Genomic DNA, 57,671 nt, shown 5'->3' with positions numbered 1-57,671 from the left:
GCGATGCGCTTTCCGTAATCGTTGCCTTGAATATTTTGTTCTTCATTTCCAATGGACCACAAAAAAACAGAAGCGTGATTTCTATCGCGTTTGATTAATCGTTTAAATTGGTCGATGTATTCTGGACTGCTGTTGAGTAAACGTTGTTCGTCAACCACTAACATTCCCAAACTATCACAAGCTTCTAAAAGTTCTGGAGTTGGTGCGTTATGACTAGCTCTGTAAGCATTGGAACCCATTTCTTTCAATAATTTTATCCGGTAATATTGCATAAAATCGGGCAAAGCACTTCCTATTCCGGCGTGGTCTTGATGGTTGTTGGTTCCTTGAATTTTGATTTTTTTCCCATTTAAGAAAAAACCTTCTTTGGCATCAAATTTTACTGTTTTAATTCCGAAACGGGTTTTCGTTTGATGCACAATTTGATTTCCCGATTTTACAACCGAAATAACTTTATACAAATAGGGATTTTCTAATGACCAAAGCGTAACGTTACTAAGGTTTACGTTTTGTTTGATTGTCGTTTTTCCGTTAACCGAAAGTGCGACTTTTTGTTCGGATGTTTTGCCAAGTTGTTTACCGTTTCTATCGGTAATTATGGAATAAACAACTGCTTTGGAAGGTCGTAAATTTTTATTTTCAACTTCAGTTTCAATAGTTACAGTGGCGTTTTTACCTTTTGTTTTTGAATGTACAAAAACGCCATCATTAGGGATGAAAACTTTATCGGTTACATTCAACCAAACGTGACGATAAATTCCGGCACCTTCATAAAACCAACCTTCATATTGCGTGGCATCTACTCGAATTACGATGACATTGTCGCCTTCAAAATTGACATAATCTGAAACATCGTACGAATTGCCAACATATCCACTAAAATTAGTTCCGACATAAAATCCGTTGAACCAAATTTCGGCATTTCTATAAATTCCGTCAAATTGAAGTTCGAAACGTTTTCCGTCGTCTTTTTTATCAACGGCAAAATGCTTTCTGTACCAACCAATACTCGTTTCTGGATAAGCTCCACCAACAGGTTTGTAGCCGTGACTGTCCATTTCAACTTGGTCAGATTTTACAAAAGGAAGTTCGACTACCCAATCGTGTGGCACATTGATTTTTTTCCAAGTAGTATCGATAAATTTTGGATTAACTATGGTCGTTGCAAACACATTTGACTTATGAAGCAAAGCTGTTTTTCCATAATCGAAATCTTTAGAGACATCGGCAGCATTTCCGAAATGAAATCTCCAATCTTCGTCTAGACTGATTTTCTTTTGTGAATTTGCTTGAAATCCAACGAATAAAAAAGAAATTAGAAAAGCGATTTTTGTTGGATGAAATATTGAAATTTTAGTCATAGTTTTTATTTTTTTGCCACAGATTTTCACAGATTAAACGGATTTTATTCTTCTTTAAAAGCATCTAAAGCAGGTGAAGGTTGACCGTTTGGAAGCCATGCACTTAAACTATAACCACTCCAGGATTTTGCTCCTTGTGGTTCCCAATACATCACTCCCAAACCTCTGTTATTCGGAACTTTTTTAACGGCTTCAATAGTGGCTTTTAGTAATTCGTAGGTGTTTTGAATTTTATCATCTTCACCTCCAACCTCAACAATCATTACATCTTTGTTGTAACGTTTTACCATGTCGTTAAGATTGAATTCTAAATCGGCAATGGTTTCAGAATAATCTTTTTTAATCCAATACGGATAGTATGAAAGTCCGATAATGTCGTATTTTACCTTTTGAGCCGTAGCATTATCAAAGAAGGTTCTGAATTTTGCATTGTTATTTCCTTCATCAACATGAACGATTACTTTAATTTTTTCATCCACTGCTTTTGTAGCTTCATAGCCTTTATTTAAAAGTTGACCAAGTTGATTCCAATTGTCTGTGCTTCCCTCTGGCCAAAGCATTCCGCCTGGAATTTCATTCCCAATTTGAACCCATTCTGGTGTTACACCTGCATTTTTTAAAGCCGAAATCACTTCAAAAGTGTGATTGTAAACATCGTTTAATAATTCTGAAAACGAATGTTTTTCCCAAGCTTTTGGTTTAAATTGCTTTGCTGGATCAGCCCACGAATCAGAATAATGAAAGTCAATCATCACACGCATTCCCATCTTTTTTGCCCGCAATGCCATAGCAACTGTCTCGTCTTTACTGCAATGGCCACTGGCTTTGTCATCATTTGGATTTACCCAAACACGAAGCCGAACCGAGTTCATTCCTCTATCTTTTAACAATTGTAAGCACTCTTTTTCGGTTCCGTCTTTGTCATAAAATTTATATCCTGTAGCTTCCATTTGAGGCAACCAACCTACATCGGCACCTTTTACAAAAGATGATTTAGAGCTTTTACAGGAAGTAAAATTTAATGACAATGTCAATAGCAATGACAATTTTAAAAAAGTTATTTTTCTCATTTTAATTTTGGCTAAAAGCATCCATAACTGGAAGCGCATTATTATTAAAATCCCAAAGTGCCTGATTTTCCCATGACGAACCATTGGTTGATTCTGTTCCCCGAAAAGCAACCCATTCGCCCCCCCAATAACAGAAACCTTGTCCAAATGAATTTTGTTTTACAAGATTTTTTATAGCTAAAACATAATTTTTTTGACCATCAGCTGTTGCAGGATAGATTGAAATTATTTGACTGTTTTGTCCAATAATATTATTAGTCCAATCGTTCCAACTGAGCGTAAATGGATAAGCTGTTTCCGCAATTATTACTTTCTTATTGTGTATTTGCCCTAAAGATGTAATTGTAGCATCCACATCTGATATATTTTTTCCATGCCAAATTGGATAATATGATAATCCTATATAATCATAATTAATTGAGCTTACTTTATTAAAAAACCATGAGGCTCCACTTCCAATTCCTGCATAATGCAACATAATTTTGGTAGTTGAAGACTTACTTCTAATAGCTGTACTTACCGTTGAAACTAATTCTAAAAACTGACTTTCATTTGTTGTTAATTTCCCTTTTGGCCAAAGCATTCCATCGTTGGTTTCATTTCCAATTTGGATAATATCTGGATTAATTTCTGTCATGATTTGATTGGTATAACTAGTAATAGCCGTTTTTAAATCACTAAAACTTAGGCCTTGCCATTCTGAAGGTGTTGTTTGATGAGCTGGGTCAGCCCAAGTATCAGAAAAATGAACTGTTAGCCAAACTTTGAAACCAGCATTTTTTGCTCTCGTTGACAAGGTTTTTACTTCATTAAAAGTTGATTGATTATCCGTTGGATTTTTCCAAAGGCGAATTCTGACCGTGTTACAACCTGCATTCTTGAGAGTTGTTAATGGATTTTGAGCTATCCCATTGTTTTTGTAAACTGTTCCTTCTCTTTCAATTAAAGGAATAAATGAAATGTCTACAGCACGGATGAAATCATCGGTTGGTGTCGGCGTTGGAGTTGTAGTGTCATCAGTAGAATCACTTGACGAACAAGCGACCAACACTAAACTTATAATTGAAATAAATATCTTTTGCATGGCTATAAATTTTCAAATTTAAATGTACTTTGATGATGATACGTTTCTCCTTTTTTCAAAACTGCACTCGGAAAGTTAGCATGATTTGGTGCGTCTGGAAAGTTCTGGGTTTCAAAACAAATTCCGCTCAATGAATGATAATTGGCACTTTCTTTACCTTTTATCTGGTTAAAACAATTTCCACCTACATAAATATGAACTGCAGGTTGATTGGTAAAAACCGACATTTTTAAGTTGTTTTTTTCGCTTAAAAGAATGGCCGATTCTGTTGAATTATCTTTTAAAACAAAAGTGTTGTCAATTTTAGTTGGACACTCTTTGAAGGAACTAAAATCGAATGGACTTCCAACTGTTTCTAAAAAAATCCCAGTTGGAATATTTTCAATAGAAGTCTCTAACATTTTTGACGCATTTACAAGTAGCTTTTGATTTACTATATCATTTGAATGACCGTCCAAATTAAAATAACTATGCTGTGTTAAATTGATGACGGTATCTTTTGTTGATTTTGCCATCATTTCTATTTTCAATTCGTTTTCTTCTGTCAAAGTATAGGTAATTTTTGTAATAAGTTCACCTGGAAAATTTTCTTCATTATTCTCACTCTTATATTGTAACGTTATTGAAGTATCAGAAACTGATATTACTTCCCAAAATACCATACTTAAACCTGAATTGCCCCCGTGAAGACTGTGCTCACCATGATTTTTATTAAGTTGAATTGATTTTCCATTCAACTCAAATTTAGCATTATTAATTCTTCCAGCATATCTGCCAACAATTGCTCCAAAATAGGGCGCACTAGGTAAATGGAACGAGTCAATATAATCTTGAAGATTTTCAAAACCTAAAACTACATCAACTATTTCATTAGTTTTAAGTGGAACTAGTAATGAAGTGATTGTAGCGCCAAAATTTATTACTTCGCATTGAAACCCATTTTTATTCAATAATGTATAACATAAGATTTCATCTCCATTTGGAAGAAAACCAAAAGATTTACCTTTTTTAAACCCGTTTAAGTGAGAATTAGAAACTTTTAGCATCGTATTTTTATTACTATTGCATCAAAAGTAAAAAAATTGACTACACAACCATACCAGTACCTACCAGTTTTTATGTAACTTGCCACCAGTTAATTCACTTTCTATGAAAATCATTACTATTGACACTACTTCTGGAATTCCAAAATACAAACAAATTGTTCTTTCCATAGAAATCGCAATTGCTGAGAATAGACTAAAAAAAAATGACAAACTTCCATCTGTAAATAAAATAAGTTTAGAATTTTCATTGTCGAGAGATACAGTACTATTAGCTTATGATGAACTTAAAAAACGTGGAATCATTTATGCTATTCTAGGAAAAGGATATTATGTAAAAAGTGTAGAGTTTAGTTTTGAGCAACGCATCTTTCTATTATTTGATGAATTAAATAGTTTTAAAGAGGATATCTATAATTCTTTTTTAGAAACAATGAATAATTCGGCTCAGGTTGACATCTTTTTTCATCACTTTAATATTAATATGTTTCGAAAATTGATAAATGAAGCCAATGGCAATTATTCCAAGTACATTATTATGCCTACCAATTTAATTGGTGCACCTGCTTTAATCAAAACGCTTCCCAATCAAGATGTATATATTTTAGACCAAACTAATTCTGATTTGAAAGACTATCCGTCTGTTCATCAAAATTTTGTAAAAGATATTTATGAAGCCATACTAAAGGGAAAATATCTTATTGATAAATACCAAAAACTTATCTTACTATTCCCAGGATTTCGCGAACCAGTAGGCATGAAAATTGGTTTTGAAAAATTTTGCGCCGATTTTGACATTAAGAATGAAGTCATTAATGGATTTGAGGATAGAGAAATCCAAAAAGGTGCTGTTTACATTATTCCGAATGATAGAGATTTAGTTCGTGTTATTGAAAAAGCTAAGCTACAACATTTAAAACTTGGAACTGATTTTGGAATCATTTCTTACAACGAAACCCCTTTAAAGAAAGTAGTAGAAAATGGCATTACAACAATATCCACAGATTTTATTGAAATGGGGAAAATTTTGGCACAAATGATTCTTTCAGGAAAGAAAGAACAGATAGAAAATAAAAGTGAGTTGATTATTCGGAAATCATTATAAAAAAAACCTCTGATTTCTCAGAGGTTTTTGTACCCGGAGCCGGAGTCGAACCGGCACGGTTTCCCACAGGTGTTTGAGACCAGCGCGTCTACCAATTCCGCCATCCGGGCTTAGCAGACGAAAAAAATTCAACTAAGAATTTCTAACGCAATGAATAAATAATTATCTGAATCAGAAACCACCTATCTTTTAACACGGTGCAAATGTAAAAAATAATATTACAATCTCTAAAAAAATACTCTAAATTTTCCTTTCAGAGTTCGATTTTATTCCTAAATTTGCACCTCGTAAAAACAACACACACTAACTAACTACAAAACAACACAGTACAATGTCACATCAAGAACCAGAAGCAAAAATATTTGCGTGTTCCCAAAGTGTATATTTAGCTGAACAAATAGCCAAAATTTATGGTGTTCCGCTAGGTAAAGTTACGTTCTCAAAATATAGTGATGGCGAATTTCAACCTTCTTATGAAGAATCGATAAGAGGATTACGAGTTTTTATTGTTTGTTCTACATTTCCAACAGCAGATAATCTAATGGAATTATTACTCATGATTGATGCTGCAAAAAGAGCATCGGCAAGACATGTAACAGCAGTAATTCCTTATTTTGGCTGGGCAAGACAGGACAGAAAAGACAAACCAAGGGTTCCAATTGGAGCAAAATTAGTTGCTAATTTGTTACAAGCTGCAGGTGCTACTCGTGTAATGACAATGGATTTACACGCTGACCAAATCCAAGGATTCTTTGAAAAACCAGTAGATCATCTTTTTGCTTCGACAATATTCTTGCCTTATGTAAAAAATTTGAACTTAGAAAATTTGACTATTGCATCCCCAGATATGGGTGGTTCCAAAAGAGCTTATGCCTATTCTAAATTCTTAGATTCGGATGTTGTAATCTGTTACAAACAAAGAAAAGTAGCCAATAAAGTAAGCTCAATGGAGTTAATTGGTGAAGTAAAAGGCAGAAATGTAGTTTTGGTCGACGACATGATAGACACAGGAGGAACATTAGCAAAAGCTGCTGATTTAATGATAGAAAAAGGAGCACTTAGTGTTCGTGCCATATGTACTCATCCTATTTTATCAGGTGATGCATACGAAAAAATAGAAAATTCGAAATTGAGCGAATTAATTGTTACCGACTCGATTCCGTTAAAGGCAGCCTCAAAAAAAATAAAAGTGGTGAGTTGTGCGCCCCTTTTTGCAGAAGTAATGTACATGGTACAACACAACAATTCCATCAGCAGTAAATTCCTGATGTAATTTAAAAAAGTATTTTTATTTATTAACTATATATTTTTACAATGAAATCGATTACGATTAAAGGATCAGAAAGAGAAAGCGTAGGTAAAGTTGCGACTAAAGCCTTACGTGATGCTGGATTGGTTCCTTGCGTGTTATACGGAGGAAATCAAGCAGTACATTTCTCAGCAGAAGAAATTGCATTCAAAAACTTGGTTTACACTCCAAACGCTCACACAGTTGTGATCGAATTGGGTAAAAACTCTTACAATGCTATCTTACAAGACATTCAAGTGCACCCTGTTAGTGACAGAATTTTACACATTGATTTCTTTCAATTAAATGAAAACAAAGAAATCATGATGGAAGTTCCTGTAAAGATTGTTGGAACTTCTCCTGGAGTTTTATTAGGAGGTGATTTACGACTAAATCAAAGAAGATTAAAAGTGAAAGCTTTGCCTAAAAATCTTCCTGATTATGTAGAGGCAAACATTTCTGAACTTCAAATGGGAAACAAATTGTATGTTACTAAAATTGAAACAAACAATTTCAAGTTAATGCACCCAGACAACACTGTGGTATGCCAAGTGAAGATTTCACGTGCTGCTATGAAAGCTGCTCAAGAAGCTGCAAAAGCTGCAAAAGCACCAGCAAAAGGAAAGAAAAAATAATTTTTCAAATCCGAATATCCAAAAGCATCCATTTTCAAATGGATGCTTTTTCATTTGTTCCCATTTCTGATTTTTGTATTATTTTTGCCTCATGATATATTGGCTAATTAAACATTTTTCTCCAAAAAAAGCCCAATACAATCCTGATTGTGTGAAACCGGAGGTTCACGAACCCAAAAACAACAATATAAAAAGCGTGAGTAATAAATTTCTAATCGTTGGTTTAGGCAATATAGGTGCCGAATATGTAAATACAAGACATAATATTGGATTTAAAATTTTAGATTTTTTTGCAAAAAAAGAAGCTATCTCTTTTGAAACAGTCAAATTAGGAAGTCTTGCCCAATTTAAATTTAAAGGACGAACTTTTTTTCTTTTAAAGCCAAATACCTACATGAATTTGAGTGGTAAAGCCGTTCAATATTGGATGGACAAAGAGAAAATTCCTTTGGAAAATTTGTTAGTTATAACAGATGACCTTAACATCCCTTTTGGCACATTACGAATTAAGCCTAAAGGAAGTGATGGTGGTCACAATGGATTAAAAAATATCAATCTCATCTTAAATACTCAAAACTACAGCCGATTTCGTTTTGGAATTAGTGATGAATTTAAAAAAGGCAAGCAAATAGATTATGTTCTTGGCGAATGGAATGAGATGGAAGAATCAAAACTACCTGAGCGATTAGAGTTAGCCTCAGAAATTATAAAATCTTTTGGAACATCTGGTTTAGAAAATACAATGACAACATTTAACGGAAAATGAAAAAGGAGGCAATTGCCTCCTTTTTCATTTTCTAAGTCTAATTATTCTACTATAATTTTCTTGACAACTTTATTCTCCCCGCCTTTGATGGTTGCTAAATAAATCCCGTTTTGCACAGCATCTAATTGTATATTTTCACGGAACATTCCAGTATTAGAATATTTCTTTTCAAAAACCGATCTTCCTCTCAAATCATGAATCGTTATTTCGATGGTATTTGTAGACGAAGAATCAAATTGTACTGTAAAACTTCCTTTATTAGGATTTGGATACAAACTAAAATTAGTAAAATTAAAATCTTTATTGGATAAAGTAGAAATAGCAAATCCTTTTGAATTAACAGCATAATACACATTCCCTGTTGGCTCAATTAATATTCTACAGTTATTTGCTGCTGTGGGAATTGAAGGAACGGTAATTACTTCGCTCCCATCATTAAGAACATTTGAAGCTAAGACATAAGGAAAACTATTCCCTCCATCAATCGACAATTTAATGTTCACATTTGCAGACCCTGGTAATGAAGTAACATTATTTACATCCCATGTAATGGTTTGTGATGTCCCTTTATTCCATGTAATTCCAGCTGTGCTTTGAGAAGTAACCTTAAATGGTCCTGCGCCTGTTGGAGCAGTAGAAGCATTGTATGGTGCCCTAGAAGTTATATTCACTTCATCAGTCCCTGTTTGTGAACCTTTTGGATTATTATCTCTAACCGTTAAAGTAAATTTTAGCGTTCTTGAAACCGTTGAAATTGATTCCCATGTAGATGTTAACCTACCTGATAAAACCTTCGAGAATTCAGGCAAATATCTATCAGGAGAATTTGTTGGCGAAAATGACCTAAAAACAGGTCCTGATGGCTTTGTTGCCGATGCTATACTACTAGACCCCGATTGAGAACCTGTAGCAGAATTATTTTGCTCCCAACAATATGTTAGAGTGTCTCCATCAACATCAGAAGCTGATCCTTTGAGAATATAAGCTGTTCCTGCTGGCACACTAAAATCCAATCCAGCATTTACAACTGGAGGTGAATTCGTTATTGGTGTGCTTACAGGACATGTTTTAGTTGCTAAGTTGTTTTGAATTTGCAAAATACTTCTGTAGGTAAAATAAGGATCAGAATTGTCTTGAATATTGAGGCTAACGGGATCTGCTACACCCGCATAACCCATAATTGTTGTTCCGCTACCAGGCTCCACTTGAACCCCAGTACTTTCATTCTCGTAAGAAAATGTATGATTAGCTCCCAACTGGTGTCCCATTTCATGAGCTACATAGTCTATATCAAACGAATCTCCCTCAGGCACATCATCTGATGGAGAAGTAAAACCGCTACCTTTTGTCTCAGAATTGATTCCGTCGTCGTCGTCACATACACATCCTATACAGCCTGCATTTCCACCACCTCCTGATGCTCCAAAAAGATGACCTATATCGTAAACTTCGTTGCCTAAAACATTTGTTAGATTATTTTGCAATTCTGAATTCCATGCCCCATCAGAACCTGTCGTAGCATTAGAATAAGGATCTGTATTTGCATTTGTGTATATTACTAAATCATTATTTGAAATTAAATTAAGGTGAACTGCTAAATCCCTTTCATACACTCCGTTAACTCTAGTCATCGTAGCGTTCATTGCAGCTAAAGCCTCTTCTTTACCTCCAAAGTAGGCTCCATATTCACCTGTACAAGACAGTGCTAGTCGCAATGTTTTATATGACCGATTATTCGCCCTATTAGTTAGTTGTGTTCTTTTTAAAACATCTTGATCTAAATTTTTATCAATAGTTTTACAAACGAAAGGTAATTTTCCTGGAATTCTTGTTTTAGAATCAAAAAGAACATATAAATCTCCCTCTTTTGATGCAGACTCTATAAATTCTGAACTATTATCGGCTTTTAACACCATTGTTTGAATTCCTCTTGGAGACAAACTAAAGTTGACAGTCGTTGCCTTATTAGAAGTACTTCTACCCACATAAGCTCTAATATTGGGATACTTTTGTTGCAATTCAGGTGCAAAATTAGAATTCTCCCATACTTGATAGGCCTCCAATCCTCCATCAATTGTAGGAAATTCAACAATCACACCAGACAATCCAGAACGCTGAGTCTTTATGGCACTTAATTTCTTTTTTAAAACCTCTACATCTAATGTGTAAAATTGTTGCTTCTCTGAATAAACTGTTTTTTTTATCCTTTCTAATTTATGGGCTCTTTCCTGCGAAACCTTATTCCATATGGCTTTTTCTTGAGCATTCGTTTGTGCAAAAAAAAGCACAATTGTGAATAATAGTAGTGACTTTTTCATTTAAAAATTTTAAAATAATAGCTTGTAAAAATAAGATTATTTTTCAGCTTCAGAAGAACAGTTTTACATATTTAACAATAATTTTAAACTTTATTGACGATTACTGCAATTATTCTTATCTTTTACTTTTACTAAAATTAAACTGTATCCCAAATTATTAAATATCGAATTGTTCACCTAAATTTGCGCTTTCATAAATTATGATTTTGAAGATTTTTCAGTCCATAGATTCATTTCGCAGTAGTAATAAAAACATTATTACAATTGGCACTTTTGATGGTGTTCATATAGGTCATCAAAAAATAATTGAACAGCTTATTGACAATGCCAAGAAAGAATGTTGTGAAAGTCTAATTCTTACTTTTTTTCCACATCCTAGAATGGTTTTACAAGAAAAATCAGAAATACAACTTTTAAACACTATTGATGAACGTGCAGAATTATTGGAAAAATTAGGCCTAGACAATTTAATTATTCATCCATTTGACAAAACATTTTCGAGACTGAGTGCTGAAGAATTTGTGAAAGACATTCTTGTTGACAAACTTAATATTAAAAAAATAGTGATTGGTCACGATCACCGTTTCGGTAGAAATCGTACGGCAGATATTAATGATTTAATTTTTTATGGAGAAAAATATGATTTTGAAGTACAACAAATATCAGCACAAGAAGTCCAAGAAGTGTCTGTAAGTTCTACTAAGATTAGAAAAGCCATAGAAGATGGAAATATTGTTCTGGCCAATAAATACCTTGGATACGAATATTTTTTTACTGGGATTGTTCAAAAAGGGAAACAACTAGGACGTACTATAGGATTTCCTACAGCCAATTTAAAAATTCCTGAAAACTATAAACTCATTCCAAAAAATGGAGTTTATATTGTAAAAAGTGATTTTCAAGACAAAACAGTATTTGGAATTATGAATATTGGCACTAACCCCACGGTAGAAGGCAAAAATCTTTCCATTGAAGTTTACTATTTGAATCATGAGTCTAATCTTTACGGAGAAAAAATTAAGGTCTCCATTTTAGATTACATACGCGAAGAAAAAAAATTCGAATCCGTTAGTTTACTCAAACAGCAACTAGAAAAAGATGTGGCAACGGCAATTTCGTATCTAGATACAATTTAATTCTAAAAACTTTCATTTATTTGTACCGCTTTGAGTTATTTTTTGTAACTTCGGTAAGCTATAGTATTGCTTATCAGTTATTTCTATTCAACTTAAAAAAAGCATTATGAAACTACCAAAAGAATTAACCAATGGATTTCTTATCTTTTTAGGAATTAGTTTGTATTTTTTAGCAATGAATTTATTAGGTCTGGCGAGTTTGCCATATTTAAGACTTTTTAATATTCTATTCGTATTTTATGGCGTAAATAAAACCATAAAAATGAATTTAGCTGAAGGCGAAAAAAACTTTGTTGCTGACGCCACTTCTGCTATGTTTACTTCAGTGATTGGTATTGTCCTTAGTGTGCTAGGATTACTCATTTTTAGCTATGTAAAAGGAGGAGATTCGTATATTCAATCTTTATCAGAATCATTTTTGTTTGGGGGCAATCCCTCAATTAACAGTTATTGTATTAGTTTATTTTTTGAAGGCATTGCCTCATCAGTAATTGTTGTTCTACTTTTGATGCTGTATTGGAACAATCGTCATAGTAGTGATTAAGTCTTATCCAAAAAATTAAATTGTCTCTTTTTTAGGCATTCAAACATTGTTAATTCACAACTATTTGACTACTTTTGAAGCATTATAAAAATGTCTACATGAGTATTACAAAGCACAATTGGACCAAAGAAGAAATTATTTCTATTTACAACAAACCCTTAATGGATTTGCTTTACGAAGCAGCTACTATTCATAGAGAACATCATAATCCAAATGTAGTTCAAGTTTCTACATTACTATCGATAAAAACAGGTGGATGTCCTGAAGATTGCGGCTATTGTCCACAAGCTGCAAGGTATCATACTAATATTGAAGGCAATGATTTGATGTCTGTAAGTCAAGTTAAAGCACAAGCATTAAGAGCAAAATCTAGTGGCTCTTCTAGAGTTTGTATGGGTGCAGCATGGAGAAATGTAAAAGATGGTCCTGAATTTGACCAAGTATTAGAAATGGTTAGAACCATCAATAAACTGGACATGGAAGTATGTTGTACACTAGGTATGATTACTGAAAATCAAGCTCAGCGTTTAGCCGAGGCGGGTTTATATGCCTACAATCATAATTTAGATACCTCAGAGGAATATTATAAAGAAATTATCTCTACTAGAGGATTTGAAGACCGAATTCAAACCATAGAAAATGTTCGCAAAACCAATGTAACCGTATGTAGCGGTGGAATTATTGGAATGGGTGAATCTATTGAAGACCGAGCAGGTATGTTAGTCGCTCTTTCTACTTTGAATCCTCAACCAGAATCGGTACCTATTAATGCTTTAGTAGCAGTAGAAGGCACTCCTCTTGAAGAAGAACAACCTGTTGAAATTTGGGAAATGATTCGTATGGTAGCGACCACTCGAATTGTTATGCCAGAAACACAAGTGCGCCTCTCGGCAGGAAGAATGAATATGAGTCGTGAAGGACAAGCCATGTGCTTCTTTGCCGGAGCAAATTCAATATTTGCTGGTGACAAGTTGTTGACTACCCCTAATCCTGATGTAAACGAAGATATGAAGATGTTTGAATTGTTAGGATTAGAACCTCAAAAACCTTTTATCAAATTAATGCAACCCACAACTGTGGAAGCTGAAGATTCTAAATTTTCACCGTTAGGAGAAAAACCAAAATGGTCCAGACCGGGACATACAATCGAAAGAAACTTAGAAGCTTCTATAAAAGAAAAATAGTTATTTTGAAAAACAAAAAACCCGTAATTTGATCATTACGGGTTTTTTTTATTTTATTAGAGGATTATCTTCTTAGTAATTTCTTGTCCATTTTCTAAGAGGATTTTTACGACTAAAGCCTGCCTATTTAAAATCAAATCTTTGATAGATAGTTCCATCGCATTGATATTACTTTTCGTATATATTCCTCTACCTAAAACATCATATACCTCAACTTTCTTAATCGCTTCAATAGTAGAAATAATTTTAACTTCTCCTTTATTTACAGCTACAACAACACTATTACTTGCGTCTTTAAAATGAGTAGTTCCAAGGGATCTATTTTTATTAGTATAACGTAAAACAAATCGATTGTCAAATCTTCCTGCAACGCTTTCAAATGTATACGGATCTTTTCTTAAATCATGTATAACATCGAGTACTTTATCTTCGATATATATATCCTGATTCTTATTTTCAAACAGTCCATCAACATATGCAATCGCTATTTTATATGTGCCTAAAGTCGAAGTTGTATTTCCTGCTTTTAATGGAATACTTACACCTAACGGAACACGATCGTCTTTATCAAATGGTAAAGCTCTTGCTTGTATGATTTGTGACTCATTTTGAATTAACGAGTAAATATTCATATTTGAATCAACGGTTACTTTGGCATCAAACATTCTGTCTTTGTCTAGGGTAGCTCCTTGAACATAACCCACTAAAGTTCTTACTGACGCATTTTTATCATCTAAAATATCCAGCCAAATTCTGTTTTTTTCATTCAAATTTGATTTTCTGTAAAATACACTATTGTTGAATATTGTCCCAAGAGTTGCATCTCTTCTCATTGAATTATTGAAGATTACATTTTCAGATGTTGATGCTGAACTATGATTCATGGTTACAAAAAAACCTTGTCCAGAGGCAATCGCATAATCCCCAGGTCCTGATGAAATTCCTGTGTAATTTACATATAGGTAATCTGTTACGGAATAAGTGTAACCAAACGAATTATAAAAAGATTGTCCATTGAAAAGAGAACTTTGAATAGGGGTTCCGTGGGTCCACAATCGAATATGACCTGCAAGATTTGTATTTAGCGCTAAAAATTTTTGTACATCAACTGCTGAAGGGTATGGATTGCCTAATAAATTATAATTATCGTCGTCTTTAACCACCGTTAATGTAGTTGAACCTGAGAGATAAGTGTAACTGGCACCATCATATGTACTTCTTTCAACACCAACAGGAATAATGCCGTTATTTGGTAAATTATTTGGCGCTGCATTTGTAAATGTAGCTGTAGGGTTTGTATAAGGTCCTCGAATAATATATCCTTTCCCTTTTTCCATAACTTCGTTTGCTGGAGTAGCTAACCATCCTCCAAAATTACTTGCATAGGCTCTAGGAATTGTTGGTATCCATTTGTATCGTAACCAAGAACTTGGATTTACATTTCCAACCTGAAAATTAGAAATAGGAGATGACCAATACACATAATCCGTTGTTCTTGCTACAGTAGCCGTGCGCTCCATTACAAAATTCCCTGTGCCTGAATTGACTCCAAAATCATCTATTTGAACTAAACTTCCACCACTTTTTACAGTTAAATTTCCATTTAATGTTAAATCATACTGAATATTAATATAATTAGTTGGGGCAATAGTAGCAGTAAATCCATTATTGACTACCAAACTACACGCGTCAAAACTTCCATTAATAGATGTGTCATAGTTAGCATTAATTATTGCTAACTTACCGATTGATGGTGTAGTTACAACATTATTAGAATCTCTCCAATCGGTTCCATTCCATGTTATTGCTCCTGATATTTTAGTTGCTTTAGAAGCAATAAAGCACGTAGCTAAAATTTCTCTAACTTGACAATAATATTGATAATTAATGACACTAGATACATTTGAAATAGATAAAATTGGAGATGTAGCTCCCGAAAAGACTCCAGAATTTGATAAGGGAGTCCAATTGGTATCTCCAGAATTTGAGTAATACCATTGATAAGCTAATGAGTTTCCGCCAGGAAAACCTTCACTTCCTGTAACTGATATTGTTGCAGACTTGCATGTGGGATTTGCTACAATGGGTGTAGTTACCGTGGGAGGAGTTCCTCCGGGGAATATAAATTTACCTATATCGCTATAATTGTTATTTAAACAAGAAGATCCTGCGTAATCAGAAATATCCCAATCAGCATTACTATATGTTGATTTTGGTACAGTAACACTAGTTTTTCTTTTAAAATTTGAACCGTCAGTTCCTAAAGTTGCTATTAATGATGCCGCCCAATTTGCATCACCATAAACACCCCAGCTATCAATTAAGGACCCGCTTTTATATAGACCTATAAAGTCGTTCTTTGTAGATTCCATATTAATCGATCCTGCTCCACTAGTTTGATTGGCATATGACCCATCTCCTCCAGGAACACTACATGCACTCGCAGCTCCAACCCCTAAACCCACTACGTAAATTCCGCCAGGGGCTAAATCAACATTGTTTAAATTAACAGTATTAGAAAAGCTAGAAAGTCCATTATTTGCAGTTCTGATAGAATATGCTGATAAATTTATTGTAGCACTAGTACCATTGTATAGCTCTACATAAGATAACGAACCTGTATTAGAATCCGTCAATTCGCTAATAAATAAATCAGAACTCCCTCCTTGACATGTTGCTCTATCTTCTGTAATTATGGTAAAGGGAATATAGGCGTTGCATGGAGTAGTATCTATTACGGTTATATTACCAGTGGTAGCTCCAACTGGAACGATTGCAACAATTTTGCTAGCGCTACTCGAAATGACCGTTGCAGATATTCCATTAAATTTTACGGCCGCTCCAGATAGATTGCCTGTACTTGCCGTTATCGTAACTTCAGTTCCAACAGGTCCTGATGTAGGAGAAATACTTGATAAAACTGCAGCAGTACAAGGTGGAGGAACTATTGTTAAAGTATTTCCAATAGCATTACCTGTTGGCAATCCTAATGGCAAAATTGTTGTGTTTAAATCACTACTAAATGATATACTCCCTTTGATAGTATTACCATTTACAGCACCTGCAGAAATGTCAGCAACCATCAAATAGTTTCTAGTTGTTAATAGTCCTGTTTGTCCAGTCAATGTAAACACCATACTAGGAGCAAGAGCAATACCAGCTCCTGAAACGGATGTTTCACCGCCATCTATAATTCCATTGGCATTTGCATCATAAATTATTCGAATATTTGAAATATCACTAGATGTCGCAGTTCCTGCTTTTGTTATTGTAACTGAATTCAAATTGTAGTTAGTAACACAGTTGGGGGTAGTTGTAAACCCCATAATTACAACGTTGTTAGTATTTACAGTAATATTTCCAGTTATAGGACTTCCCGTATTGTTAATGTTGAGGACACCATCAGTTGTAACCTGTGCTGTAAAAGATGAAGTCTCTGCCGCAACATTCCAAGCTAAAACTCTCAAATAATATATAGTGCCCGCTGTTAAGGAACTTGTTATTGTTTCTGTTGAAGTATTTCCATTGGAATTATCTAAATAAGATGTGGAAGCAGGACAAGAACCTGAATATAGCTCTATATCCATATCTCCTGAGAAACTCGAAACGTTTATATTATGAGTCCCTGAGCATGATGGAGTAAAACTAAACCAAACATCTTTTTTTGTAAAAGGAGCAGTAGTTGTTGAGCCAGTCATATTGTATGTAGTTGCTGGAGCTCCAATAGTTAAATTTGTTGCATAAGCACATAAATCATATGTTAATACTGTGTAGGCAATTGTAGCGGTACATCCAAGAGCATTTGTAGTAACCAGATTTCCTGTGGTAGCGCCTGATGGAATAGTAACAACCATTTGAGCAGCTGATGTTGAAACAATTGAGGCCGTAACACCATTAAAAGTAGCTGATGCTCCTGATAAATTATTCAAAGTGCTATTTGTTGAGGTAATTGTTACTGTAGTTCCAACTGTTCCCGAAGAGGGAGAAACGGTGTTTGATGTTGTAGGACAATTGCCAGTTCCTTGAATCATAAAAGTATATGAACCTTCATCACTATCATTATTTGTTATTGTTACTATTGCTGTTCTAACGCCAATACCTACTGGGGTAAAATCTATTGAAAAAAGAACCATTCCATTTGGAGGTGCAATACCAAAAGGAGTAGTAGCAACAATATTAAAATCTCCGGGATTTGTACCTGATAAAGATATAGATGTTACATTTAAAGTGTCTCCTCCAATATTTTGAATTCTAAATCCTTTGTTTTGAGTAGCTCCAACCACCTGTGCAGCAAATAAAGTATTGTCTAATGCAGAAGGAGTTATATCTCCGCTTGTAATATCTGGAAAAGTCCCTGTGTTTCCCTCAACATTGATTTCTGGAACTCCGGTAATTATATTTTGATTTTGATTTACTGAAATTGCTGCAGCATAATTAGTATTTCCCACCTGAGATGCTGTAATTGTTGTTGACCCTATGCTTAACATAGTTACAACATTTCCAGAAATTGTTGCTACTGCTGTATTAGAACTTGTATAAGTTATTGTCAATCCTGCTGATGATGTTGCTGACAATGTAAATGTAGTTCCGCTTAACATTTGGTCAGGTAAAGATGCAAATGTTATGGTTTGCGGGGCTTGGGTAATATTTGCCGTGAGACCTGTTGGTTGTGAAACAGAATAATTTGAAGCTTGTGCACCAGTGATCGTATAGCCAGTAACTGTAACAACTTTGCCTGCCCCGACAGTCGCTGTTGAAAAACTCGCACTCGGTGTTCCCGAAATGTTCACAACGTCAGACCCAACAATACCAGATAAAGTTGCTGTCCCCGTTAATGTTGCAGCTGTAGTACCATCATAAACCTTATTAGCAGCTGTTAATCCTGTTATTGTTAATGGTTTTACTGTGATACTTCTATTTGTTACTGTGGGCTGTGTTACTGTATATTTTGCTGCATCTGCTCCAGAAAGAGAATATCCAGTAACTGTAATTACAAGTGAAGTTCCAACATTAGATTGTGAGTAATTCGCAGTTGGGCTTCCTGAAATAGTAACAACATCTGAGCCAACAAGTCCTCCAGACAAAGTCGCTGTGCCACCTAATGTTGCAGTTGTGGTTCCATCATAAACCTTATTTGCAGATGTCAATCCCGTTATGGTGAGAGGCTTTGGAGTTATTACAAAATCTTTGGATATAGATGTACTTGTTCCTATTCCATTAGTTGCAGTTATGGTTGTAGTATATGTACCCACTACTGTCGGAGTGCCAGAAATTAATCCGGTTGTAGTATTGATAGTTAAACCCGCAGGCAATCCTGAGGCCGCATAACTGGTTGGACAATTTGTTGCTGTAATTTGATAATTTGTTATCGCAGTTCCATAAACTGAAGATTGTGAAGCAGAACTACTAGTTATTGTTGGAGATAATATAATTGGCGTAACAACACCTTGCACTTTAAAATCATCAACAACCCATCTCTCATTTGAGTCATCAGATATTGTGATTCTAATTTTCAAAAGTGATACTGAAGGTAAACCAGTAATATTTACAGTTGAATACCCATCTGTAGTTCTACTTCCCCCTCCAGCTGGCTGAATATCGACTGGTGTTACATTTCCATCATAGGCGGTAGACGCAACTCCAGTTCCAGTAGAATATGCCCAATAAGCATTAGAGTTTCCCAATATTCTCAGTGTACTATACCAATTTGCTCCGTCATCAGGACTAACTTCAATTGTGACTATATCTCCAGAATCCAAACCATTAGTTGTTGAACCAATTGAAAAGGCAGTTAACCTTAGAGACATAGTAACTGAACTATGTCCACATGTTGAAAAAGAACTTGAAGTCAAAGTTGAAGTACCACTTGTTATCCCGTATCCATGCGTTCCCTCAATCGCAAAAGGAGATGAAGCAGGTCTATCTCCTGCTGCAGAATTTCCAGTGTAGTAAGTTCCGCCTGTTAAGGTAAAAAGGGATGTGCTATTATTTAATCCATCAGATACAATTGTAACCTGCCCCCGACTCGATATAGAAAAAAATAGTGTTAATAAAAGTAATTTTATTTTCATTTTATGATATGCTATTTTACACAACAAATAGTTGTTTTCTTATTTTATATATAACAACCATACATAGTAAATACCCTCACTTTTGTACGCACAAAACAAGGTGAAGAATATCAGCACATTTGGGACTAACAAAATTATACTTAATTTACTTAATTTCAGCTATTTTGTTTTATTAAATTATTAACAAATGTGTTAAAATCACTCTCGTTTTTAAAATTTAAATTAACAAAACAAGTTAATCTTATTTCATTTTTAAATATTTTATAAGAAATCTTAAAGAAATAATCAAAATACCAATTACTCGAAAACCAAGAAAAAACAACACTTTGTAACCGATTTTAATAAAATTGTTACATTTTTAACACTAACGCAATTATTAATTAATCCTAACTATGTCAAAAAAAAATAAGAAAAGATTTTTTTTGAAAAATAAATTCACAAACTAGGAAACCTCTTACTTTTTACTTTGAAATGAAAGCCTCTTAACTTTTTTCAATATTTTTGTAACAATCTAACAAACAAAATATAACCAATACAGTGTTTGCAAATTCTTCTATTTCAGATGTTAAGAAAAAATTAGAACACTATTGTGTTTATCAAGAACGTTGCCATGATGATGTACTACAAAAGTTGAGAGGTATGGCATTAAATTCAGATGAAATTGATGAAGTGATTGTACATCTCATAGAAAACAATTTCTTGAACGAAGAACGCTTTGCTTGCTGTTTTGCCAGAGGTAAATTTAGAATTAAAAAATGGGGTAAAATTCGAATTGTAAATGAGCTAAAATCTAGAACTATATCTCAATACAATATCAACACAGCCTTAAAGGAAATTGATGATGAAGAATATACAACTACTTTCCATTCACTTTCAGAAACAACTTGGGTTAACATTACGGAGAAAAACAAATTAAAAAAAAGAAAAAAATTCTGCGACTATCTACTTCGTAAAGGATTTGAAAGCCAATTAGTTTATGAAAAAGTAAAAGAACTAGAAATCTAATCTTTGCTTAAAAGTATACTAACAGCATTACCTCCAAATCCTACTGCGTTTATTAAGACCTTCTTAATTGATTTCCTGTTAGACTGTTGTATCGATGCAAAAGGAACTCCAATAAATTGTTGGTGTTGCATCATCAGTATTGCCATTTCAACATTCAACATCCCTGAAGCTCCAAAAGTGTGACCAATCATCCATTTGTTTGTAGTTAGCATAGGCAAATGGTTTCCAAATACTTTTTGGATGGCTTTATATTCTGTTAGATCTCCTGCCTTAGTTCCTGGTGCATGCATAACAATGACATCTACATCTGAAGGTTCAATGTCTTTTAGTGCCATTTTCATAGATTTTTGAAAACAAATAGCCTCAGTTGAAATAGAGATATTATGTTCTAAAATTTCCGTCGCGTATCCTACCCCTTCAATAAAAGCCAACGCACTATTAGATTTTCCTGTCTCCAAACAGCAAACAGCAGCTCCTTCTCCTAGAATAAGTGAATTGACCTCTTTCTCTAAATCAAATGCCTTACAAGGCCATTGATTGTGACCATCTTCATTTGTAGAAGCATAAATTTTAAGTGCTTTCATTTGAGCAATAGTAAAATCGGTCAATGGAGCTTCACTTCCTCCCACCAAAAATTTAGTTGCCATTCCTGAACGAAGCCAAGCCACTCCATTTAGCATCGCATGTAATGCGGTAGAACAGGTTATAGAATGTGAAATTTCAGGACCTTGAGATTGCAAATCATGGGCTACCCATGAAGAAATATTTCCTAAAGTTGTTGTTGGCGAGGCAAGAGTTTGAGCCTTACCCGTTGCTAAAAACTCCTGATGGTATTTTTCGAACAATTCTGTTGCTCCCCGAGAAGAACCTAAATTTACCCCAAAAACAGCATTTTTATCCCAGCCTGATTGAGCTACTGCCCTACGAGAAGCCGCAAGCGCATACAAAACTGACAAATCTAAAGACTTATATTTATGATCAAACTGTTTTAAATCTTCAATTTCTTTCTGACAATCTGAGTTTAAAATTGCTACAAACTCTTTTTGTTTGTTGAATTCTTTTGTAACAAAACAATGTTGGTTGGTAAGATACTTTTCCCAAACGGATTCTTTTGTATTTCCTAGAGGAGAAAGAGAGGCAATGGATACTATTGAAACCGTTTTAGGCAAAATTTTGTTTTTAAAATGAATAAATAAATCTTCTTCAAATTTATACTATTTCTAATGCTTTTTCAACAACTTCATAGACTTTTTCAAGTTGTTCATTTGTAATGATATAAGGAGGCAAAATATATATGATATTGCCAACAGGCCTGAGAATAATACCGCTTTCTATGAAAAAATCATATAATTTGTTTCGTAATTCTCCGTAGTATGAAGCTTTTGTTTCTGTTTCAATTTCTAATGCAAAAATAACACCTAGTACCCGAATTGTTTTTACTTTAGGATGTTGTGCTATCTTTTTTTGAAAAATCAGGTGTAGAGCATTTATTCTTTTAAGATTTTCTTGCATTATATTAGTTTGAAGCAACTCTAAACTTGCCAAAGCAGCAGCACAACCTGTCGGATTTGCAGTAAATGTATGTCCGTGAAATAAAGCTTTATTGACATCAGTATCTAAAAAACCATCGAAAATTTCCTGAGTAAAAGTAGTTAATGCCATTGGGATAGTCCCGCCAGTTAATGCTTTTGAAAGACACATCATATCGGGTTGTTCTTTTAAATAATTGCAAGCAAAAGTTTTACCTGTTTTACCAAACCCTGTCATCACCTCATCTGCAATGGTAAATACCTTATTTTCTTTGCATATAGCAATCAATCTATCTAGACTTTCTGGAGCATACATAATCATTCCTGCAGCGCCTTGACAAAGCGGTTCGAAAATAAAGGCCGCAAATTCATTGGTAGCAACCAGTTGTTCTAGAACCAATATACTCTCTGATTCTTTTCCCTCGATTGGAACTGGAATTCTAACAACCTCTAACAACGAACCCTGAAAGGCTTCCGTAAAAAAAGTAATTCCGCTGGAGGCCATCGCACCAAAGGTATCTCCATGAAAAGCATCCTCGAAGGCAATTATTTTCGTGCGTTTTTCATTTCTGTTATAATAAAATTGTAATGCCGATTTGATTGCCACTTCAACTGCTGTTGAACCATTATCAGAATAGAAGATTTTCTTTTGATTAGATGGCAAAATTTCCATCAACTTCTCCGCTAACAAAACTGCTGGTTTATTTGTAAAACCGCCAAACAGAACATGTTCCAATGTCGTTAATTGCTGGTAAATAGCATTGGCTATTACCTCATTCGAATGCCCATAGGGATTGACCCACCAAGAAGCTATTGCATCGATATATTCTTTACCATTTTCGTCCCAAAGCAATGCATCTTTCCCTTTTACAATCGCTGGAAATAGTCCTGTAGTTTGATGTTGGGTGTAAGGATGCCAATTGTATAAAGCGTCTTTTTCTGAAAGGGTCATTTAATAGCGATTTGAATTATAAACTTAAAAGGTTTTCTCTGAATAAATCAGCGTAATCTTGAATAACATTTCCATCAAAATAAGGCTCATTTTCTATTCTACCAATGCATTTCACCTTTGTTCTCTTTAAAATAATCGATTCTGTAGCATGATTTTCATCTCCTGAAAAAATGATTCCTGCAACCTCAATCTTTTTATTTTTCAATGCTTCAAAAGTTAATAAGGTGTGGTTGATACTTCCCAAATAATGCCTAGAAATAACAATTACCTTATAGTCATTTTGTATCAAATCTATTATGGAATCGGTATCATTAAGCGGAACTAAAATTCCTCCAGCGCCCTCTATAACTAAATGATTGGTTGTGGAAGGTTCTTTTATTTTTTTTACATCCAAAACAATTCCATCTAATGCAGCTGCATGATGTGGACTAGCAGGCGTATTCAATGCATAAGCATTAGAATGAAATTGAGATTTGCTGTTTGACACAAGAGCCTTAACCTTATCGGTATCAGAATAATGCAAATCACCCGACTGAATGGGTTTCCAATAATCCGCCTCTAAAGCTTGAACTACAATAGCTGAAGCAACAGTTTTGCCTACATCCGTTCCTATTCCTGTTATAAATAGTTTCATAAAATTAGCCTACGGATAATACTGATTTAACAGATAATCACTGATTTTTAAGGTTCTTTTTTCTATCGTTTGTATAAATTATACGTTTAAATTCTGGCTCTTCACCAAAGTTTAATAATAATCCTAATTCAATTTTGGTTGCTTTTAGATAGTTCATTAATTGTGCAACATGAACATTCATAAGTAAATCACAAGCTTTTAATTCAATGATAACTTTATTTTCAATTAATAAATCCGAATAATACTCGCCTATCAATTGTCCTTTAAAATAGACCTTTATTGGTGTTTGAGCTTCAACTTTATATCCTTTATTCTTTAATTCAAAATACATTGCATTTTGATATACTTTTTCTAAAAATCCATAGCCCAACTCATTATATATGTCGTAAAACACTTTTAGAATATCATCTGTAATTTGTTTGTGCAATAAACTACTCATATAAATCCGTTTTAATCCGTACAATCAGTTAAATCTGTGGGCACAAAACAAAAGTACTCAACAAACGTAAAACTTCCGAGATTTCTTTTTCTGAATTGTAACTATGCAAACAAAAACGCAATCGCTCCTGACCTTCAGGAACCGTTGGAGAAAGAATTGGCTTAACATCAAATCCCTTCTTTTGAATTTGTAAAGCAACATTCTTCACCGTTTCATTTCTAGGAATTATAGCACATTGTATGGCCGATTTACTATAGACAAATAATGATTTTAATCCTAATCTATTTTTCTCCTGATTAAAAATCTGAATGTTCTTTTTCAATTCTTGTAGTACACTATTCTCTTTATCCAAATGACGATAAGCAACTAAAATTGTTGCGACAGCATGAGGTGAAAGTCCTGTTGTATATATAAAACTACGCGAAAAATTAACCAAATAGCTTTTCAACTCCTGACTTCCTAAAACGGCTGCGCCATGACAACCCAAACCTTTTCCATAAGTCATTATTCGTGCAAAGACCTTATCTTGTAAACCTAAACTTTGAATTAAACCCTCTCCTCTTTCACCAAAAACACCAAGAGCATGTGCCTCATCGATAACCAAGTAACAATTCGTCTGTTCAGAAAGCCGAACCAATTCTTCCATGTTTGGAGTATCTCCATCCATTGAAAAAACACTTTCGGTAACTATATAAACTTCCGAGTCTTTCGTTTTAAATTTATGAATACCTTTTTCTAAATCCTCAAAGTCATTATGACGAAACCTGTAAGACTTTGCATTACTAATTTGGATTCCATCACGAATTGAAGCATGGCATAACTCATCATACAGAATAATATCATTACGTTGAGGAACCGAACTAAAGAAACCTATATTCGCGTCATAACCTGAATTGAAAATTAAAGCCGATTCACTTTGGTGAAATTGAGAGATATAATTCTCTGTTTCTTGATATAAAAGATGATTCCCAGAGAGTAATCGTGAGCCAGTAGCTCCGTTTGTTTTGATGTTGTTATCTAAAAGAAATTGATGTGTTTCGTGAAAAATTATTTCGTTTTTGGCAAAACCGATATAATCATTGGATGAAAAATCGACTAAACTGTTGCTAACAGCTAATTCCCTTAGAGCATTTTGCTGCCTTCGCTTTTCAAGTTTTTCGATAAGATTCTTTGGAAACTTCATCAAATAATTTTTTAAATATCTAATTTATAAAAATTCCTTTTAATAAAAAACGCTTGACAAATGTCAAGCGTTAGTATTGTGTATTTGAAATTAGTTAGTCAACTAAAACAATTACCTTATTATCTTTCATTTCAATAGTTCCTGAGTTAATGTCAAGTGTATAATTTTGATCATTAATTTTGGTAAATTTATTTTCAATTTCTTTTTCTAATTTAAAACTTGGAGCCGTAATCTTTACTGAACCTTCTTTTAGAGTAGAAACTATTGGAGCGTGAGAATTTAATATTTGGAAACTCCCACTTACCCCTGGCAAAGAAACCGAAGTAACTTCTCCTGAAAATAATTTAGCTTCTGGTGATACTATTTCTAAAATCATATTTTTTAAGTTAGAAGTCGGAAGTTAGAAGTTAGAAGTCTGAGAACTGCCAACTGTAAACTGCCAACCGATTTATGCTTCTGCTAACATTTTTTCTCCAGCCTCGATAGCGTCTTCTATAGTTCCTTTAAGGTTGAAAGCAGCTTCTGGCAAGTGGTCTAATTCACCATCGATAATCATGTTAAATCCTTTAATGGTATCTTTAATATCAACCAAAACTCCCGGAATACCTGTAAACTGTTCCGCTACGTGGAAAGGTTGAGACAAGAAACGTTGAACACGACGAGCTCTTGAAACAGCTAACTTATCATCTTCTGATAACTCTTCCATACCAAGAATAGCAATGATATCTTGTAATTGCTTGTATTTTTGAAGAATTTCTTTTACTCTTTGAGCACAATTATAGTGATCATCACCTAAAATATGAGGAGTCAAAATTCTAGAAGTTGAATCCAAAGGATCCACCGCTGGATAAATACCTAACTCAGCAATTTTACGAGATAATACTGTTGTTGCATCTAAGTGGGCGAAAGTCGTAGCTGGTGCAGGGTCAGTTAAGTCATCCGCAGGCACATATACCGCTTGTACAGAGGTGATAGAACCTTTATTTGTAGAAGTAATACGCTCTTGCATCGCACCCATCTCTGTTGCCAATGTTGGTTGGTATCCTACTGCAGATGGCATACGTCCTAAAAGTGCTGATACCTCAGAACCTGCTTGTGTAAAACGGAAGATGTTATCAACAAAGAACAATACATCTTTACCTTGGTCAGAACCTGCTCCATCACGGAAGTATTCTGCAATAGAAAGACCTGATAACGCTACTCGAGCACGAGCTCCTGGTGGCTCATTCATTTGTCCGAAAACAAAGGTCGCTTTTGAATCTCTCAATCCAAGTTTATCCACTTTTGACAAATCCCATCCTCCTTCTTCCATGGAGTGCATGAATTCCTCACCATATTTTATAATTCCTGACTCTAACATCTCACGAAGCAAGTCATTCCCTTCACGTGTTCTTTCTCCAACTCCAGCAAATACTGAAAGTCCACCGTGACCTTTTGCAATATTGTTAATCAACTCTTGAATCAATACTGTTTTACCTACTCCAGCACCACCGAACAATCCAATTTTACCTCCTTTTGCATACGGCTCAATCAAATCGATAACTTTAATTCCTGTAAATAAAACTTCTGATGAAGTCGATAAGTCCTCAAATTTTGGAGCAGGTCTGTGAATAGACAAACCATTCTCTCCTGTTTTTGGCAATTCACCTAAACCGTCTATTGCATCTCCAATTACATTAAATAATCGACCGTATACATCAGGTCCGATTGGCATTTGGATTGGATTTCCAGTTCCAACTACTTCATAACCTCTACTCAAACCGTCAGTTGAATCCATCGAGATAGTACGAACGATGTTTTCACCTATATGAGATTGTACTTCAAGTACTAATAAAGTACCGTCTTTTTTAGTGATTTCTAACGAATCATAAATTTTTGGAAGTTCAACATCAACGCCGTTGAATTCAACGTCAACTACTGGACCAATGATTTGCGCAACTTTTCCTATTACTTTTGACATTACTTATGTATTTATTAAATAGCTATTTAGGTTTATAAAACACATCTTACTGAATCGTATTTAGCAGATGCTTTTTTCAGAGTGCAAAGATAATTTTTTAAAATATAAAATCAATACAATTCAAATAAAAAAAACAGTTTTTTTAAAGATTTAATTATGAATGGATTAAAAACAAAAAACCATCCAACAAATGGATGGTTTTGAATGAATTAATACTACGTCTTATAAGTTTGGTGGGAATTGAATTCGATAATTACCCAAGTTCACTCCCTTGAAATTTGAACCAAATTTTTCATTGATAGCGTTCAAAAATTCATTAGCAATAAGCGCATAACCTCTTGGGCTTGGATGAATTCCGTCAAGAGAAAAAGCCCCTCCATATACATACGCTGAAGTTAAGGTGAAATTATTTCTTACAATACCTGTCGCTGACCCTAATTTAGTCATAATCGCTTTGGCATCTACAAATGCAATATTATATTCACTAGAATTGGCAATACTTTCAATAGTAGCATTGTAAGCATCAGTAGCTGTTTGAATTTCTGAAACTTCACTTGGTAATAGAACATATCTGTCAGGCAATGGGAAAGTAATTCCCAATTGAGCTAATGTTGGAGAAGGAGAAACAACTCCATCCAATTCTAAACTTGGAGCTTTTCCGATTCTTGAAGAAGCTGATAAGCAAATCAAGTCAGTTGGTTTTGTTTGTCTAGCTCTACCAAAAATTTGACCCAGTGCAGTTGCTGTAGGCACATCTAATCCTCCACCAACCAAGACTGCTGTTAAAGATGTTGATAAATCGGCAAGATTTTCATCTACCATTAACATTGGATTATTATCAGTTGCAGACAACACATTTATTCTATCACCTTGACCTAAAAAAGCCAATGCATTATGAAGTGGCCCGTATAGTTGAGCGTTGAGTGTACCTACTAAATTAGTCCCACCTATTGTTAGGTTAGCTTGTGTCAACTGGTTGTATTTTATTACATAAAAATAAGGTAAAGTAGTTACATACGGTAAGTTTGCTATTACTCCTTTTCTTCCACCTTCCGTTAATTGTGAAATGATACCTTTATAAGCAGCATCGAAGGTTGCAGGTGGAGTTAGTGGATTTACACTTGAATCACCGCCTGCAGTTGCATATCCTAACTCATCATTTCCACCAATCCATAAAGAAAAGAAAGTGGGGTTTTGCACTAAAGCGTCTCCAAGAACTGTTGCTGTTGGAGCTGATGCAAATCTTGCGAAATAAGGATTACCTGCCGAGCTTCCATAACCTGGAAATGCTAAATGTATTACTTTAGCCCCAGGAATACCCATGTTTGTAAATTGTCCTGATAATTTAGTAGAAATATCTGTTCCCGAAACACCAGAAACACTTGTTGGTGCCACTCCATTATAATATAATCTTGGGCCGTATCCTGCAATTTGTACACCTCCTAGATTGAAACCTCCTATATTATCACTCATGTATGGAGTTGTAAATTCTCCTCCTCCTACTAATGAAAATTGACTAGCTAAAATATTAGGATAAGCGCCCTTTTGTCCTTCTGCAAACAAAGCACCGTCGCTATATCCTGCCGCAAATGAATCTCCTAAAGCTACATATTTTGAAAAATCGGCAGTTCCAGAAGTTAACGGAGTCCCATCTGTTGAGTTAGGATCTTTTGTGACTTCATCATCATTGTTACAAGCTATAAAGGTTGCTGCAACCAATAATAGCCATTTGAAATTTTTTATCATATTGTTAAAGATTATATGTTTTACTAAAATGAATTATGGATTAATCGTCCAAGAAACAAAATACTGTTGTCCAATAGCACCAGCACCAAGCACTTGTTGATATTCTTTTCCTCCAAGATTTGCTGCCCCTATTTTAAGAGTTGATTTTAATTTTGGAATACCATAATTTACCTGTGCGTCTAATACGGTTGCCTCATCAATCATACCATCAACAAAGGTTGATTCCCATAAATATTCGCTATTCCATCTTGCACTGATGTTAAACCCGAAATTCTTAAATAATTTGTCATTACTTATTGACGCCTTAACTCTATGTTTCGGAGTATTGAAACCAGCCTCAAAGCTAGGGTCTTTTGATTGATCAAAATCAAATTGTGCGTAATTATAGTTAGCACCAAATTCAAAATCTTTATATACTTTTCTAGAAACTCCAAATCCAAAACCTAATGATTTAATTTCTATATCTGTATTTGTATACAATTGAAATGCTCTAAAATTACTGTTGGCTAAAGCGTGTAGTGTTTGAACTGGAGCACTTGTTGGTTGGGTAAAGTCAAAAGTCTCACTAGCCGTTCCATATAATGGCGCAACAACGTTAATATTACCAAGGAAATCATTGTAAATATTATAGTATCCATTAATGTCATATGAAAACCCTTTTAATTGACCTCTGTAGCCTAAATCAAATGCTTTAACCGTTTCTGGTTTAACATAACCTACATTTGTTTTTCTTAATAAAGCCGCAGCACCTGGAAGATTTGTTGGGTTTGCTGCTGCAAATGCCCCAAATTCTTGAGCTGAAGACGCTGTATAGGAATTAAAATAAGCTTTTTGCCCGTTCATTACTGCGGTTGTACCTCCTGCAAAAAATTGTCCTGTTGCAGTAGATACTGGTAATATTTCAGAATATCTATCTAAGTTGTCTGGCGCTGAACCTAGCAATACGGCATTCCCAATATTAAAACCAATATATTGGTCTTGAGTGGTTGGATTTCTGAAGCCTGTTTGAAAAGAGGCTCTAAAATTATGATTCTTTTCAGCACCTGCTGAATACACCGCCGAAACTCTTGGTGAAAAATTACCGTCAAAATTTTTAGATTTATCATATCGAACAGATCCTGTCAATTTTAATCGATCTTCCATCAATTTTTTCTGAACTTGAGTGTAAACACCATAGTCTGTATAGTTAATTTGACTATTAGCATCTGTGTAAATTCTTCCTCCAGAATTTAATTCATACAAACGATAAGAACCTCCAACTTGAATTTCAGCAAATTTTACTATATCTTTAAAATTATAGTTTGCATCCGAATGCCATATTCTCGAGTTATCTTGAAGTCTAGAACCAGTAAGCACATCTGGATCGGCTATTACTTTATTGAAAGCGGCTTTAAATTCTGGTGTTCCTGGTAAAAATCTGCCAGTATCAGCAACATTTCTTGCTGCAGCATGGGCTTGATTAGGAGTGGCCCCTCCTAAGGTAGCTTGAACATAGGCTCCTGCATATTCCCCAAACCATGTTTTATCATCTTTCCATTGTCTGTTAACATTTAAAGCAGTAAAAGTCATATCATACGATCTACCTCCGTCTTCAGTCGTTGTATATCCTCTAATAAAGAAATTTTTACCTTTCAATTCTAATTTATGCTGTTGCATAGTAAAATTATTCAGATAGTATCTATTGGCACCTTGATAAACGGTGTTTCCTGTTCCAAATTTACTTTGCCAAATAATCTCTGTATCATTCGCCCAAGGCTTAAAGTGGAGAGAAAAATCTACTTTAGCATTTTTTACTTTATTATCTGTCAAGTCCGTTTCATTATAACCCGTTCTACTTACGTTGTAATTTGGTAAAATATTATTGAATGCAACATACTGTGATTGCGTTATTTTACCAGCATCCAATAATCCCTTAGCAACTCCATTTAAGTTTGTCGTAGCCTCATCTCCATATACATTTATACCATTATAATTATAATAATTCCTATCTAATCCCACATTATTTACTAAATCTTTGTCTCTGTAATCAGTGGCGTACCAATCAGTACCTTTCATAAAAGTAAAATTAGCTTTTGCTGCAAAATGCTTAGAAAAAGCACGAGCAACTCTTACACCATAATCATAATATTCATTATTCCCCGCCGCTTTTTGGCTCGTTTGACCATATTTAGCATAGGCAGTAATTCCTTGATTAGTAAACGGACTTTGGCTATTCATGAATAAAATACCATTGAAAGCATTAGCTCCGTAAAGTGCAGAAGATGCCCCGGGCAATAGCTCTACATTTTGGACATCTATTTCGGAAACACCTATCAAATTTCCTAAAACGAAGTTTAACAATGGAGATGAGTTGTCCATTCCGTCTACTAATTGCATGAAACGCGTGTTGGCAACTGTAGCAAAACCTCTTGTATTAATTGATTTAAAGGACATACTACTGGTATTCATATGCACCTCTTTTAAATTTTCTAAACCATCATAAAAAGAAGGAGAAGCCGTTTTTTTAATTTCCTTAATCCCCATTCGTTCTATAGTTACTGGAGATTCTTTTATCCTCTCTGGTGTTCTTGAAGCTGAAACCACAATTTCATCTAGCTGAGTCTCTTCGTCAACAAGCGTAACCGAAACACTTTGGATACTGTTTTTGATTTCTATATTTTTTGAGCCATAACCTACACTTGTTACTTCTATGGTAAAAGGAGGCTTTTTTGATGTTGTCAGTTGGAATTTTCCATCGGAATCGGAAATTGTTCCTGCTGAATCTCCAAGAATTTTAACATTGGCTCCTGGAATGGGTTGTTTTTTTGCATCATTAACAACCCCTGAAATTGTTGTTTGAGCATAGGTTACACTGCACAAAAACAATGACACAATAAATAAATACATTTTCATTGGTTTATATTTTTTGGTTTATGATACCAAAGTACAACTATTTTTGATATTAATAAAAAAAGAGTAATTATATTTCGCTTATGACAATTATTCGATAAAATATATGATTATTTGATATATTGATTTTATTTAAACTTTATTTAGTATTTCTGTATAAATTATAAAAAAATACTATGCTTGCCTATTAAAAATCGTAAATATTTAAAAAAACCATAAAAAAAAGCGAGATTTAAAATCTCGCTTTTTTGCTTTTCTTGAAATGTTTATTTATTCGACCGTAACAGATTTTGCCAAGTTTCTTGGCTGATCTACATTACAACCTCTCATTACAGCAATGTGGTAAGACAATAATTGTAATGGAATTGTGGTTAACAATGGAGATAAAGCATCCGATGTATCTGGAATTTCAATGATGTAGTCGGCTAATTCGCGAACTTGCACATCTCCTTTTGTAACTACAGCGATAATTTTTCCGCTTCTAGATTTAATTTCTTGAATATTACTTACAACTTTATCGTAATGACCTTGTTTAGGTGCAATTACTATAACAGGCATGTGCTCGTCGATTAGAGCAATTGGACCGTGTTTCATTTCTGCAGCTGGATATCCTTCTGCATGTATGTAGGATATCTCTTTTAATTTTAGAGCTCCTTCTAATGCAACTGGAAAATTATACCCTCTCCCTAAATACAAGCAATTTGGTGCGTCTTTGAATTTTGCTGCGATTTCTTTTGCTTTATCATTAGTCAACAATGCTTCAGCTACTTTTTCAGGAATAATTTCTAATTCTTGTAAATATCTGTGAAAATCTGAATTTGAAAGTGTTCCTTTTGCCTTAGCTAAACGCAAAGCAATCATTGTTAAAACGGTAATTTGTGTCGTAAATGCTTTTGTAGAAGCCACTCCAATTTCTGGCCCAGCGTGCGTATAGGCACCCGCATGAGTCTCTCTTGAAATAGAAGATCCTACAACATTACAAACACCAAAAACAAATGCACCTTTCTCTTTGGCTAATTTTATTGCAGCAAGTGAATCTGCTGTTTCTCCTGATTGAGAAATGGCAATAACCACATCATTTTTGTTGATAATTGGATTTCTGTATCTAAATTCAGAAGCGTATTCAACTTCAACAGGTATTCTTGTAAACTCTTCTATGATATATTCGGCAACCAAACCAGCGTGCCATGAAGTTCCACAAGCTACTATTAATATTCTATCGGCATTGAGGAATTTTTCTAAATTATCTTCAACTCCAGCCATTTGGATAAGCCCTTGATTTGCATGGAGTCTTCCTCTATAAGTATCTTTAATAACATTGGGTTGTTCATAAATTTCTTTGAGCATAAAATGGTCGTAACCACCTTTCTCTATTTGCTCTAAATTCATTTGCAACTCCTGAACGTAAGGGTCTACCAATGTATCGTCTTTAATTTTTCTAATTTTTAGAGGCTTGTGTAATCTTACGATTGCCATCTCTTCATCCTCAAGATAGATTGCATTTGAAGTGTATTCAATAAATGGAGATGCATCTGAGGCAATAAAATATTCGTCTTCTCCAACACCAATTGCAAGTGGGCTTCCTAATCTAGCAACAACAATCTCATCAGGATTTTGTTTGTCGAAGACACATATTGCATATGCACCAACAACTTGATTTAGAGCTACCTGAACGGCTTTACCTAACTTCAGCTTTTCTTTTTTCTGAACTTCTTCAATTAAATTCACTAAAACTTCTGTATCGGTATCCGAATGAAAAACATAGCCTCTCTTAATTAATTCCTTTTTCAAAGGCTCATAATTTTCAATAATTCCGTTGTGAATTATGGCTAAATTTCCTGAATTAGACAAATGTGGATGTGAGTTAACATCGTTTGGAACTCCATGTGTTGCCCAACGCGTGTGCCCCATTCCTATGGTTCCATTAGTAGTAATTTCTTTTGAAATGTTTTCTAAATCTGAAACTTTACCTTTTGTCTTTGACAGTTTCAAATCTTGTCCGTCGTATAGTGTTAATCCAGCACTATCATACCCTCTATATTCTAATCGCTTAAGTCCTTTAATTATAATTGGATAAGCTTCTCTATGCCCTATATATCCTACTATTCCACACATACTTTAATTTTGTTTAGGTTCTGTATAATAAATTTCAAACTTCAATCTTTTGTCATCAGGAACATCAGAATTACTACCATATAAAATGGTTCCTAATGGATTTATTACTGATGCTGTTGGTATCTTTGTTATTTTTCCAGAATAAACTGGATTTGCTATTTTTTTGTTACTCACATCATTTATATTTTCGGTAACAACCAAACCTAATTGGACATTAGTTACTGTATCGTTTTTAACTAGGTTCCTGATATGATTTGTCAATTTTATCTTGTATTGAATCCCTTTTTTATCTGACCCAATTTTAATTATTCCTCCGTGCACATATTTATTATATTTCTGTGCTGACCGAGTTGTAATGTCTGTCGAGTAATCTGCTAATGGTTTCTTGTTATTTAAATCATACAAATAAATCCTATTTGGTTCGTATGATAGGTTGCTATTATCAATAGTAAACGTTAGAGAAGCATCATTTATTAACAAATTTCTTGCTCTGAGCTGTTCTAACTCATCAACACCAAAAAGACTAATTACCGCCATTGAGCCCTCACCACCTTTCAAATATAATTTTTTATCTCCTTCGACACTATTCGCAGAATTAACTGCGTTTGTATAATCAGTAAGATAATCGTTTTGAAACAAATTTACACTATTTCCTGATAAATTGAGTACTATCGTTTTATTAACCTTTGTAGTGTTAGAACTTGATGTATTCTCTTTGTAATATACTGTTATTGTTCCTCCTTTGAAATTCATCATTGCCAATTGCGTTGAAGAAGCTCCAGATTTTTCAACCTTGAAATACAATCCCCTAAAATAATTTTTAAAAACATCATTGGTCACTAACTTATCCGATGCCGCTGATGAAAAAATCTTGTTTTGGAAAAAATTCTTATCTAGATTCAACCTCATACTTGGCGCTGACCTTGTTATTACATTATCAGACTTACTATCCTTTGTATCTTCTCTTATCTCATTTTTGCTAAAAACAAATTCTTCATTTTCACTGTTAGAAGTGCTTGTATTTAAAAGTTGACCTTTGTAGGAATCAAAGAGACTATTTTGATTGGAATAATATGCCTGTTCTTCTAGAGTATTTGGGTCAATATCTCTCATAAAATAACCAGACTCGTACACTCCTAATTTAAGCTTTGAATCTGAAGGACCGTATATAGAATCTAATTCGTACTCGCCAGTAACACCATCCTCTTTCAGCTTTATTTTTGTACTGTAATAGGGAATCTTTAAAATTACACTATCAATTACAGGTGCTAAATCTAAATTAATGGTCGGATTGACGCTAGCCAATTGTACTTGAGTTACAAAATTTGCAGTTGTAGTCCCAAAAGCAGGATTATTGTATATCCCTAATGCATTTACATTAAGATTACTCGATTGAACGACACCGGTACTTTGATTAAATGCAAGCACCTGTTTTGTCTCACTTCTCAACGAAAAATTAGTATCGCCAACAAAATCGGTTCCAACTTCATTAAATCCTGAATCACATGATGTTAGTATTACAAGAGATAAAACGATTACAATACTTTTATAAAACAAATTGTTGTTCATAGTTTAGATTAATTTACTTACAATAATTCGCTTTTATAAAAATTAGTGTAGACCTCAGCGAATTTATCTTTCGGAGTGAAAGGTAAAAAAGGTTTCCCTGATGTCTCTATAAATTTTGTTAAACTTGGGGACATATTCTCTGATGCTATGATTAGCGCATCTGAGTGCATGATGCTCGCTTTTATAATATTCTCGTAATTAGGTGTTTCTAAATGAGAAATAGCCTCGAGTGGTATGTTGTCAAACTTTACTTTGTTGATCATTTCTAAGTCTAGATTTCCTTCAAAAGATTGACTGTAAACTGAAGTTACAATTTTAGTATTTGCAAACAATGCCTCATCCTTATAATAATGTTTCATATAGATTGGCAACATTGCGGCCATCCAGCCATGAACGTGAATGATATCTGGAACCCAATTCAGTTTTTTCACTGTTTCAACTACTCCTTTTGCAAAGAAAATTGCCCGTTCATCATTATCTGCATATAAAACACCTTCTTCGTCTGTAAAAGTTGCTTTTCTCTTAAAATACTCATCGTTATCTATAAAGTACACCTGTATACGTTCCTTAGGAATAGATGCTACTTTTATAATCAAAGGCATATCTAAATCGTTGACAACTAAATTCATACCCGACAACCTAATTACTTCATGCAATTGATGTCTTCTTTCATTAATGTTGCCATATCTTGGCATAAAAATTCGTATTTGTCCCCCTTGATCATTGATCATTTTTGGAACATCATAAGACATTAAAGAAACCTCATTTTCAGCTAGATAGGGCACCACTTCAGATGATACGTACAATATCCTCTTATCCTCCATATTGTAATTAACTTTACTTATTGTCAACAAAAACAGTGCAAATTTACAAAATTTTATGCAGTTATTAACTAAAATCTTAAGTTTGCACCCATTTCAATAGTAAAGATATGTTGGTTTTTAACAAAAAAGTCGAACTAATAGCCCATTTAAAAACGATTTCAAAGCAAGAAACCAGCATTGGCTTTGTTCCCACAATGGGCGCATTGCACAAAGGACACCTATCTTTACTGAAAGAATCTATTAAAAATAATAGCATTACCGTTATTAGTATTTTTGTGAATCCAACCCAATTTAGTAATTCAGAGGATTTACTAAACTATCCGAGAACCCAAAAAAGCGATATCGAAAAAATTAAAACCGTCTCTGAAGATATTATTCTTTATGCGCCAGCAGTTGAAGATATCTATGAAGAAAAAACGGTATCAGAGCATTTTGATTTTGACGGATTAGAAAATCAGATGGAAGGCAAGTTTAGAGCCGGTCATTTTGATGGAGTTGGAACCATTGTAAAACGTCTTTTTGAAATTGTGAAACCAACGAATGCTTATTTCGGAGAAAAAGATTTTCAACAGTTGCAAATCATAAAAAAAATGGTTTCAAAATTGAACATTCCTGTCAACATTGTAGGCTGTCCTATTCTCAGAGAATCAAATGGGCTAGCAATGAGCTCGCGAAACGAACGCTTATCCGATAAAGACAAACAATTTGCCAGCATTATCTACAAGACCATTTCAAAGGCGAGAATGCAATTCGAAACAAAAAGTGCGTCTATGATTTCCAAATGGGTAAATCGCCAATTTAAAAATATTCCCAATGTTGAATTGGAATACTTTCAAATTGCTGACGAAGCCACATTGCTACCTTGTATCAGAAAAAACAAAAACAAACAATACAGAGCCTTCATAGCCGTTTATATTAACAAAGTTCGGCTAATTGACACCATATCTTTAAATTAATTACTTTTGACCAATACAAATTGATGCTCTGGAATCAATACAATAACCATACAACCTCTTGAGAAACAAAATTGGCAAATGGCTTTCTATTCTTTTACCCGTTTTACTGGGGGTATTTTTGATTGTTTACACCTATCAAAAATTTACTCCTGAGCAAATTCTCGAAATAAAAGGATATTTTAAAAATGCTGATTATTCTTATATCTACATAGGTATTGTCATAGCTTTTTTAGGAAACGCTTCAAGAGCCTATCGCTGGAAATATGTATTGGAACACATGGGGTATACTACTTCATTCTATAACAACTTTATGGCAGTAAATATCAGTTATTTATTGAATTTAACTGTGCCAAAATCAGGTGAAATCTCAAGAGCATTGATTCTGAAAAAATACGAAAACATTCCTTTTGACAAGGGTTTTGGATCTATCGTTGCTGAGAGAATTATCGACATGTTCGTGCTTTTATTATTTATGGCATTAGCTGTCTTCTTACAATTTGATATCGTGAAATCTTTTATTTTAGATAAACTTCCACTTTTTAAAATAATACTTTATGGCTCCATCTGTCTTCTTTTAGGTATTGCAGCCATTTTGATTTACCTGTTCTCCAATGCAAAATGGGTTCAAATTGTAAAAAAGAAATTTTCAGGATTAAAAGAAGGCCTATTAAGCATCTTTCATATGAAAAAAAAGGTATTTTATATGTTGCACACCGCTTTCATTTGGTTTTCATATCTATTTACTTTTTACATTACTCTTTTTGTAATTCCTGAGACAAGTTCACTTGGCATTGGTGCTATCTGTTCCGCATTTGTAGTTGGCAGTATTGCGATTTCATTTACAAACAGCGGCTTTGGTTCCTATCCCTTTCTTTTATCTAAGATACTTTTATTTTATTCAGTTGCAGAAACGGCAGGAAACGCTTTTGGCTGGATTGTTTGGTCTTCACAAATGTTGTTAGTTGTTATTCTAGGAGCGTTCTCATTTTTATTTCTGCCGGTTTTTAATCGAAGCAAATAATTTATTATATTGCTAGTCTGTTTTTGACTATTACTTAACCACCAATTATATCAAAATGAAAAGACTATTTTTACTGTTCTTGTGTATCCAATCAACAGCTGTTTTCTCACAAAAAATCACAGAAGTTTTATCCTCATCAAGACTAAAAGAAGACAGAGAAATAACCATTGGTCTACCCGCATCCTACGAAAAAAATACTGGAAAAAATTATCCTTTATTAGTGTTATTAGACGGCGATTATTTGTTTGACCCTTTTCAAGGAGCATTAAACTATGGAACCTATTGGGATGATCTGCCGGAAATGATTATTGTTGGAATCAGTCAAAATAAAAACAGTGAACGTGAAACCGATTGTACTGTTGATGAAACAACTGGTTTACCTATAGAAAAAGGCGAAAAATTCTTCGAATTCATCGGCTTGGAACTTGTTCCCTATATTCAAAAAAAATACCGAACAAGCCCATTTCGAATTATTGCTGGACATGATATCACTGCTGGATTCTTGAATCTTTTCCTTTACAAAGACCAGCCCTTATTTAACGCCTACATTTCACTTAGCCCTGAACTAGCTCCAGGTATGGAAGAACAAATTCCTGAACGATTAGCATTAATCCAACAACAAATTTTTTATTACCAATCTACCGCTGATGGAGACGTAAAAAAAATGCAAAAGCGAATCAAAGCACTCGATAGCGAAACAAAGAAAATTAACAAGCCCACTCTGAATTATAAATTTGATGATTTTAAAGGCTCAACACATTATTCTCTGGTTTTGTATTCAATTCCTAATGCACTGTATCAATTTTTTGCTGCTTATCAACCCATATCAAATAATGAGTTCACAGAAAAAATCGCTACTTTACCCTCAGGATACGTAGACTATTTGATTGCTAAATATGATGTTTTAGAAAAAACACTCAATTTAAAAACTTCCATTAGAATCAACGATTTTAAAGCAATAGAAGCAGCAATCCTTAAAAATAAAGCGTATACAGAATTTGAAAAGTTAGCTGAATTAGCCCGAAAAAATTATCCCAAATCGATGTTGGCTGATTACCAATTAGGACTAATGTACGAAAAAACAAACGATTTAAAAAAAGCAATTAAATCGTATCAAAATGCATTTCAAAAAGAAGAAATTGGAGATTTAAACAAAGACATGATGCTTAACAAAGCAGAAGAATTAAAAGGCCAATTACCCTCAAAAGACCAAAAATCTAAAGAAGTTGTTGAACCAGCGATTGAAGAGCCAAAAGAAGAGAAAAAATCCGAATAACATTAATTAATATGTCTTTAATGATATGGTAAACAATGTGTTTTCTAACAATTATTATCTAAAAACCCCTCTTAATTTAATGCTTAAATCAATAAGAATCAAATAATTTGTTATATTGCTCATGTTTTTTATGGGTATTTAACAAATACATATAAAGTATGAAGAAAATATTTTTGTTCCTATCACTTCTATTTTGGGTTTACACATATTCACAGGTAACAAAAATTATGTATCCCTCTTTCAAATTAGGCGAAAAAAGAGAGGTTATTATTGGGCTTCCCGAATCATATGAAAAAAATCCCGATAAAAAATACCCATTAATACTTCTGCTTGATGGTGATTACTTATTCGATCCTTTCCATGGTGAATTGTGTTATGGTGCTTTTTGGGATGATTATCCCGAAGTTATTCTTGTAGGAATAAGTCAAAACAAAAATGACGAACGTGAATCTGACTCGACAGTTGGAGAAACCGATGGACTACCTATTGATCAAGGAAGTTCTTTTTTTGAATTCGTTGGAGTTGAATTAATTCCCTACCTACATGAAAAATACAGAATTGCTCCCTTCAAAGCTATAGCGGGGCACGATACAACCGCTGGATTTTTAAACTTTTTTTTATACAAAGATCAACCGCTATTTGACGGCTATATTTCCATGAGTCCTGCATTAGTTAACGGCATGAAAAAGAGAATTCCAGAACGATTAACTGATATTAGTAAGCCTATTTTCTACTATCAATCTACCGCTGATGGTGATGTAAAAAGAATGCAAACAAGAATAAAAGAATTGGATAGCGAGATAAAAGTGGTGCCAAATACCAAATTAAATTATCTCTTTAATGACTTTAAAGATGAAAATCACTATTCTTTGGTGTCCCATTCCATTCCCAATGCTTTACGTCAATTTTTTTCTGTATACAGTCCAATTTCAACAAAAGAATTTTTAAATACAATTGCTAAAATGCCTTCTGGTTACGTAAATTATTTAACCAACAAATATGAAACCATTAAAAAATCCTTAGGGATTAAAATGATTATTCGAATCAACGATTTTAGAGCGATTGAGGCGGCAATATTAAAAAATAATGCTTATGATGAATTTGAAAAATTATCAGATTTAGCTAAACGAGATTACCCAACATCCATGTTAAGTGATTATTATTTAGCACTCATGTATGAAAAGAAAGGTGATGTAAAAAAAGCTGTTAAATCCTATAGAGATGCCTTTACAAAAGCTGAAATAAGAGATTTAACCAAAGACATGATGCTTGAAAAAGCAGATGAACTCAAACACCCGTAAATTCTTTTATGTCAAAAATAAAAACCTCTTTTTTCTGTCAAAATTGTGGTGCCCAATATTCTAGATGGCAAGGACAGTGTAATTCCTGTAAAGAATGGAATACCATAGTGGAAGAAATCATTCAAAAAGAAGAAAAATCAAGTTGGAAAATTACCAATTCAGAAACTAAAAAAGTATCCAAACCCCTAAAAGTCAATGAAATCGATTCGACACAAGAAGTTAGAATGGATACCCGTGATAGTGAACTGAATCGAGTTTTAGGAGGAGGAATCGTCCCTGGTTCCCTGATTCTTTTAGGAGGCGAACCTGGAATTGGTAAAAGTACCTTACTACTTCAGATTTCGCTAAAGTTACCCTATAAAACACTGTATGTTTCAGGGGAAGAAAGTCAAAAACAAATCAAAATGAGGGCAGAAAGAATTACCTCAAACACGGATAACTGTTACATTCTTACCGAAACTAAAACACAAAATATTTTCAAGCAAATTCAAGAAATTGAACCCGAAATTGTAATAATAGATTCTATACAAACCCTACATACAGAATACATTGAAGCCTCGCCAGGAAGCATCTCACAAATAAGAGAAACTACTGCCGAGTTAATAAAATTTGCCAAAGAAACAAATGTACCAGTAATCTTAATTGGCCATATTACCAAAGATGGAACCATCGCAGGTCCAAAAATTCTAGAACACATGGTAGATACAGTTTTGCAATTTGAAGGCGATAGAAATCATGTATATCGTATTTTGCGTTCGCTAAAAAACAGATTTGGATCCACTTCAGAATTGGGAATCTATGAAATGCTGGGAAGTGGTTTGCGAGAAGTTTCCAATCCTTCTGAAATATTAATTTCTCATAAAGATGTTACCCTTTCTGGAACTGCCATTGCCTCGACTTTAGAAGGAATGCGACCATTAATGATAGAAATCCAAGCCTTAGTAAGCACTGCGGTTTATGGTACTCCTCAACGAAGCACCACCGGATATAATGCCAAGAGACTTAACATGATTTTAGCCGTTTTAGAAAAACGCGCTGGTTTTAGACTAGGCACCAAAGACGTTTTCTTGAATATTACTGGCGGAATTTCTATCGATGACCCAGCAATTGACTTAGCTGTTGTCGCCGCTATTTTATCTTCAAACGAAGATATTCCCATTGGCGAAGGCTATTGTTTTGCTGGAGAAGTAGGTCTTTCTGGCGAAATTCGGCCCGTAAATAGAGTGGATCAACGTATTCAAGAAGCAGAAAAATTGGGCTTTTCTACTATTTTTGTATCTAAATACAATAAGATTTCATTGAAAAACACGTTTATCAAAGTTAAACTTGTATCAAAAATTGAAGATGTTGCAACTGAATTGTTTGGATAAATAGCCTATCTTTAGATTAAAAAATTAAGATTTATGAGAACCAAAAAGCAAAAATTCATCCTAATAGCTAAAACCTTTAGTGTGCTTTTTGTCTTGCTTATCATTGGTTTGTTTGTTTTTCGCGATGCCCTTTTACAAAAATCAATTGTTCAACTATCTCATAAAATGGACCGCGATTACAACAGTGCTTTTTCTGTTAAAAAAGCTAAATTCGATGGTCTCACTGGTATTGAAATGGAAGATGTACTTCTTGTCCCAAAAGAGGCGGATACCTTATTTAAGATTGAAAAGATAAAAACTCATATTGATTTTTGGAATTTACTTACAGGAACCATTCAAATTGAGAGTTTACAGGCAAAAAATGGATTCATCCAATTGGTTAAAAATGAAAAAGGGAAAAATTTTGACGCTTTTTTACCCAAAAAAAAGGACTCAACAGAAACTGGAGAAAAAACGAATTATGCTAAACTAGCTTATAAATTACTCAACAGGGCATTAAACCTAGTTCCTACCGATATGCACATGGAAAATCTCTCCCTGCGTATGAATGATATGGGCAAAAAAGCAACTGTTAAACTTAACACATTAAATTTAATTGATAAAAATCTTGAATCATCAATAGTTGTTCAAACCAATACTTTTACTCAAAATTGGAGAATAAAAGGGATAGCCGACCCAAGACACAAACAAACAGATCTTCAATTTTTTAATATTGATACAGGAAAAATCAAGGTGCCTTACTTTGATGAACGATACAACATCAAAGCGAGTTTTGATTCCATCCGATTTAAAGTTTCTAACATTGACATGAGTGGTGGAGAATTACATTTGGACGGGTTTACCTCGATTTCAAATTTTACCATCAACCATCCTAAAATTGCTAGTAAAGATGTTGTAATTAAAAAAGCAAATTTCAACTACAACTTTCTTTTTGGTGAAAATTTCATAGCGATTGACAGTAGTTCAACTGTACAATTGAATGCAATAAAATTCAATCCTTACGTTTCCTACAACAATGAAACAGACAAGATTTATACTTTAAAAATTGCCATTCCAAAAATGAAAGCTCAAGATTTCATCACTTCACTGCCCGATGGTCTTTTTACCCATTTTGAAGGAATGGAAGCTACTGGAAATTTCACCTATAATCTAAACTTCATTTTTAATAAGAATAAACCAAATGCTATTGTTTTTGACAGTAAACTTGATAAAGAGAATTTAAAAATTACAAAATATGGCGAAGCCAACCTTAACAAATTAAATGGTGAATTTATATACCGAGCTATTATCAAGGGAGTTCCTCAAAGACCTATTCTCGTGGGGGCGGCAAACCCCAATTACACGCCTTTAAATCAAATTTCACCCTATTTGAGAAAATCAGTATTAACAACGGAAGACCCTTCGTTTTTCTCTCACAAAGGTTTTATAAATGAAGCTTTCAAGCAGTCGATTGTAAAAAATATTAGAACCAAAAAATTCGCTCGTGGTGGTAGCACCATTAGCATGCAATTGATCAAAAATGCTTTTCTAACCAGAGAAAAAACACTGTCGCGAAAACTAGAAGAAATTTTATTGGTTTACATCATGGAAAACAATAGAATTGTCAGCAAAGAACGTATGCTTGAAGTCTATTTTAACATCATTGAGTGGGGACCAAACGTATATGGAATTGGAGAGGCATCAACTTTTTATTTTGAAAAGAATCCATCTGAACTAACCTTAAACGAATGCTTATATCTAGCCAATATTATTCCTAGTCCTAAAAAGTTCATGTACCAATTTAATAGCGAAGGAAATTTGAAATCATTCGCTATTAACAGAGACCGATTACTTAAAAACATAATGATGCGCCGCGGAATAATTGTTCCTGATGATACGCTTTATCAAATGCCAATACAAGTGAGAGGAGCCGCGAAATCATTTATTAAAACCAAAGTTTTAGACACCATCAAAATTGACTCTACTTCTATCGAAGAATTTGATTTTTAATTCTATTGTCTTATGAAAACATCTGTATTCACAATACTCGGATTGCTATTTATAGCGAACATCGCCTTTGCACAAAAACCAATTTTTACCTCAGCCAAAGTAAAAGCGGCAACGGTTTATTTTAATTCTGTTGAACTTTCTCAAACTACATCGGTTGTGCTTCCTAAAGGAACCAGTGAAATTGTAGTGAAAAATGTAGCCGATTATTTGAATGAAAACACTGTTCAAATTGGAGCGCCAGCAAATGTGACGGTGCTTTCTGTGCAGTTTACCACTAATTACATATCTGAATATGAATTGAACGAAAATAACCCCAATATTAAAAAAGTGCGTGACAGCATTAATTTGGTAAAAAAAGAAATTCAAAAAGTAGAAAATGCCAGAGACTCTGAGGCAAAAGCTATCGAACTATTAGATAAAAATCAGCAGATTTCTGGAGCAAATTATGGTTTAAATGTAACCGAATTGATAAAAATGGTCGATTACTACAAACTCAAACGAACCGAAATAAGTAATGCTTATGATGCTTTAGACGAAAAAGCAATAAAACTTAATGAGCTTCTCGTCAAGTTAAATTCTAGACTTGAAATCAACACTAAAAACGAAGAAAAAACCTCCAAGGGGAAATTAATTCTTCAAGTCATGAATGAAGTAGCTGGAACTGTAGACTTAGACATAAATTACATCAGTAATAATGCTGCTTGGAATCCTTTTTATGATTTGCGTGCCAATAGCATTTTAGAGCCTATTAACATGATGTATAAAGCTCAAGTCATTCAAAACACCGGAATTGATTGGAAAAAAGTTAAACTGACTCTGTCTAGCGGAAATCCAAATCAGAATAATCAAGCGCCAACCTTGAATCCTTGGTTTTTAAAATACAAATCAAACAATGTGTTAAATGAAGTAGTTATGACTGGTTATGGAACTAAGAAAAAAGAAAGAGAAGCAAAAGCTGAAGTTGTTTTAGATGACAATTCAATTTATGCAGACTCATCTTCTATTTCTAATTACACAACAGTTTCAGAAAACCAACTCAATATTTCCTTTGATATTGATATCCCTTATGATATTATATCCAATGGAAAAGTGCATAGTGTAGCTTTAAAAGAAATAAAATTGCCAGCAACCTATAAATATTATGCCGCTCCAAGAATCGAAAAAGAAGCTTTTTTACTTGCAGAACTAAAAGAGTATTCAAAATACAATTTGTTACAAGGCGAAGCCAATATTATATTTGAAGGTATGTATGTAGGAAAAACATTTATCAACCCTAATCAAACGTCAGACACCCTTAATTTGAGTATGGGAAGAGATAAGAAAATTTCAATCAAGCGAGAAAAAGTAGTTGAAAAATCTGGGACTAAATTCCTGTCTTCAAAAAAAGAACAAACTTTTACCTATGACATCACGATTAGAAATAATAAAAAGGAAGCCGTTCAAATGCTCTTAAAAGATCAATATCCACTAAGTCCTGAAAAAGAAATTGAAGTGGAATTACTTGAAAGTGATAAAGCAAAAATAAATGCAGAAACTGGAATTCTAACTTGGGATTTGGAATTAAAACCAAATGAAACCAAGAAAATCAGAATAAGTTATAGAGTGAAATATCCTAAAGATAAAATAATCGGTAATTTATAAAAACCTTAAAATTAGTTATTTACATTTTATGTGAATTGGTTTTTATATCTTTATAGTTCTAAATCATAAGGCTATGAAAACTATTTTTACGTTTATTTTTTCTGTTGTCTTTCATTTTACCTATTCGCAAACCATCGGATTAACTTCCTTTGCAACTGGCTTTACCAATCCTATCGAAATTGCCCATCCAAATAATGATAATAGGCTATTTGTTGTAGAGCAAGGAGGCAAAATAAAAATTGTAAATCCTGATGGTACAACCAATATGACACCTTTTCTTACGCTAACCACTTCCACGATATCTACGGGAGGAGAAAGAGGTTTGTTAGGCCTTACTTTTCATCCCAATTATGCTTCAAATGGTTATTTTTATGTCAACTATACTAATACCGCGGGAAATACTGTTATAGCAAGATATTCCGTTTCTTCAGACCCTAATGTTGCTGATGCTACTAGCAGTACAATTCTACTAACTATAAATCAACCTTTTGCCAATCATAATGGAGGATGCATAAAATTTGGTCCTGACGGATATTTATACATCGGTATGGGTGACGGAGGAAACGCTGGAGACCCGGGTAAAAGAGCTCAAAATCCTAATGAGCTACTAGGAAAAATGCTTCGAATAGATGTAGACACCTCGTCACCTTATGGAATTCCTGCCACAAATCCATACGTAGGCTCACTAAGTATTCGAAATGAAATTTGGGCAATGGGACTCCGAAATCCTTGGAAATTTTCATTTGATACGGTGAACAATAATTTCTGGATTGCTGATGTAGGTCAAAACCAAAATGAAGAAATCAACAAAGTGAGTTCAGCATCTTCTGGAATTAATTACGGCTGGAATTGCTATGAAGGAAATAGCGTCTATTCCAGTTGTTCTACATTGCCTGTAACTTATACCTTTCCATTTGCTCAATATACACATAGCGTAGGTTGTTCAATTACTGGAGGCTATGTATATAATGGTTCTATTTACCCTAATTTTATAGGAAATTACTTTTTTGCAGATTATTGTAGTAATAAAATAGGTGTTTTAAATTCCTCAGGAGTAATTAGTTGGTCAACGGTTTTTTCTGGAAGCAAATTCACCACTTTTGGTGAAGACCGTAGTGGAGAACTTTACATTGCTGCCTCTGGAAATGGGACTATTTACAAAATTACAGATGCAACTCTTACTAGTGCTGCTTTTGAGAAAGCAAATGTTATGGTATATCCAAACCCAGCAACTAGCGAATTTTTCATTAAAACCAATAAACAAAGTTTTCCTATTTTAGTTACCCTTTCAGATAGCACAGGGAAAATTTTACTTAAAGAATCTTTAGAATCGGACGCAAAACCCGTTCCTGTATCTTCATTTAGAAGTGGACTGTATTTTATTTCTTTAAAAGACAATAAAGGAAACTATTCGAATTCAAAGCTTCTCATCAAATGATTATTAAGGCGCTGGATCAGGAATAGCACTTTGTACTTTGTCAATTTCTTTTAGTATGGTTTCTGATAAAACTACATTAATAGAATCTATATTTTCCTCCAATTGTATCAAATTGGTAGCACCAATGATGTTACTTGTTACAAATGGCTGTTGATTGACAAATGCTAAAGCCATTTGAGTTAATGACAAACCATTTTGATGAGCAATTTCTTGATACAACTTGGTAGCTTGAGCACATTGTGCACTATTGTACCTAGAAAATTGAGGAAACAGCGTAAGTCTGGCTTTAGGATGACTTTCACCAGTCAAGAATTTACCTGTCAAAACACCAAAAGCCAAAGGAGAATAGGCAAGTAATCCTACATTCTCTCTTATAGCTATCTCGGCAGAACCATTTTCAAAAAGTCTATTGAGTAAAGAATATGGATTTTGTATGGTTTTAATCTTTGGCAAATTATGGTATTTACTTTCTTCCAGAAAACGCATAATTCCCCAAGGAGTTTCATTAGAAACCCCAATATTTCTAATTTTTCCTTCTTTAATACATCTTTCTAATGTCTCTAAAACAGTATAAATATTATCTTCCCATCCATCATTTTGTACCTTAAAACCACGTTGTCCAAAAAAATTGGTCTTGCGTTCTGGCCAGTGTAATTGATACAAATCGATGTAATCTGTTTGTAAGCGAGTTAAACTTTTCTCAATAGATAGCGCAATACTGGCAGGAGAAAAATCCATATTTTCTCTGATATAAGCCAAACCAGGATTAGCACCGGCAATTTTGGAAGCTAGAATAACTTTATCTCTTTTTCCTGTTTTCTTAAACCAAGTGCCTATTATTTTCTCGGTGCTACCATAAGTTTCTTTCCTTCCTGGAACAGAATACATTTCGGCTGTATCAAAAAAATTAATGCCTTTTTCTAAAGCTAAATCCATTTGAGCATGACCTTCGGCTTCGGTATTTTGTTCTCCAAAAGTCATGGTGCCTAGGCAAATTTTACTTACTTCAATATTCGTATTAGGTAGGGTTGTATATTTCATTTTTAACTGTAACAAAATTTGTTTTTGAAGATAAAAAAAGGTTTAAATCAACTCTAAACCTTTTAAAAAATAACTATTTGTAACGTCTATAATTCATTTAACATCTTAGAAATTTCATCTAATTTTGGAGTTAAAATAATTTCGATTCTGCGGTTTTTGGCTTTACCTTCTGGAGTATCGTTACTCATAATTGGGGCAAATTCACCACGTCCAGCAGCGGTTAAATTTTTCTTTTGAATTCCTGAATTTTCTCCAAGAATATTTACAATAGCAGTAGCTCTCTTGGTAGACAAATCCCAATTACTTTCGATTCCTCCACCAATGTTACCTAGTATTTTATCGTTATCCGTATGACCTTCTATTAAAACGGAAATATCAGGATTTTGAGCCAATACCTTTCCTACCTCAACAACAGCTTTCTTCCCTTCGACTCCAACTGCCCAACTTCCAGTTTGAAACAATAATTTATTTTCCATGGAAACATATACTTTCCCGTTTTTTTGTTCCACCGTAAGTCCTTTTCCTTCAAAGGCATTCAAAGCTTTTGACAAAGTTTCTTTCAACTTTTTCATACTAGCGTCTTTGGCTGCAATGTAGGATTCAAGTTCATTCAATCGTTTTGAACTCGCATCTAACTCTGCTTTCATTTTGTTCAATCTATCTTGTTCTGCAGCAAGTGCCTTTTGCTTGGATTCTAATTGGGCTAGAAGCTCTCTGTTTTTGTTCATATTGGCTTCTAGAGCTTCATCGCTATTTTTTTCTAATGCTTTATAGGAAGCTTGAAGCGTTTTTAAATTTTTATCAGCAGCATTGTAATCTGCTAATAACTTATCGCGCTCAGATTTGGTTTTATCCAACTCTGATTGTAGAGAAGAATTGGCCAAATCCAACTCATTTTTAGCTTTGATACAATCTTCGCCTTCATCTTGTAATCGTCGATTCTCTTTTTTTAATTCGGTATACTTATTTTCTAAATCGTTAAAAACTTTTTTAGAAACGCAAGATGAAGTTAGCGCTAGTACAACTAATGCAACAGAAATTTTTTTAATCATTTTTTTATTATTTAATTATTCTATTTCAACTACGATTGGACAATGGTCAGAATGTTTGGCTTCTGGCAAGATTAATGCCCTTGCTATTCTTTCTTTTAGAGGTTCGCTAACCAAACAATAGTCTATGCGCCAACCTTTATTATTAGCTCTAGCATCGGGTGCGCGCATAGTCCACCAAGTATAGTTGTGAGGCTCTTTGTTTAAAAATCGGAAGCTATCTATAAAGCCACTTTTCATGAATCCGTCAAGCCAAGCTCTCTCAGCTGGCAAAAACCCTGAAACATTTTTATTTCGAATAGGGTCATGAATATCAATCGCTTCATGGCAAATGTTATAGTCACCACAAATAATGAGATTAGGGATTTCTTTTTTCAATGCGTTGATATACTTTTGAAAATCGTCCATATACATAAACTTATGGTCGAGTCTTTCGATGTTTGTTCCAGAAGGCAGGTACAAACTCATGACTGAAAAATCATCAAAATCAACTCGAAGATTTCTTCCTTCAAAATCCATGTGCTCGATTCCAGTTCCAAAAACGACGTTGTTGGGTTTTACTTTTGACAGAATAGCAACGCCACTATAGCCTTTCTTTGTAGCTGGAAACCAATAATGATAAGGATAACCTGCAAGTTCGATATCGAGAGTGGGGATTTGCTCTGGTGTAGCTTTTATTTCCTGAAGGCAAATTACATCTGGATTGGCTTGCTGTATCCAGTTGATAAATCCTTTCGAAATGGCTGCCCTGATTCCGTTTACATTATACGAAATAATTCTCATTGTCTATTTTTTGAGTTTCAAAAGTAATAAAAAATAAAAAGCCTTGCTTAGAAAAAACAAACAAAATCAAATCTGTCGATAGTATGATAATCGAGTTTTTTTCTATCTTTGTTCATCCCTCTAAAAACAAAAAACTAAATGGGTTTAGTTACCGCAAAAGAAGTTGCAAAAGCAATAAAAGCTGACAAATACGGAGTTTTCGGAACTTTTTCGGGTTGGTTGCTCATGAAAGCTTTAAAAATTTCAACCTTAAACAAAATATACGATCGAAATAAACACTTAAGCGAAGTAGCGTTTTTAAATGCAATTCTGGATGAGTTTCAAATTAAATTTGAAATTCACGAAGAAGATTTAAAAAGACTTCCAAAAGAGGGTGCATATATTACCATTTCCAATCATCCGTTGGGTGGAATTGACGGCATTCTACTACTGAAATTAATGCTAGAGAGAGAACCTAATTTCAAGATAATCGCGAATTTTTTGTTGCATAGAATCGAACCTATGAAACCCTATATTATGCCGGTGAATCCTTTTGAAAACCATAAGGATGCCAAATCTAGCGTTATAGGAATAAAAGAAACGTTACGTCATTTGAGTGATGGAAAACCTCTGGGAATGTTTCCAGCTGGCGAAGTTTCTACGTATAAAGATGGAAAATTAGTTGTCGATAAAGACTGGGAAGAAGGAGCTATCAAAGTGATTAGAAAAGCTCAAGTTCCCGTTGTTCCTATCTATTTTCACGCAAAAAACAGTCGCTTTTTCTATCTTTTGTCGAAAATAAATCCAACATTAAGAACAGCCAAACTACCTTCAGAACTTTTAACTCAAAAAGATAGAATTATTAAAGTTCGTATAGGAAAACCTATATCTGTAAGCGAACAAAACGAATATAAATCCATCGAAGAATATTCAGAGTTTTTAAGAAAGAAAACGTATATGCTTGCTAATCCTTTTGAAAAAGAAAGTAAGTTATTGACGGCGCCAAATTTAAAACTACCAAAAAGCCCTAAGCAAATCGTTACTGCTGCCAGTAAAGACAATATGATTCACGAAGTGGAGCTTTTGCGTGGTTCTGATTGCAGACTCTTGCAAAGTAAAAACTATGAAGTCTTTTTTACAGAGGCTAATAAAATTCCAAACATTCTCTATGAAATAGGTCGATTGCGTGAAATTACTTTTAGAGAAGTAGGAGAAGGAACGAATGAATCGATTGATTTAGACAATTTTGATCAATATTATCATCATATGTTTTTATGGGATGAAGACACCAAGAAAATTGCTGGTGCCTACAGAATGGGGTTGGGTTCTAAGATATTTCCAAAATACGGTATCGAAGGATTTTACCTCAACGATTTGTTTCGATTTGAACCCGAATTACACGACATGATGCACAAATCAATCGAAATGGGTCGTGCGTTCATCACAAAAGAATACCAACAAAAACCGATGCCTCTTTTCCTACTTTGGAAAGGAATTATTCATACTACCTTGCGTTATCCAGAACATAAATTCTTACTTGGAGGAGTGAGTATTAGCAATCAATTCTCTGATTTTTCAAAATCGTTAATGATTGAATTTATGAAATCCAATTATTACGATCCCTACATTGCCCAATATGTACATCCAAAAAAAGAATACAAGGTAAAACTCAAGGATGGGGATAAAGATTTTATTTTTGATGAAGCCGAATCTGATTTGAATAAATTCGACAAAATCATTGACGAGCTCGAGCCAGGAAGTTTGCGATTGCCTGTTTTAATAAAAAAATACATTAAACAGAACGCCAGAGTAGTTGCTTTTAATGTTGACCCATTATTTAACAATGCCATTGATGGTTTGATGTACATTAGAATAGCAGATATTCCCGAAAGTACAATGAAACCTGTTATGGAGGAATTTCAAGCAGAATTGGAACGAAAGTTAGCCGAAAAAGGAGAAAGCTAATTTTGGTTTAAAACCAGCCTCGTTTATTGACCTGATAAATTTGATAAAACTCTTCGTCGGTTTTAGTAAGATAGATAATCCCTTCAATAAAAGGAACAATACCTGCAATACCACAAGTAACAATACTCAATATAATTTGGATAATTCCTTCACTGGTGTATCCTAAAATGAACTTATGAATTCCTAAAGAACCTAATACAAGAGCCAAAACTCCTGCTATAACTTTTTTATTTTCGGGTTGAAGATTTGGCTGAGGTCGATTCCAATCTTCTTGTTTTGAATTTTCCATATATCTACTTTTAGGATTTGACTGTTATAAAAGTATTAAAATATTTTAATTCTTGTCGAGTAAAAATAAAAACCGCCTCAAAAAAACTTGAGGCGGCTCTTATTTTAGTTTGAACATTTCTTATTTTATTAGGTTCTCCCCATTTAGAGTTGCCCAAGCTCCTGGTGATAAATTAGCTCCAGTCGCTGTTTCACTTGTTGTAAATTGTCCTGAAGGAAAATTCACTACCAATGCAAGTGTAGCACCAGCTATATTTTGAGAAGTATTTATTATTTTCAGGTTAGTCAATTTGATTTTTGAACCATTAACTTGATTAGTATTAGTATCTACATCTTGAATTTTAACGGCTGCACCTTGATAAGTTTTATCTCCTTCTGTGTAAGAACCATATCCGTCAATTACAACATTATTAAAATCACCATTCCCGTTTTTCTTAAATTGTATGGCATCTACTTGAACGTCTCCTGCAACCTCTGGAGTACATCCTGTAGCTCTTTTCAGAGTGATGTTTGTAAATTTTGGCCAAAAATCATTGTTGTTTGAAGAAGCTTCAATTTCAATTCCAAAGTTTCCTTTATTTTCTTGATAAGCGTACCAATTGGTATTGTTTTGTCCTTGCCATCCGTCTTGCCAATCAAAGGCATCATCATAATTTCCATAAGAAATAGCATTGGTCAAACTTACTGTTCCTCCATAAAATTCAAATCCATCATCAGCGCCTTTGTATGAAACCAAATGGTCTAACACCGTACCTGAGCCAACTGAATAAAAAGAAAATCCATTTAATTCTTTTGTACCGTCCGCTAGTTTCTTACCGGCATATTCTACTCTTACATATCTTAAACTTCCTCCGTTATGTGTTGCATTTGTTCCTCCATAAGAATTAGATAAACCATCTTCTGATGTTGCAGTACCACCTCCACCTAAAACTTTTACGGGAGCGTCACCATACATAATAATACCTCCCCAAGAACCTGGAACTTTTGAAACTTCAGTAAATACTACAGGAGCTGATTCGGTACCGTTGATAATTAATTTACCTCCATTTTCTACTACTAGTGCATTATCTCCATTAATTTTGTCGCATGTAATGGTGCTTCCTGCTTCTATGGTAAGTGTCACTCCACTTTTAACTTTGACTATACCCTTCAAAGTGTACGTCCCATAAGCATACGTTTTGTTTGCAACTATATCTCCTGATAGCTCTCCTACTTGTGGTTGAACTACAGTATCGCTTTCATCGTCACTTGAACATCCTATAAAGAGTGAACTTAAAATAGCTATGCTAAATACTAATTTTTTCATTGTTTTTTTGTTAAGTTGTACTTGTTTTTGTTGTTACAAATGTCTTTCAAATCATTTTTAAAGGAGTTAAATGAATATCATTAAATCATTAATTCAATTTCAATTTTATGTAAATAAATAGTAATCAAATCGTCTGTGGTGTAAACAAAAAAGCAACGAAAAACGTTGCCTTTGTTACGATAAAAAAGTAGTTCTAAAATGTATAACTCAGATTAAATGAGAAACCCACGCCTTTTTTGTAATCCTGAATTACATTAGAATTTCCAATAAAAGTGTCTTTATTATTTTTGCCTAGCTCTAATATTGTTTTGGGATTTAAAACATTATCTGCTACCAATTTTAAATCAATATGTTCAGATAATTTGCTTGCAAGTACAATGTCTAATTTACTTACAGGTAATTCATAAATATGATCGATTCCTGCTGTTCCAACACTATAAATTCGTTTCCCAAAAACAGAATATACTGCCGAAAGTGTATTGGACCAGTTTTTATTTAAATTGAATTGGTATTTTAAATCCGAATTGATTAACCATTTTGAGGCGCCTTGAAGTTCTCTCTTTTTATGGGTTTCTATGCTAGGGCTTAGTGTTCCACTTGGGTCTAAAGCAAAATCTGGCACAGTAACTTCGGTTTGCATTACTGACGTATTAAATCCCCATGAAAAATCTTTCAATTTACTGGATATTCTATTTAAATCTAGTATAAACTCAGCTTCAACACCGTATATAGTGGCACTTTCTGAATTTTTAAAAGAAGTTATAGTAGCACCTGAATTGGCAAGAAAAGTTCTTTCGATTGGATTTTTAACCGATTTTCCAAATAAACCAATTGCAAAGAGTTCTTTAGTAGTTGGAAACAGCTCATATTTGATATCAATGTTTGAATTTTTACTGTTTTTTAAATATGAATTTCCTTGAAAAACTGTTCCGTCAGGATTGACAAGTTGCAGAGGGAATGCCTCCATAACCACTGGTTTTGTGTAGGTTTGAGATGCCGCAAATCGAAAATTTGCGCTTTCACTGCTGCTATACTTAGCATTTACTGATGGTAAAAAGTAAATATCATCCGTGGTGTTTTTCTTGTAATTTTGATCAAAATTTCCAATCTCTTTATATTTTGTAATTCGGTCGTATTTCTCGACTCTAATACCTGCATTTACATCAAACTTTTCTGAGAATTTGAAAAATATATTTGCATATCCTGAATTAATGGTTTCTTCTAACTTTGATTTCCAGTTGGCATTACTCGATTCTTGAAACGATATTTCATAATCTAACAAGTCTTCCGTTAATTTACTATCTATTTCAAATGGATTCAATATAAAGTTGGAATTGAAATTAAAATTTTTTGTTGTTTGTATCAAACGGTATTTAGAAATTGTAAAATTGTGATTGCCATTGTAGCCAAGAGAAAGTTTGTGGTCTTTTCCAAATTTAAGATTGTATTCCAAAAAAGCAGAAGTATACATCTGGCTATTAATATCTAAATATTGTCTCAAAAAATTATTACCTCCATAACTCGTGTTAATTTCTGTTTCTGAAACTTGCGAACCCGTGAATGAATTTCTATCAGGTTGATTATAGGCTGTTTTTGATAGTGACAAACCTCCTTTAATACTTTGATTCTTATTTGATGTGAGAAAATATTCTCCAAAGAGCTGTCCGTTTAAAAAATTGGATTCATCTAATTGGTTGGTTCTAATTAAATAATTTTCAACATCTTTTTGATTGTTTTGGTATCCTAGTTGGTCTTGTATTTGACTATCGGTAGATTTTAAATACAATAATGATGTGGAAATAGTAAATCTATCGGTAGCATAATTTAGCCCTAGAATAGAAGAAAGATTGGTTTTATAATCATACGTTGTTTTTTGAAAATTATTAGAAAACTCTATTGAATTTCCAGCTTGCAGCGTTCTATCGGCACCTGTTCTGTAGCTGTATGAATTATCAAAGTTTAATGATATCAGATAACTTAGTTTGCTATCCTTGATATTGAATTTTTCTCCATGCAAAATACCAAAACTTGTATTTAAAGGGCTTTTAGTTTTGGTTATACCAAATCCACTCTCAAAGGCATTCACTGCTTCATTTCTACTCAAAGTTACCGGAGGATAAGGCTTAACACCAAATTCTGAAGGTAAATTTCTATCTTTACCAATCAAACCAAAAAATCCTTTGGTCGTATTTACATTCGTTGCCAAATAAAAGTCCCTTAAACTGTTATTGGTCGTAAAACCAGAACCGATACTCAGTTTTGTGATGCTTTTTGTTGGTTTTGTCAATGTAACCAAGTTAAAGGTAGCTCCTGCAAAATCTCCGTAAATATTGGGATTGAAAGTTTTATACGTTTCAATAATACTCACAACATCTGTTGGAATTAAATCCAATGGAATAATTTTCTTAAAAGGATTGTTAGAAGGAACAGCTAAATTGTTTATCAATAAATTATTGTATCTGTCCTCTAATCCTCTCACAAACAAACCTCTAGAACCTACTTTAGTAATTCCTGTGATTTTTGTCAATCCTTCTTCTACATCGCTAATTCCTTTTCGAGACATTTCTTGAGCACCAATACTCTGCTTGATTTCGACAGCTTTTTTTTGGTCTAATAACAAGGCTGTTTCTTTCTCTCTACTTCCTCCATTTGATTTTACGACTACATCTTGCAAAGTATAACTCCCAGAACCTAATGCTTTATTGATAGTGATTTCTTCTCCAGATTTTACTGTAACGGGTACTTCTACATTTTCATATCCTAGAAAACTAAAGACTATTGTATAGCTGCCTGGAGTTACACTCAAAGTATATTTCCCTTTTTCATCTGAAGTAGTTGCAATAGTTGTACCTTTTATAGTAGCATTTGCAAATGGTAATGAGGCATTATTAGAATCCTTATCTGTAATAACTCCTGATATTTTTCCTTTATTTTGAGCAACAACAATAGAACAAACTAATAAAAGAGCACCTATGAATTTTAATTTCATTTTAACTTTATTTTAATTTTGGGGCAAAGGAACAACCGAGTTGTAAAGTTCATGTTACTTGATTGTTACTATTTGGTTGCTGTATTATTAAGGTATTGTTAATAGATTAAATTAATGTAAAATGGTTTATTGATAGGGTTTTATAGTTACTTTTACATTCGAAATCAGACGTTTTACTATTATGAAGAAAAAAAATATTAAAATTTTATTAGTAGATGACGAACAAGACATTCTGGAGATTGTAGGTTACAATTTGGCTCAAGAAGGCTATCAAATAAGCACTGCAATCAATGGTAAAGAAGCTGTTGAAAAAGCAAAAAAAGAAGTACCTCACCTCATTATCATGGATGTCATGATGCCAGAAATGGACGGTATGGAAGCTTGTGAAAATATTCGGAAAATCCCTGAACTTAAAAACGTTATTATCACATTCCTTACAGCTAGAAACGAAGATTACTCACAAGTAGCTGGATTTGATGCCGGAGCTGACGATTACATTACAAAACCAATTAAACCTAAATTACTCATCAGTAAAGTAAAAGCCTTATTACGTAGACTCAAAGAGGAAGAAAGCTCCAATTCAGAGACATTAAATGTAGGCGGAATAGAAATTAATCGAGAAGAATATAAAATAATTAAGGATGATATTGAAATTGTCCTTCCTCGAAAAGAATTTGAATTGTTTTATCTATTAGCATCAAAACCAGGAAAAGTTTTTAAAAGAGAAGAAATCCTCGACAAAGTATGGGGAAATGAAGTAATAGTTGGTGGTAGAACCATCGATGTTCATATTCGAAAACTTAGAGAAAAAATTGGAGATGACCTTTTT

Annotated in this window: 42 protein-coding genes and 1 tRNA gene (2 of these 43 running past the window's edge); 18 read left to right on the top strand and 25 right to left on the bottom strand. The window is 33.9% G+C overall.

What is annotated here, in order from left to right; genetic code table 11:
* The 4 genes in view from galA to AC23L6_RS00955 are tightly spaced (at most 44 nt apart) and all read right to left on the bottom strand, a layout consistent with a single transcriptional unit that may run on beyond the window.
* Positions 1-1,361, bottom strand: the 5' portion of a protein-coding gene (gene galA / locus AC23L6_RS00970) for a beta-galactosidase GalA (RefSeq protein ID WP_487560423.1). Its footprint begins 1,066 nt before the window's first position; 1,361 of the gene's 2,427 nt are visible here — the first part of the coding sequence; its start codon is at positions 1,359-1,361; its stop codon lies beyond the left edge, outside the window.
* 44 nt (positions 1,362-1,405) lie between these two features.
* Entirely contained in the window at positions 1,406-2,431 is a 1,026-nt protein-coding gene (locus AC23L6_RS00965; protein ID WP_487560422.1) for a glycoside hydrolase family 53 protein, read from the bottom strand.
* 1 nt (position 2,432) lies between these two features.
* Positions 2,433-3,515, bottom strand: a complete 1,083-nt coding sequence (locus AC23L6_RS00960) for a glycoside hydrolase family 53 protein (protein ID WP_487560421.1) — start codon at positions 3,513-3,515, stop codon at positions 2,433-2,435.
* Positions 3,516-3,517: 2 nt separating this feature from the next.
* A complete protein-coding gene (locus tag AC23L6_RS00955) occupies positions 3,518-4,561 on the bottom strand; it encodes an aldose epimerase family protein (RefSeq protein WP_487560420.1) in 1,044 nt (347 codons plus the stop codon).
* A gap of 103 nt (positions 4,562-4,664) precedes the next feature.
* On the opposite strand from AC23L6_RS00955, the gene AC23L6_RS00950 reads away from it, so the two are divergent.
* Positions 4,665-5,663, top strand: a complete 999-nt coding sequence (locus AC23L6_RS00950; protein ID WP_487560419.1) for a GntR family transcriptional regulator — start codon at positions 4,665-4,667, stop codon at positions 5,661-5,663.
* A 30-nt stretch (positions 5,664-5,693) separates the two neighbouring features.
* Here the strand turns inward: AC23L6_RS00950 and AC23L6_RS00945 are convergent.
* A tRNA-Leu gene (locus AC23L6_RS00945) sits at positions 5,694-5,773 on the bottom strand.
* Between the two features lie 221 nt (positions 5,774-5,994).
* Between AC23L6_RS00945 and AC23L6_RS00940 the strand changes: the two genes are divergently transcribed.
* The 3 genes from AC23L6_RS00940 (at position 5,995) to pth (ending at position 8,352) form a co-directional block, all read left to right on the top strand.
* Positions 5,995-6,936, top strand: a complete 942-nt coding sequence (locus AC23L6_RS00940; protein WP_487560418.1) for a ribose-phosphate pyrophosphokinase — start codon at positions 5,995-5,997, stop codon at positions 6,934-6,936.
* 41 nt (positions 6,937-6,977) lie between these two features.
* Positions 6,978-7,586: a 50S ribosomal protein L25/general stress protein Ctc gene (locus tag AC23L6_RS00935; protein WP_487560417.1), complete on the top strand. Its 609-nt coding sequence runs from the start codon at positions 6,978-6,980 to the stop codon at positions 7,584-7,586.
* 91 nt (positions 7,587-7,677) lie between these two features.
* Positions 7,678-8,352, top strand: coding sequence for an aminoacyl-tRNA hydrolase (gene pth, locus AC23L6_RS00930; RefSeq protein WP_487560416.1), 675 nt, complete (start codon positions 7,678-7,680; stop codon positions 8,350-8,352).
* A gap of 41 nt (positions 8,353-8,393) precedes the next feature.
* Here the strand turns inward: pth and AC23L6_RS00925 are convergent, their stop codons facing one another.
* Positions 8,394-10,670, bottom strand: coding sequence for a zinc-dependent metalloprotease (locus tag AC23L6_RS00925; protein ID WP_487560415.1), 2,277 nt, complete (start codon positions 10,668-10,670; stop codon positions 8,394-8,396).
* Between the two features lie 206 nt (positions 10,671-10,876).
* Between AC23L6_RS00925 and AC23L6_RS00920 the strand changes: the two genes are divergently transcribed.
* From AC23L6_RS00920 to bioB, 3 genes are all read left to right on the top strand, one after another.
* Positions 10,877-11,806, top strand: a complete 930-nt coding sequence (locus AC23L6_RS00920; RefSeq protein WP_487560878.1) for a bifunctional riboflavin kinase/FAD synthetase — start codon at positions 10,877-10,879, stop codon at positions 11,804-11,806.
* Between the two features lie 106 nt (positions 11,807-11,912).
* The gene (locus AC23L6_RS00915) at positions 11,913-12,350 is read left to right on the top strand and encodes a hypothetical protein (RefSeq protein WP_487560414.1); all 438 of its coding nucleotides are present in this window, start codon (positions 11,913-11,915) and stop codon (positions 12,348-12,350) included.
* A 98-nt stretch (positions 12,351-12,448) separates the two neighbouring features.
* The gene (bioB, locus tag AC23L6_RS00910) at positions 12,449-13,534 is read left to right on the top strand and encodes a biotin synthase BioB (protein ID WP_487560413.1); all 1,086 of its coding nucleotides are present in this window, start codon (positions 12,449-12,451) and stop codon (positions 13,532-13,534) included.
* A gap of 56 nt (positions 13,535-13,590) precedes the next feature.
* Here the strand turns inward: bioB and AC23L6_RS00905 are convergent, their stop codons facing one another.
* The gene (locus tag AC23L6_RS00905) at positions 13,591-19,605 is read right to left on the bottom strand and encodes a YDG domain-containing protein (RefSeq protein WP_487560412.1); all 6,015 of its coding nucleotides are present in this window, start codon (positions 19,603-19,605) and stop codon (positions 13,591-13,593) included.
* Positions 19,606-20,142: 537 nt separating this feature from the next.
* On the opposite strand from AC23L6_RS00905, the gene AC23L6_RS00900 reads away from it, so the two are divergent.
* Entirely contained in the window at positions 20,143-20,610 is a 468-nt protein-coding gene (locus AC23L6_RS00900) for a regulatory protein RecX (RefSeq protein WP_487560411.1), read from the top strand.
* Here the strand turns inward: AC23L6_RS00900 and AC23L6_RS00895 are convergent.
* The 12 genes from AC23L6_RS00895 to AC23L6_RS00840 form a co-directional block, all read right to left on the bottom strand.
* Complete coding sequence (locus AC23L6_RS00895) at positions 20,607-21,779, bottom strand: beta-ketoacyl synthase N-terminal-like domain-containing protein (protein WP_487560410.1); 1,173 nt, start codon at positions 21,777-21,779, stop codon at positions 20,607-20,609. The genes AC23L6_RS00900 and AC23L6_RS00895 overlap by 4 nt on opposite strands.
* A gap of 40 nt (positions 21,780-21,819) precedes the next feature.
* Positions 21,820-23,091 carry an adenosylmethionine--8-amino-7-oxononanoate transaminase gene (gene bioA / locus AC23L6_RS00890; RefSeq protein ID WP_487560409.1) on the bottom strand — a complete coding sequence of 424 codons (1,272 nt, stop codon included), beginning with the start codon at positions 23,089-23,091 and terminating at the stop codon, positions 21,820-21,822.
* A 16-nt stretch (positions 23,092-23,107) separates the two neighbouring features.
* A complete protein-coding gene (gene bioD, locus AC23L6_RS00885; RefSeq protein WP_487560408.1) occupies positions 23,108-23,725 on the bottom strand; it encodes a dethiobiotin synthase in 618 nt (205 codons plus the stop codon).
* Positions 23,726-23,762: 37 nt separating this feature from the next.
* On the bottom strand, positions 23,763-24,164 hold the full coding sequence (locus AC23L6_RS00880; RefSeq protein ID WP_487560407.1) for a GxxExxY protein: 402 nt from the start codon (positions 24,162-24,164) through the stop codon (positions 23,763-23,765).
* Between the two features lie 28 nt (positions 24,165-24,192).
* Complete coding sequence (locus tag AC23L6_RS00875; RefSeq protein ID WP_487560405.1) at positions 24,193-25,347, bottom strand: aminotransferase class I/II-fold pyridoxal phosphate-dependent enzyme; 1,155 nt, start codon at positions 25,345-25,347, stop codon at positions 24,193-24,195.
* Positions 25,348-25,441: 94 nt separating this feature from the next.
* Positions 25,442-25,723 (bottom strand): F0F1 ATP synthase subunit delta/epsilon, encoded by a 282-nt coding sequence (locus tag AC23L6_RS00870; RefSeq protein WP_487560404.1) that lies wholly within the window; start codon positions 25,721-25,723, stop codon positions 25,442-25,444.
* Between the two features lie 72 nt (positions 25,724-25,795).
* Complete coding sequence (gene atpD / locus AC23L6_RS00865) at positions 25,796-27,307, bottom strand: F0F1 ATP synthase subunit beta (protein ID WP_487560403.1); 1,512 nt, start codon at positions 27,305-27,307, stop codon at positions 25,796-25,798.
* A gap of 222 nt (positions 27,308-27,529) precedes the next feature.
* The gene (locus AC23L6_RS00860; RefSeq protein ID WP_487560402.1) at positions 27,530-29,053 is read right to left on the bottom strand and encodes an SGNH/GDSL hydrolase family protein; all 1,524 of its coding nucleotides are present in this window, start codon (positions 29,051-29,053) and stop codon (positions 27,530-27,532) included.
* Positions 29,054-29,086: 33 nt separating this feature from the next.
* Positions 29,087-31,945 carry a TonB-dependent receptor domain-containing protein gene (locus AC23L6_RS00855; protein ID WP_487560401.1) on the bottom strand — a complete coding sequence of 953 codons (2,859 nt, stop codon included), beginning with the start codon at positions 31,943-31,945 and terminating at the stop codon, positions 29,087-29,089.
* Between the two features lie 267 nt (positions 31,946-32,212).
* On the bottom strand, positions 32,213-34,057 hold the full coding sequence (gene glmS / locus AC23L6_RS00850) for a glutamine--fructose-6-phosphate transaminase (isomerizing) (RefSeq protein ID WP_487560400.1): 1,845 nt from the start codon (positions 34,055-34,057) through the stop codon (positions 32,213-32,215).
* 3 nt (positions 34,058-34,060) lie between these two features.
* Positions 34,061-35,626 carry a BamH family beta-barrel-assembly machinery protein gene (bamH, locus tag AC23L6_RS00845; RefSeq protein WP_487560399.1) on the bottom strand — a complete coding sequence of 522 codons (1,566 nt, stop codon included), beginning with the start codon at positions 35,624-35,626 and terminating at the stop codon, positions 34,061-34,063.
* A gap of 17 nt (positions 35,627-35,643) precedes the next feature.
* A complete protein-coding gene (locus AC23L6_RS00840) occupies positions 35,644-36,450 on the bottom strand; it encodes a glycogen/starch synthase (RefSeq protein ID WP_487560398.1) in 807 nt (268 codons plus the stop codon).
* A gap of 107 nt (positions 36,451-36,557) precedes the next feature.
* Between AC23L6_RS00840 and panC the strand changes: the two genes are divergently transcribed.
* The 8 genes from panC (at position 36,558) to AC23L6_RS00800 (ending at position 47,442) form a co-directional block, all read left to right on the top strand.
* Positions 36,558-37,406: a pantoate--beta-alanine ligase gene (gene panC / locus AC23L6_RS00835; protein WP_487560397.1), complete on the top strand. Its 849-nt coding sequence runs from the start codon at positions 36,558-36,560 to the stop codon at positions 37,404-37,406.
* 58 nt (positions 37,407-37,464) lie between these two features.
* Positions 37,465-38,427 (top strand): lysylphosphatidylglycerol synthase transmembrane domain-containing protein, encoded by a 963-nt coding sequence (locus tag AC23L6_RS00830; RefSeq protein WP_487560396.1) that lies wholly within the window; start codon positions 37,465-37,467, stop codon positions 38,425-38,427.
* 55 nt (positions 38,428-38,482) lie between these two features.
* Positions 38,483-39,703 (top strand): alpha/beta hydrolase-fold protein, encoded by a 1,221-nt coding sequence (locus AC23L6_RS00825; RefSeq protein WP_487560395.1) that lies wholly within the window; start codon positions 38,483-38,485, stop codon positions 39,701-39,703.
* 158 nt (positions 39,704-39,861) lie between these two features.
* Complete coding sequence (locus tag AC23L6_RS00820; RefSeq protein ID WP_487560394.1) at positions 39,862-41,004, top strand: alpha/beta hydrolase; 1,143 nt, start codon at positions 39,862-39,864, stop codon at positions 41,002-41,004.
* Between the two features lie 8 nt (positions 41,005-41,012).
* Positions 41,013-42,374 carry a DNA repair protein RadA gene (radA, locus tag AC23L6_RS00815; RefSeq protein WP_487560393.1) on the top strand — a complete coding sequence of 454 codons (1,362 nt, stop codon included), beginning with the start codon at positions 41,013-41,015 and terminating at the stop codon, positions 42,372-42,374.
* A 33-nt stretch (positions 42,375-42,407) separates the two neighbouring features.
* On the top strand, positions 42,408-44,363 hold the full coding sequence (locus AC23L6_RS00810; protein WP_487560392.1) for a transglycosylase domain-containing protein: 1,956 nt from the start codon (positions 42,408-42,410) through the stop codon (positions 44,361-44,363).
* Between the two features lie 12 nt (positions 44,364-44,375).
* Entirely contained in the window at positions 44,376-46,004 is a 1,629-nt protein-coding gene (locus AC23L6_RS00805) for a DUF4139 domain-containing protein (RefSeq protein WP_487560391.1), read from the top strand.
* A gap of 73 nt (positions 46,005-46,077) precedes the next feature.
* Positions 46,078-47,442 (top strand): PQQ-dependent sugar dehydrogenase, encoded by a 1,365-nt coding sequence (locus AC23L6_RS00800; protein ID WP_487560389.1) that lies wholly within the window; start codon positions 46,078-46,080, stop codon positions 47,440-47,442.
* Positions 47,443-47,445: 3 nt separating this feature from the next.
* Here AC23L6_RS00800 and AC23L6_RS00795 read toward each other — a convergent pair whose 3' ends face one another.
* From AC23L6_RS00795 to AC23L6_RS00785, 3 genes are all read right to left on the bottom strand, one after another.
* Entirely contained in the window at positions 47,446-48,483 is a 1,038-nt protein-coding gene (locus tag AC23L6_RS00795) for an aldo/keto reductase (protein ID WP_487560388.1), read from the bottom strand.
* A gap of 86 nt (positions 48,484-48,569) precedes the next feature.
* Positions 48,570-49,535 carry an OmpA family protein gene (locus tag AC23L6_RS00790; protein WP_487560386.1) on the bottom strand — a complete coding sequence of 322 codons (966 nt, stop codon included), beginning with the start codon at positions 49,533-49,535 and terminating at the stop codon, positions 48,570-48,572.
* Between the two features lie 15 nt (positions 49,536-49,550).
* Positions 49,551-50,315: an exodeoxyribonuclease III gene (locus AC23L6_RS00785; RefSeq protein WP_487560385.1), complete on the bottom strand. Its 765-nt coding sequence runs from the start codon at positions 50,313-50,315 to the stop codon at positions 49,551-49,553.
* A gap of 138 nt (positions 50,316-50,453) precedes the next feature.
* Here AC23L6_RS00785 and AC23L6_RS00780 point away from each other — a divergent pair, with 138 nt between their 5' ends.
* Positions 50,454-52,259, top strand: coding sequence for a GNAT family N-acyltransferase (locus tag AC23L6_RS00780; RefSeq protein WP_487560384.1), 1,806 nt, complete (start codon positions 50,454-50,456; stop codon positions 52,257-52,259).
* A gap of 7 nt (positions 52,260-52,266) precedes the next feature.
* On the opposite strand, the gene AC23L6_RS00775 is transcribed toward AC23L6_RS00780, so the two are convergent.
* The 3 genes from AC23L6_RS00775 to AC23L6_RS00765 all read right to left on the bottom strand — a co-directional run bounded on the left by AC23L6_RS00775 (position 52,267) and on the right by AC23L6_RS00765 (position 56,842).
* Entirely contained in the window at positions 52,267-52,548 is a 282-nt protein-coding gene (locus AC23L6_RS00775) for a TM2 domain-containing protein (protein WP_487560383.1), read from the bottom strand.
* Positions 52,549-52,668: 120 nt separating this feature from the next.
* The gene (locus AC23L6_RS00770; protein ID WP_487560382.1) at positions 52,669-53,853 is read right to left on the bottom strand and encodes a hypothetical protein; all 1,185 of its coding nucleotides are present in this window, start codon (positions 53,851-53,853) and stop codon (positions 52,669-52,671) included.
* A gap of 193 nt (positions 53,854-54,046) precedes the next feature.
* Positions 54,047-56,842, bottom strand: a complete 2,796-nt coding sequence (locus tag AC23L6_RS00765; protein ID WP_487560381.1) for a TonB-dependent receptor — start codon at positions 56,840-56,842, stop codon at positions 54,047-54,049.
* Positions 56,843-57,023: 181 nt separating this feature from the next.
* Between AC23L6_RS00765 and AC23L6_RS00760 the strand changes: the two genes are divergently transcribed.
* On the top strand, positions 57,024-57,671 hold the 5' portion of the coding sequence (locus AC23L6_RS00760) for a response regulator transcription factor (RefSeq protein ID WP_487560380.1). 39 nt of this gene lie beyond the right edge of the window; 648 of the gene's 687 nt are visible here — the first part of the coding sequence; it begins with the start codon at positions 57,024-57,026; the stop codon falls past the right edge of the window.

Source organism: Flavobacterium sp. R1_16 (assembly GCF_057652095.1).
Note: the sequence above shows the minus strand (reverse complement) of the source record. Positions and strands in the feature narration are given on the sequence as shown.

Bases quoted from the DNA above. Each gene is read 5' to 3' on its own strand.
- AC23L6_RS00960 (WP_487560421.1), bottom strand. From the start codon at position 3,515: ATGCAAAAGATATTTATTTCAATTATAAGTTTAGTGTTGGTCGCTTGT.
- AC23L6_RS00785 (WP_487560385.1), bottom strand. From the start codon at position 50,315: ATGAGAATTATTTCGTATAATGTAAACGGAATCAGGGCAGCCATTTCG.
- AC23L6_RS00840 (WP_487560398.1), bottom strand. From the start codon at position 36,450: ATGGAGGATAAGAGGATATTGTACGTATCATCTGAAGTGGTGCCCTAT.
- AC23L6_RS00860 (WP_487560402.1), bottom strand. From the start codon at position 29,053: ATGATAAAAAATTTCAAATGGCTATTATTGGTTGCAGCAACCTTTATA.
- AC23L6_RS00765 (WP_487560381.1), bottom strand. From the start codon at position 56,842: ATGAAATTAAAATTCATAGGTGCTCTTTTATTAGTTTGTTCTATTGTT.
- AC23L6_RS00790 (WP_487560386.1), bottom strand. From the start codon at position 49,535: ATGATTAAAAAAATTTCTGTTGCATTAGTTGTACTAGCGCTAACTTCA.
- AC23L6_RS00925 (WP_487560415.1), bottom strand. From the start codon at position 10,670: ATGAAAAAGTCACTACTATTATTCACAATTGTGCTTTTTTTTGCACAA.
- AC23L6_RS00955 (WP_487560420.1), bottom strand. From the start codon at position 4,561: ATGCTAAAAGTTTCTAATTCTCACTTAAACGGGTTTAAAAAAGGTAAA.
- AC23L6_RS00855 (WP_487560401.1), bottom strand. From the start codon at position 31,945: ATGAAAATGTATTTATTTATTGTGTCATTGTTTTTGTGCAGTGTAACC.
- AC23L6_RS00800 (WP_487560389.1), top strand. From the start codon at position 46,078: ATGAAAACTATTTTTACGTTTATTTTTTCTGTTGTCTTTCATTTTACC.
- AC23L6_RS00820 (WP_487560394.1), top strand. From the start codon at position 39,862: ATGAAGAAAATATTTTTGTTCCTATCACTTCTATTTTGGGTTTACACA.
- bioB (WP_487560413.1), top strand. From the start codon at position 12,449: ATGAGTATTACAAAGCACAATTGGACCAAAGAAGAAATTATTTCTATT.
- AC23L6_RS00770 (WP_487560382.1), bottom strand. From the start codon at position 53,853: ATGAAAAAATTAGTATTTAGCATAGCTATTTTAAGTTCACTCTTTATA.
- AC23L6_RS00935 (WP_487560417.1), top strand. From the start codon at position 6,978: ATGAAATCGATTACGATTAAAGGATCAGAAAGAGAAAGCGTAGGTAAA.
- AC23L6_RS00940 (WP_487560418.1), top strand. From the start codon at position 5,995: ATGTCACATCAAGAACCAGAAGCAAAAATATTTGCGTGTTCCCAAAGT.
- AC23L6_RS00775 (WP_487560383.1), bottom strand. From the start codon at position 52,548: ATGGAAAATTCAAAACAAGAAGATTGGAATCGACCTCAGCCAAATCTT.
- bioA (WP_487560409.1), bottom strand. From the start codon at position 23,091: ATGACCCTTTCAGAAAAAGACGCTTTATACAATTGGCATCCTTACACC.
- panC (WP_487560397.1), top strand. From the start codon at position 36,558: ATGTTGGTTTTTAACAAAAAAGTCGAACTAATAGCCCATTTAAAAACG.
- AC23L6_RS00810 (WP_487560392.1), top strand. From the start codon at position 42,408: ATGAGAACCAAAAAGCAAAAATTCATCCTAATAGCTAAAACCTTTAGT.
- AC23L6_RS00805 (WP_487560391.1), top strand. From the start codon at position 44,376: ATGAAAACATCTGTATTCACAATACTCGGATTGCTATTTATAGCGAAC.
- glmS (WP_487560400.1), bottom strand. From the start codon at position 34,057: ATGTGTGGAATAGTAGGATATATAGGGCATAGAGAAGCTTATCCAATT.
- AC23L6_RS00795 (WP_487560388.1), bottom strand. From the start codon at position 48,483: ATGAAATATACAACCCTACCTAATACGAATATTGAAGTAAGTAAAATT.
- pth (WP_487560416.1), top strand. From the start codon at position 7,678: ATGATATATTGGCTAATTAAACATTTTTCTCCAAAAAAAGCCCAATAC.
- AC23L6_RS00780 (WP_487560384.1), top strand. From the start codon at position 50,454: ATGGGTTTAGTTACCGCAAAAGAAGTTGCAAAAGCAATAAAAGCTGAC.
- atpD (WP_487560403.1), bottom strand. From the start codon at position 27,307: ATGTCAAAAGTAATAGGAAAAGTTGCGCAAATCATTGGTCCAGTAGTT.
- AC23L6_RS00950 (WP_487560419.1), top strand. From the start codon at position 4,665: ATGAAAATCATTACTATTGACACTACTTCTGGAATTCCAAAATACAAA.
- AC23L6_RS00825 (WP_487560395.1), top strand. From the start codon at position 38,483: ATGAAAAGACTATTTTTACTGTTCTTGTGTATCCAATCAACAGCTGTT.
- radA (WP_487560393.1), top strand. From the start codon at position 41,013: ATGTCAAAAATAAAAACCTCTTTTTTCTGTCAAAATTGTGGTGCCCAA.
- AC23L6_RS00880 (WP_487560407.1), bottom strand. From the start codon at position 24,164: ATGAGTAGTTTATTGCACAAACAAATTACAGATGATATTCTAAAAGTG.
- AC23L6_RS00965 (WP_487560422.1), bottom strand. From the start codon at position 2,431: ATGAGAAAAATAACTTTTTTAAAATTGTCATTGCTATTGACATTGTCA.
- bioD (WP_487560408.1), bottom strand. From the start codon at position 23,725: ATGAAACTATTTATAACAGGAATAGGAACGGATGTAGGCAAAACTGTT.
- bamH (WP_487560399.1), bottom strand. From the start codon at position 35,626: ATGAACAACAATTTGTTTTATAAAAGTATTGTAATCGTTTTATCTCTT.
- AC23L6_RS00905 (WP_487560412.1), bottom strand. From the start codon at position 19,605: ATGAAAATAAAATTACTTTTATTAACACTATTTTTTTCTATATCGAGT.
- AC23L6_RS00915 (WP_487560414.1), top strand. From the start codon at position 11,913: ATGAAACTACCAAAAGAATTAACCAATGGATTTCTTATCTTTTTAGGA.
- AC23L6_RS00875 (WP_487560405.1), bottom strand. From the start codon at position 25,347: ATGAAGTTTCCAAAGAATCTTATCGAAAAACTTGAAAAGCGAAGGCAG.
- AC23L6_RS00870 (WP_487560404.1), bottom strand. From the start codon at position 25,723: ATGATTTTAGAAATAGTATCACCAGAAGCTAAATTATTTTCAGGAGAA.